The following is a 57,671-nucleotide window of genomic DNA, read 5'->3' on the forward strand; positions in this document are numbered from 1 at the left end:
ATTTGTCGGGTCAATTTAAGCAAGTGGCTCAGCATTTACAGATGGACCCAAATATGCTGAATTTAATATTTAAGGTGTTTTTAGAAGCTAACTTTGTTACAATAGAAAATGGTTTCTTAAATCCAGTTGCAGATCCAGAAACGGTTAATCTCACGGAAACTGAAACTTTTAAGGCGTTTATGAGACGCCGTGAACTTGAAAAGCAATTGATTTATAGTTCTACTTCAGAATTAGAGCAATTGCTTTCTGATTTGAGCAAGCAGGAGAATTAAAGTAAATGCTAGATTTACATGATTATATTGAATCAATCCCCGACTTTCCGGAGCAAGGGATCGTTTTTCGCGACATTACACCGTTATTAGCCGATGGGGATGCCTATCGTGAGGCAACACGCCAAATTGTTGCCTATGCTAAGGAACGCCAAGTAAATGTTATTGTTGGTCCTGAATCACGTGGCTTTTTGGTGGGTGCACCAGTTGCGAATGAATTAGGACTTGGCTTGATTCCTGCGCGTAAGCCAGGTAAGTTACCGCGTGAAGTTGTTTCTGAAAGCTATGCCTTGGAATATGGGACAGCTAGTTTGGAAATGCACGTTGATGCGATTAAGCCTGGAGATAAAGTTTTAATCACTGATGATTTGTTGGCTACGGGTGGTACGATTGAAGCAACCATCAAGTTAGTTGAAGCATTGGGTGGTGAAGTGGTTGGTTTGGCATTTTTGATTGAATTATCAGAATTGCACGGACGTGACCGTTTAGCCGGTTATGATATTTTGACATTATTAGAGTATTAATCAAAAAAGCCTGCTGGTTTTCTAAAACCAATAGGCTTTTTGTGTTATAAAACAGTCGGGCGATATAAGCTCACGATTTTCCCTAAAATGTCGACGGAATCAAGGATGATAGGGTTGAGGTGTTGATTTTCAGGTACTAGTTTAATGTGGTCATTAACGTCAAAGAATCGATAAACTTGCTTACTCTGATCAGGTAGGGTAACTAGAATGATGTCACCACTGTTCGCTGTTGTTTGATGATTTACGATAAGTACGTCGCCCGGTAAAATGCCGATATCAATCATATTTTCATTCTCTTGATGAATCATAAATAGATGACTATCTTGGGTAATTAATTGTTCCGGGACTGAACGATAGCTTACCGCATCTGGCGTATCACTGTCGTTTGATGGGTCAAATAAGGGAATTGAACTGGTTGTTTCCTGCTCATTAAGTAGATTATGTCCAGCTGTCGTGACGGCTAATGCCCGCGACTTCGTTTGTTTACGTGTTAAATAGCCTTTTTTAATTAACCGATTAAGATGACCGTGAACAGTTGCGGTAGATGAAACGCCAATATGGTCGGCAATTTCACGTACAGTGGGGGCATACCCCTGCTTGTCTTGTTGATTTTGAATGAATTTCAAAATCGTAAATTGATTTGATTCGGGCATAAGGAGACTCGTTTCGCTTTTTTTTCATAATAAGCCAAAAAATGCTTAAATAACAGGTCTGAGTGAATAATTCGTGTTAAAATATTAAAAAATAGATTAAAGGAGATGCAGTTATGCGTGAAGATGAAAAAATTGAACCCGTTAGCTCTGAAGATTTAAACCATAGTGCTGATGAAGCACAGAACGGTCAAGCGCCAGCAGATGATCATATGGTTGCTGTGCGTGAGCGTATTAATGAGTTGGCTGCTAAAGCTAAGACTGATGCTGGATTGACTGAAGCAGAAACAAAAGAGCGTGCTGAATTACGTGAAGAATTTTTAGCAAATTTCCGTAAGTCATTCCGTTCACAAGTAGAAATGTTGCAAGTTTATGATGATGATGGCAATGAAGTGACGCCTGAAAAGGTACGCCAAATTCAGCGTGATAAAGGCCTTCGTGACGATTAAACTAGTCAAAGAGCCTAAATTTTGATAGCATTGAAATAGAATATAAATATTGGAGTGTAAGATGAGTACAGGGATTTGGATTTTAATTGTAATTATTGCAGCGATTCTTGGTGCAGTTGGTGGTTTCTTTATGGCACGTCGTACGATGGAGAGTTATTTGAAGAAAAACCCACCTATTAGTGAGGATATGATGCGTTCAATGATGACATCAATGGGACAAAAGCCTTCACAAAAGAAGTTGAACCAAATGATGGCACAAATGAAAGCACAATCTAATAATAAGTAATAAAAAAACCGGCATGCGCTTAAAGCATGTCGGTTTTTATTTAGTCGTTTTTCTTAGCACTTGGATCGGTGTAGACGAAATTTGGATCAATTTCATTATCTAAATCAGCAAATGCTTGTGTTAATTGTTCATCAATTAATGCGGTGTTTTCATCACTTAGTTTCATTTTACGATCGATACTAATGGGCTTACCCACGGCAACCGAAATGCGATGACGTTTAAAGGGGTTAAATAACTCGCCAAGACTAAGTGGTCCTTGATACACAACAGGGACCAATGGGGTTCCGGACATCTTTGCAATGACCACTGAACCACCTTTCATTTTTTGTGAGTGACGTGTTCCAGACGGGAACATGATTAGACTTAAATCGCTTTTCTTTAGAATGTTGACAGGCGTTTTAATGGCTGAAGGGCCGGGATGTTCACGATCAACAGAAAAGGCATTGGCATGAACCAGAATCCAGCGTAAAATGGGATTCTTGAAGAGTTCTTTTTTGGCCATAAAAGCAAATTTCTTAGGCCAAGCCATCATCGCAAAATAAAGCATGTCCCATAGTGCACGGTGTGGGCCAACGATGATATAATTTCCTTCGGCCGGTAAGTTTTCTTTACCTTTAACGGTGTAGCTACCATTGAAGAGCCATAAAATTGACGCGACAACGGCTCTTCCAAATGTGTAAAACATAATATACCTCCTGAATATAACAGTATATTATCCCACAAAGCGCTATTCAATAGCAATACATAGTAAACGGAGACCAAACATGGACGTACAATTAAAGCCTGGTGAACGCATTGATATGCTTTACAGTGATCAGGTGCATATTATTCAAAGTAAAGATGTTTTTTCATTTTCATTGGATGCGGTTTTATTAGCTAATTTTGCCAATCCGCGTAAAAGTGGACGTGGTTTGACGGTTGACTTAGGGACTGGGAATGGTGCCATTCCATTATTCATGGCCCATAAAGTTCAAGGGAAACTACTTGGTGTTGAAATTCAGCCACAATTAGCTGAAATGGCACAACGTTCAGTGGAGATGAATGAGCTGACTGATAAAATTGAAATTTTAAACGCAGACATGCGTGATATCTTTGAAACTGTACGTCCGGGAAGTGCGGATACAGTTGTTTCTAATCCACCGTACTTCTCGGTTGATTCCGAAAAAACAGTCATGAAGGAAGATGAACATTATGCGATTGCGCGTCATGAAATTAAGGCTGACTTGGCTTTGGTAACAAAAACGGCGAATAAATTGCTAAAAAATAAAGCGCATTTCTTTATGGTGCATCGCCCTGATCGTTTATTCGAAATTATTGATGCTTTAAGAGCGGCCCATTTGTCACCTAAAAAACTACAATTTGTTTATCCTAAACCTGGATCTGAAGCAAACATTGTCCTGATTGATGCGATTAAAGATGGGGATGGGACCGGAGCGCGGATTTTACCGCCAATTATTACGCATAATCCAGATGGTTCTTATCGTCAAGAAATTTTAGATATTTATGAAGGTAATCAACAGCATGACTAAACCTTACTATATGTATGTTTTGTTAACAGCAGATGGTTATTTTTATGGCGGTTTTACTGATGATGTTGGCAAACGACTGGCGACACATAATGCTGGAAAGGGCGCTAAATTTACACGGCCTAAAAGTCGACGACCGATGCGTGTTTTGTATGCCGAGGCGTTCGAGACAAAAAGTGAAGCGCTAAAGGCAGAAGCGGCCTTTAAAAAGCTGACGAGAATTCAGAAAGAACGCTTTTTACATACGGCAGGTGTTGATGATTTTTAAGCTTGCATTTGCATCTGTCTTCCTGTAAAATGTCTTATTGTTCGTTTAGAACAAAAAATACGCACTGATTTCAATAGTTTGGCAGGTGCCCCAAACGGGTCGTCGAATTACAGGCGAAATCAGGTGGAAAAACATTTGGAGGAAGATACTCATGGCAGTTATCTCAATGAAGCAATTGCTTGAAGCTGGTGTACATTTTGGACACCAAACTCGTCGCTGGAACCCTAAGATGAAGGAATATATCTTTACAGAACGTAACGGTATTTACATCATCGATTTGCAAAAGACTGTTAAGTTGGTTGATAAGGCATATAACTTTATGCGTGATCAAGCTGCTGACGGCGCAACAGTATTGTTCGTTGGAACTAAGAAGCAAGCGCAAGATGCAATTGCTGAAGAAGCTACACGTGCAAACCAATACTTTGTTAACCACCGTTGGTTGGGTGGAACTTTGACAAACTGGGAGACAATCCAAAAGCGTGTTTCACGTTTGAAGGAATTGCGTGCAATGTCAGAAGATGGTACTTTCGACGTATTGCCAAAGAAGGAAGTTTCATTGTTGATCAAGCAACGTGAAAAGTTGGAGAAGTTCTTGGGTGGTATCGCTGATATGCCTAAGGTTCCAGACGTAATGTACATTGTTGATCCACATAAGGAACAATTGGCAGTTGAAGAAGCACACAAGTTGAACATTCCTATCGTGGCTATGGTCGACACAAATGCTGACCCTGACCAAATTGATGTTATCATTCCATCAAACGATGACGCTATTCGTGCCGTTCGCTTGATTACTGCAAAGATGGCAGATGCTGTTATCGAAGGTAACCAAGGTGAAGACTCAGTTGAAGAAGAATTGACTGCAGTTAGTGCTGAAGAAGAAGGTCGCGTTGACACAATTGAAGATTTGACTGAAATTGTTGAAGGTAACAAGGAAGTTTAATCTAAAAAAACTACAAGTTTTAAGCTTGTAGTTTTTTTGTACACTAAATTGTTTTAAATAATATGAATATATCCGGATAATAACTAGAAATTTAACGTAATTTCAGTTATACTGAATTAGAAAAAATTATGCATTAAACAAGGAGATTAGACAATGGCAATTAAAGCTGCTCAAGTTAAAGAATTACGTGAAATGACTGGTGTTGGAATGATGGACGCCAAGAAAGCTTTGGTAGAAACTGACGGAGACATGGACAAGGCTGTTGATGTTTTGCGTGAAAAGGGAATGGCTAAGGCTGCTAAGAAGGCTGACGCCGTTGCTGCTGAAGGTATGACATATGTTGCTGAAGCTGGTAACAAAGCTGCCATTATCGAATTGAACTCACAAACAGACTTCGTGGCTGGAAACAAGGAATTTAATGACTTGCTACACACTGTTGCACAATTGATTGTGGACAATGAACCAGCTGACGTTGAAGCTGCTTTGGCATTGGACGTTGAAGGTCAATCTTTGAATGAATTGATCATCCACACAACACAAGTTACTGGTGAAAAGATTACATTGCGTCGTTTCCAAATTGTTGAAAAGCAAGATGGTCAAACATTGGCTGCGTACTCACACATGGGTGGACGTATTTCTTCAATCGTTTTGCTTGACGGTGCTGATGAAGCAACTGCTAAGGATATTGCAATGCACGTTGCAGCAATCAACCCTAAGTACCTATCAAGCCAAAACGTACCTGCTGATGAATTGGCCCACGAAAAGGACGTGTTGATGCACGCTGAAGACCTTGAAGGTAAGCCAGAAAACATCAAGGAAAAGATGGTTGAAGGACGTTTGCACAAGTACCTTGCTGAAATTTCATTGAACGACCAACCATTCGTTAAGGGTGACGGTAAGGAAACTGTTAGTGCCTTTGTTGAAGCAAAGGGTGGTAAGGTAGTTGACTTCGTACGTTACGAAGTTGGTGAAGGAATGGAAAAGGCTGAAAACGACTTCGCTGCCGAAGTTGCTGCACAAATGGGTTAATCCGAACTAGTAGAGGATAGATAAATTATGGCAAATGTTAAATATAAGCGTATTTTATTAAAGTTGTCTGGGGAAGCGCTAGCTGGTGAACGTGGATTTGGAATTGATCCACAAACAGTTACAGATGTAGCTGCTGACATTAAAGACGTCTATGAGCTTGGAATTGAAATTGCCATTGTTGTTGGTGGTGGAAACTTGTGGCGTGGTGAAGCTGGAGCACAAATGGGTATGGAACGTGCCCAAGCTGACTATGTCGGCATGTTAGGAACAACAATGAATGCTTTAGCATTGCAAGATGCTTTAGAATCTGCCGGAGTTCCAACACGTGTGCAAACTGCGATTGAAATGCGTCAAGTTGCTGAACCTTATGTCCGTCGTAAAGCTGTGCGTCACCTTGAAAAGGGACGTGTTGTGATTTTTGGTGCTGGAACTGGTTCACCATACTTCTCAACTGACACAACTGCTGCCCTTCGTGCTGCTGAAATTGATGCTGAAGCAATTTTGATGGCTAAGAACGGTGTAGATGGTGTGTATTCAGCAGATCCTCGTACGAACCCAGATGCAACAATGTTTGAATCGTTGACTCATGCTGATATCCTAGAAAAGGATTTGAAGGTGATGGATTCAACGGCTTCAACATTGGCACGTGATAATGATATTAACTTAGTTATCTTTAACATGAACACGCAAGGTAACATTAAGCGTGTGGTTGAAGGTGAAAATGTTGGAACAACTGTGGAGGCTAATCACTAATGGCGAATACAATCGTTGATCAAGCCCAAGAAATGATGACAAAGGCAGCTGACTCTTTGCAACGTGAATTGAGTCAAATCCGTGCGGGTGTTGCTAATCCATCAATTCTTCGTGGTGTAAATGTTGAATATTATGGTGCCGAAACACCATTGAATCAAATTGCTTCAATTACGGTGCCAGAAGCACGTGTGCTTTTGATTACACCTTTTGATAAGTCAGCCCTAAAAGATATTGAACAAGCTCTTTTTGCAGCTGATTTAGGTTTAACGCCAGCAAATGATGGTTCAGTGATTCGTCTAGTTATCCCAGCCTTGACTGAAGAAAGCCGTAAAGATTTGGCTAAAGAAGTTAAGGGTGTTGCTGAAAAGTCAAAAGTGGCTGTGCGTTCAGCCCGTCGTGATGCAATGGATGCTAGCAAGAAAGCTTTAAAAGATGGAGATTTGTCTGAAGATGAAGCCCATCAATTAGAAGATGATATTCAAAAGGCAACTGATGCTGCTGTAAAGCAAGTTGATGAAATTGCTGCTGAAAAAGAAAAAGAATTGCTTACAATTTAGTTTAGTAATTTACCGTAAAAAGCACACTCAAGCTTTGAGTGTGCTTTTTATTTTAAGTTTTGTTATAAAAAATGTGGTAAAATTAAGTAACTAATATACGATTCTCGTGAGTGTCGTATAAAGAATTAAGTGAGGACTTACGAATGTCTAAAGAATATAAATCTCGTTCCGAGCGTAGAAATGCGGAAAATACAGGAGATGCTACACATAACGATGCATTAGCAGCTGCTAATGCATCAAATGCTAAGCCGAAACGAAAGCGTAAGGTTTGGCATTGGGTGCTCATTGTAATCGCAATCCTAGCCTTGATTGTTGCAGGAATAGGTAGCGTATTATATGCGAAGTCTAAAAATGCTGCCGACAGTTCATATAAAGCATCTGATATGAAAAAAGCGCGTGATGTCGATCAAGTATTGAAGGATGGAAAGCCATTCTCGATTCTTTTGATGGGAACGGATACTGGTGAGTTGGGACGTGACTATAAAGGTCGTACGGACTCAATGATGGTCGTGACAATTAATCCGAAAGATCGTAAAACAACGATTATGTCAATTCCGCGTGATACGTTAGTGTCAATTCCCGGTTACGAGAACCAATTCCCGCAAAAAATTAATGCGGCATATGAATTAGGTTCTTCAGCAACGTCAATTCAGACCGTTCAGGACTGGTTGAATGTACCAATTGATTACTATGCCTTAGTTAACATGGGTGGATTGGAAAAAGTGGTTAACCAATTAGATGGAATTACGGTTAAGTCCCCCTTAACATTTGAATTTAATCCTGATACTGCACATGCTGATCCAGGTAATTTGTATTCATTTAAGGAAGGTTCATCTACATTTACCCATACTGGCGAAGATGGCAAGACTGAAACCTTTGATAAAATGGACGGTAAGGCAGCCTTAGCCTTTTCAAGAATGCGTTATGCTGATCCAAAGGGTGACTATGGTCGTCAAGAACGTCAGCGTATGGTAATGGAAGGAATTCTTGATAAAATTAAGAAGGATCCGACACGTGTACTTTCAAGTGGATTTATCGAAGAAGTTGGCAAGTCAACGCAAACTGATTTAACATTTGGCAACGTTATGACCATTGGTCGTAAGTATCTACCAGCTGCAAGTGAGATTAAATCAGATCATATTCAGGGTGATGGCTATATGCTTGATTCTGGATCAACAGAAGTGGTCTATCGTGATGAACAGCAACGTGCGACAGATGTGTTGCGTAAGTCATTGGGATTAGATGCGAAGACGGCCGGTAACTTATACGGTGGTGAAGTTTCTGATGATGTTTTGGCCGCTAATGGTGTGCCAAATTTGGCAGAATCGTCTGAAAAACAAACAAGCAGTGATATGATAGAACAAAGTGATCAAGGCGATGAACAAGAAACTACTGATGACCTTTATGGTGGTGAATAAATAGATAAAGAGAGACGACTTTGCGTTGTCTCTTTTTTATATAATGATATATACCAATTTGAAATTCATGTCCAATGAAAGGGCTTTTTTCAAAAATAAACGCCAATTCATAGGCAGTTCTTCATGAACACTTGACTATACCATTTAACTAGTTGTACAATAAGTAAGGTTAATATAAAAAATTAAAAGCATAAATTTAAAAGGAGTGTAACTCATGTATTGTGGAATTGTTGGATATACTGGATTGAACTATCAATCAGCACCTATTTTATTAAAGGGTCTACAAAAGTTGGAGTACCGTGGCTACGATTCAGCTGGAATTTTCGTACCAGATGTTGCCGATGGTGAGGACCAATTAGTTAAGGAAAAGGGCCGTGTGGCTGACTTAGCTGATTTAGTTGATCGTTCAGATGTTTCAGGAACAGCTGGAATCGCACATACACGTTGGGCAACTCACGGTGTACCTTCAGTTGAAAATGCGCATCCACATCAAAGTGCTGATGGCCGTTTCTATCTTGTACACAATGGTGTGATTGAAAACTATCTTGAATTAAAGCATAAGTATTTGACGGATGTACAATTTGTTTCAGATACTGACACTGAAGTTGCAGTTCAATTAGTTGCAAAGTTTGTTCAAGACGGTCTATCAACTTTTGATGCGCTTCAAAAAATGACAAGCCTATTAGCTGATAACTCAGCTTATGGTTTCTTGTTAATGGATGACCAAGAACCAGACACAATGTATGTGGCTAAGCGTAAGTCACCATTGCTAATTGGAACAGGTTCTGACTTTAATGTCGTTACATCTGATGCCATTGCAATGCTTGATGAAACAAAAGATTTCATTGAATTGAATGATGATGAAATTGGAATTGTTAAGCCAGAGTCTGTTCGTTTGTTCAATAAAGATGGTGAAGAAATTACACGTGAACCATTCCATCTTGATATTGATGCTTCTGAAACAGATAAGGGAACTTACGAGTACTACATGCTTAAAGAAATCGATGAACAACCAATTGTGATTCGTCGATTGCTAGACAAGTACTTCGGTGAAAATGGTGAAATCTTAATTGGTGACCAAATTGTTTCAGATATTCAAAAAGCCGACCGTATTTATATTGTGGCTGCCGGAACTTCATACCACGCTGGTTTGATCGGGGCACGTATGTTTGAAAAGTGGGCCGGCATTCCAACTGAAGTTCATGTTTCTTCAGAATTTGCTTACGAGCAACCTTTGCTTTCTGAGAACCCATTCTTCATTTTCTTGTCACAATCTGGTGAAACTGCTGATTCACGTGAAGTTTTGCAAAACGTTAACCGTGCCGGTTTCAAGTCATTAACAATGACTAACGTTGAAAAGTCAACGCTTTGGCGTGAAGCAACTTATGCTTTGCCTTTGGTAGCTGGTCCTGAAATTGCCGTTGCATCAACGAAGGCATATGTTGCGCAAGTAACATTGGAAGCAATCTTGGCCTATGCGATGTCAGAACGCATTGACCTTGATTTGGAACAAGAACTATCAACAATTGCTGTTGATATTCAAGCCATTGTTGATGACAAGGCTGTGTTCCAAGAAGTGGCGAATGAATTGTTAGTGCCTGCTACTAGCACATTCTTCATTGGACGTGGATCTGATTCAGACGTTTCTTTGGAAGCTGCTTTGAAGCTTAAGGAAATTGCCTATGTTCAAGCTGAAGGTTTTGCTGCTGGTGAATTGAAGCACGGAACATTAGCTTTGATTGAAGATGGAACACCAGTAATTGCCTTGTTGACGCAACCAAAGACTGCTGGTCTTGTACGTGGTAATATCGCTGAAACACAAGCACGTGGTGCGAACGTTTATCGTATTACAACAAGCGTATTAGCTGAAGAAGGTGAAAAGGGTTACGTCCTTCCAGACGTTGATCCATTGCTTGCACCATTATTGGCAGTTGTTCCAACACAAATGTTGGCATACTATACATCATTGGGCCGTAACTTGGATGTTGATCACCCACGTAATTTGGCTAAGTCAGTGACTGTTCAATAATAATCATTTAAACATCAGAGGCATGAGTGAATTACTTGTGTTTCTGATGTTTTTTGTTAGATTTTTTTCTGGGTTAGAATCCCTTTTCTCAAAAAATATTTGCTATACTTAAGAGGCACATACAAGGGGGGATTTCAAATGAAAATAGCAACATTACCAGAGGAATTTCAAGCAGCGTTACCGATTTTAGAAACCATTGAAGCAGCCGGGTATGAGGCTTATTTTGTGGGCGGATCAGTACGTGATACCCTTTTAAACAAACCAATTCATGATGTTGATATTGCAACATCGGCTTTTCCAGCAGAAGTGAAAGCTTTATTTGAAAAAACAGTGGATACAGGTATCGAACACGGAACTGTCATGATTTTAGATCACGGACAAGGATATGAGACGACGACTTTTAGAACAGAATCGGATTATACGGATTTTCGTCGTCCGGACGAAGTGACCTTTGTTCGATCATTGAAAGAAGATTTAAAGCGGCGTGATTTTACGGTAAATGCATTGGCGTTAAAGCGTACAGGTGAAGTTATCGACTTATTTGATGGAATTTCAGATTTGGAAAACCATGTTTTACGTGCAGTTGGAAAAGCAGAAGAACGTTTTCATGAAGACGCTTTGCGAATGATGCGAGCTGTGCGTTTTGCGGCGCAATTAGATTTTAAAATTGAGGATAATACGCAACAATCAATTCAAGACAATGCTGCTTTGTTAGCAAATATTTCGATCGAACGTACGAATGTTGAATTCACGAAATTGATGCAAGGTCGTGCAGCAACATATGGCATGTTAGAGTTGTTGAAAAATCGTTTGAATCTGTACATGCCAGGGTTAGAAAATGCAGATATAGATTTGATTGGTATGGCTGAATTGTTGAAGGTGGCCCAACCAACAGATGACACGCAGGCATGGGGCCTTTTGGTGTTTGAACTAGGTTTAACCCCTGAAGATGCAGGTAGCTTTTTACGGAAATGGAAACATAGTAATGAGCTCATTAAGACCATTCAAACAAGTATTGCTTTATTAAATGTGTTGCGCTTAGGTGAAGCATCTGATTGGGAGTTATATATGACAGGGTCAGCGCTACCAACGGCAATCGTAGTAGCCAATCTATCTGAATTACAGTTAGATACTGATGAAATTGCTGCCCGTTATGATCAATTATCAATCCATGCACGGCATGAATTAGCGGTAACCGGAAGCGATTTGATGACTAATTTGGATGTGAAACCTGGTCCTATTCTTGGTAAAATATTAAATCAATTGGAGCATGAAGTTGTTGAAAATAAAGTAGCAAATTTGAAACCTGCGTTACTTTATCGTGCTGTTGAAATGATGGAAAAAGAGAAAAAATAATTTATGAAACAATTTCGAGCAAATAATTTAACCAGTATATATGGTGAAAAAACGTTACTAGATCATATTTCGTTTTTAATTGAAACAGGTGATCGTGTTGGTGTAATCGGGGTTAATGGTTCAGGAAAAACAACCCTTTTAAATGCAATTTCAGGCTTAACGCCAGCTGATTCTGGTGATTTGGAGATGCCAAATGACTATACAATTGGCTATCTACAACAAGATCCAGACTTGGATGATGATAAAAAAGTTATGGATGCCGTTTTTTCTGGTGCACAACCAGTCTTTCAATTAATTCGTGATTATGAGAGTGCTTTAGATGCCTATGCGGCAAACCCAGAGGATGCAAAAATTGAGCAGCGTTTTACCAAGTTACAGGCCCAAATGGACCAAGATGATGCTTGGTTAGCCGAGTCAGAAGTGAAATCGATCTTGACCCAACTTCATTTGCCGGACCTAGATATGAAGGTTAGCCAACTATCAGGTGGACAGAAAAAGCGTGTTGGGCTCGCGCAAGTCTTGATTCAAGCGCCTGATTTGCTTTTGTTAGATGAACCAACTAACCATTTAGATTTTGATTCAATTGCATGGCTAGAAAAATATTTAAGCGAGTATCGTGGTGCTGTGATGACCGTGACTCATGACCGTTATTTCTTAGACCATGTGACGAATCGTATTTTTGAATTGTCATTTGGACAATTATATGAATATACCGGTAACTATCAAGACTTTGTGCAAGCAAAAGCGGAGCGTGTTGCTGCCAGTAAAGTTGCCGACCATAAAAATGAACAATTATATAAAAAAGAACTTGCTTGGATGAAAACAGGGGCGAAGGCTCGTTCAACGAAGCAAAAAGCACGTGAAAATCGTTTTGCTGAAATCTCTGATCAACGTGGTACTTTACAGCTAGATGATGAAGTTGAAGTGTCATTAGGCCAATCTCGTTTAGGGAAAAAGGTTATTAATGTTGAACAAGCAGATTTAGCGTTTGATGATCGCGTTATTTTAAAAGACTTTAATGAATTGATTCAAGCGAATGAACGCATCGGGATTACAGGACCAAATGGGACTGGAAAATCAACGCTCTTAAATGTGATTGCCGGGCGTCAGCAGCTGGATTCAGGGATTGTTGAAATTGGTGAAACGGTGAAGATGGCCTTTTATACGCAACAGACTGAACCGATTCCAGAGGATAAACGTGTTATTGAATATTTGAGCGATGTAGCGGAAGCAATTGTCGATCAAGCTGGTAATCGTGTTTCTGTTTCTGATTTGTTGGAACAATTCTTGTTCCCAAGTATGATGCATGGCACATTGATTCGTAAATTATCTGGTGGTGAAAAACGACGCCTTTATCTGTTAAAACTTTTGATGCAATCACCAAATGTGTTGCTCTTAGATGAGCCAACCAATGATTTGGATATTGGTACATTAACTGTGTTGGAAGACTATTTGCATCAATTTGTGGGGACTGTGATTACTGTTTCCCATGATCGATACTTCCTTGATAAGGTTGCAGATAAATTGTTGATTTTGCATGGACAAGGCGAAATTACGCGTTATGCGGGACTATTCTCTGACTATTTAGCGCAATATGGCGCACCTACGATTGAGAATGCCCCTAGCAAGCAACATCACGACACTGAAGCAAAACTGGATGCAAGTGCCAGTTCTGTTGAAACACCGATTGTTGAAAAACCTAAAAAGAAAAAGCTCACTTGGTCTGAGAAACAAGAGTGGGAAACGATTGAAGATGATATTGCTAAGTTAGAAGCACAAGTGGAAAAAATTGAAGCAGATATGATCGAGAATGGTGCTGATTTTAGTCAGTTAAGTATTTTACAGCATGATTTAGAAGAAACAAATCAAGCTTTAGAAGATAAAATGAATCGTTGGGAAGAATTATCAGAACGTGTGGAGGATTAACATGACAACTATTTCTTTAGTTTGGGCACAAACCAATGATGGGACAATTGCCGTAAATAACCAAATTCCATGGCATCAAAAAGATGATATGCTGTTGTTTAAGCAAGCAACTTTGAATAAGGTGATTGTGATGGGGCGCCATACCATGGAAAGCTTTAATGGACGTCCCTTACCTAAACGTCTTAACCTGGTTCTAACGCATGATGAATCATTGGCAGTGCCTGAAGGTTTCCAGAAGGTTCATTCTGTTGAGGAGGCTATCGATGTTGCCAAGGCTGCCAACTTAGACTTAGCAGTTATTGGTGGAAAGCCCATTTATGAATCATTCATGCCGGTTGCCGACAAATTAGTTGTCACGTATCTTGATACAGACTTAACTGGGGATGTCAAAATGCCCAAAGTCGATAAGACAGTCTGGAAAGGGACCCCAATTGCTCAAGGAACGCATAATGAAGCAAATGATTATGATTATGAAGCCCTTGAATATGAACTTCGTGATTAATATTTTGCCATAAGCATGACAATTAAAGTTTAGAAGCGTAAAATGTAGTTAATCAACAATAGGTGGTGAGAAAATCATGAAGTATATTACCTTGTTTTTCTGGACATTTATTTTGGGTGAAGTCTTAGGTTATATTGCAAGTGCCCTTGCAGCTGTATCATATGATGCAACAGCAGTATCACTATTTTCAGCTGTTATTGCATCAATCGCAGCCATTGGTGAATTTGCAATTTCTAAATCAGCAACACCAAATGCCCACTAATCGGATATGTGTAAGAAAAAAGCCAATCTTTCATAGATTGGCTTTTTCGCGCTCATCAAAAAAATGATATGATAAAGATACTGAAAACGCTGAAAGGGGATTGCGGATGGTACCTTTAAAAATACGGACAGCCTTTACCTTATTGAAAAGTCCCACATTACCAGCAACGTTAGTGGCAGATGCTAAGCAAAAGGGCTATCAAGCTCTGGCATTAACTGACGACAATACCTTATACGGCATGGATAATTTTTATCAAGCCGCCAAAAAAAATGATGTAAAACCCATTTTAGGTTTAACCGCTAATTTAATGGGTACTGACATTGCACAAATTTTTCCATTGGTTTTATTAGTTGAAAATCAACAAGGCTATCAAAATTTGTTAGCGATTAGCAGTCGTTTAATGACTGAGGAACAAGCACCGCGTTTAGCTGACATAGCAGATTTACTTACGGGATTATATGTTATTTTTCCAACCGTAAGTGAATTGTCTGTTTTATTGAGTTCAAGCAAATCATCAGCAGAAGCGCTATTGCAAAAAGTACGCGCAATCGTTGCTGAAGATCATTTGTTTTTGGGTGTGACGCCAATCATGGCGAGTGAGCGCATTGCGGAGCTAAAAACACTGGCAGAGCGCTTTATGGCACCCTTAATTGCACTAGGTGAAGTTGACTATTGTCAACCGCAAGATGGTTTTGCCATGCAAGTGATTGAAAAAATTGGCTTGGGTGAAACAATTCAAAATATTGGACAAGCCCATACACATACGGCTGAAAATTATTTACCTAAACCTGACGATTGGACATTAGCTTTTGAACAAGCTGGTTTAGGGGATGCGGTTGCAATGACAGATTGGTTGGCTGATCATAGTCAATTCGAAATGGCGCCACAAGAAAACAATTTGCCGAAAATTAATTTACCTGCTGATACGTCCGCCAAGGATTACTTGAAAGCATTAGCTCAACAGGGACTAACTGAACGTCTCTCAGATGTTGATAGTCGCTATCAAACTCGCTTGGACTATGAATTAGGTGTTATTGATGAATTAGGTTTTGATAATTATTTCTTAATTGTATGGGATGTCATGAATTATATGCATCAAGAGCATATTCGAACAGGGCCTGGGCGTGGTTCAGCAGCAGGTTCTTTAGTGGCATATGCGTTACATATTACGGATGTTGATCCAATTGCATACGATTTATTGTTTGAACGTTTTTTAAATCCACAACGCGCGCAAATGCCGGATATTGATATTGATATTCCTGATAATCGACGTGAACAAGTCTTAGATTATTTGCATCAAAAATATGGTCATACACAAGTTGCACAAATTATTACTTTTTCAACGATGAGTGCCAAAGCAGTTATTCGTGACGTTGCACGTGTTTTTGGCTTAACGCCAACACAGATTGATCAATTATCTAAGACAATCCCACGTCAATTAAATTTGACTTTACAGACGGCATATGATGAATCGCAAAGTTTTCGCAATGCTTTATTTGATTTGCCGGTTGATGGTGAGTTACTGTTTGAAACGGCCAAGCGTTTGGAAGGCCTACCAAGAAATGCTTCTTTGCATGCAGCTGGAGTCGTGTTATCAGCAACACCTATTCAAGAAACGATGCCGGTCCAATTAGGTGAAGATGGTCGCTTAGTGACACAATTACCCAAGGGGCCGGTTGAAGCACTGGGACTGTTAAAAATGGACTTTTTAGCTTTGTCTAATTTGAATATTTTAGATACCGCTTTACGTGAGGTAGCCAAGCAGGATCCTGATTTTCATATCGAAACGATTGATTTAAATGACGTGCAAATGTTGACGGCATTTCAAAAAGGTGCCACGAATGGTGTGTTCCAATTTGAATCTGCGGGTATGAAAAACATGTTAAGGCAAATGCACCCGGATAGTTTCGAGGATATTGTAGCCGCCAACGCACTCTTTAGACCTGGTCCAAGCCAAAACATTGGTCATTTTATTGCCCGTAAACATGGTCAAGAACAGCCAACCGTATTGGATGAGAGTATTGCGGATATTTTAGCGCCAACCTATGGCATTATTGTTTATCAAGAACAAGTTATGCGTGTGGCTGAACGTTTTGCCGGATTTACTTTGGGCGAAGCCGATTTATTAAGACGCGCAATGTCGAAAAAAGATGCAGGTAAATTGGCTAACATCAAGACTGATTTTATTGCCGGAGCAGTAGCAAATGGCCATACAGAAGCGCTAGCACAAGAAGTATATGGCTATATTGAGACTTTTGCGCAGTATGGGTTTAATCGTTCGCATGCGGTGGCGTATTCAAAATTAGCCGTCCAATTGGCCTATGTTAAAGTCCACTATCCATTGGCCTTTTATAAAGCGGTCTTAAACGATGCAATTGCCGATAAAGCTAAAGTGAGTGCCTATATTTCTGAGGCCCGCGCGGCTGGTGTGCAGGTGTTGGGACCAAGTATTAATCAAAGTTGGCAAGGTTACAGTGTTAATAAACAGGGGCAATTGCAAATGGGATTAGCCTCAATTCTTGGTTTGCGACGTGATTTCCGGACGGAAGTGCTTGAAAACAGAAAGAATAACGGTCGCTTTAAAGATTTGACGCAATTTATTGGTAGTTTATCAAATAAATATCGTAAGATTGAACAATTAGAGCCCCTTGTGTATGTGGGCGCCTTCGATGAATTTAATGATAATCGCCGCGCGTTAGTCGAGTCGCTGCAGAGTTATTTAGATGCAGTTGGCCTGGCGGGTGAGTCCATGTCCATGTTTGATACGCTTGAACCAAAAATTCGTGAAGTCAGCGATTATTCGACTGATGAACGTTTGAATTATGAGCATGATTATTTGGGTGTCTATTTAAGTGGGCATCCCATTGAAGCTTATCTTGGTCAAGAACATACTGATATTGCCAATTTGGCATCCGGTATGAATAATGTCGTTTTGATTGGTTATATTCAAAATGTTAAAGTCATTCGAACCAAAAAGGGTGATCAAATGGCTTTCGTTGATGTGATGGATTTAACTGGTGATATCTCATTAACTGTTTTCCCGAGACTCTATCAACAAGTCCAAACTGATTTAGAAAAAGGAAACACGTTACGAATTCGCGGAAATGTTGAAGGACAGCGTGGCCGTGATGGCATTCAAGTGCTTGCTGAACAAATTCAAAAAGCACCGATGGCTCAATCCGTTGCTAAATCAGATAAACAAGCAGTTCCCAAAGGACGCTGGTTTCTACGAATTCCGGCTGAATTGGATACTGCTGAGATGATGCGTCGTTTACAGCCGGTATTACAAACACATCACGGGGTGAATCCAGTGCTGGTGATTGAAGCGGCATCAAATAAGAAAATTGCATTAGCCGAACAACAATATTTATCGTATGATTTGGAAACAACTCAGGCTTTGACAGAAATATTGGGACAAAATAATGTCGTTTTTCAAACGAACTAATTAAAAAACAGTCATTTTCATAACATTTATATGAAAATGGCTGTTTTTTTGACGGAAGTGATGCTTTTTACATGTCTATTTTTTTACAATTTTAATAGGACGCTATGTCAAAATATAAACATGCGTTACAATGATAAATAAGTATAGTGATGGTTGCATAATCATCGCAGCAGTTATTCACGAAATGAACTGGGGAAAAGTATGGTAGAAGCAAAAGTAGTTACAGCTGAGGATGTGCACAACACAGTTGCATCCTATATGAATCCAGAGCACGTTGCCAAGGTTGACCGTGCGTATCAATTTGCAGCCGATTTGCATGTTGATCAAGTCCGTCAATCTGGGGAACCTTATATTGCGCACCCAATTCAAGTTGCTGGTATTTTAGCAGATTTAAAAATGGACCCAGATACGGTTGTTTCTGGTTATTTGCATGATGTGATTGAAGATACGGATGCAACTTTGGATGAATTACGTGAACAATTTGGAGACGACGTTGCCAACATTGTTGACGGTGTGTCAAAAATTTCAAAAATTAAATATAAATCATCACGAGAACAATTGGCCGAGAATCATCGTAAACTGTTATTGGCGATGTCCAATGATATTCGTGTCATTATTGTTAAATTGGCGGATCGTTTGCATAATATGCGCACATTAGATGCATTACGACCTGAAAAGCAAAAGCGTATTGCTTCAGAAACATTGGAAATCTATGCGCCTTTGGCGGATCGTTTAGGAATTATGACGATTAAATGGGAATTAGAGGACTTGTCATTACGTTATCTAGACCCAGAAGGCTATCATGAAATTGCGAGTTCGATGAAGTTACGTCGTCGTGAACGTTTGCAAATTGTGGAAGAAGCAGTCTCAGAAATTGAACAAACAATTGAAGAATTAGATTTAAAGAATGTCGATGTGTATGGACGCCCTAAACACATTTATTCAATCTATCGTAAGATGGTGGATAAAAAGAAGGATTTCCAAGATATTTTTGATTTATCAGCGATTCGGGTAATTGTTGATTCAATCCCAGATTGTTATGCCGTTTTAGGCGCGATTCATGCGCGCTGGACGCCGATGCCAGGTCGTTTTAAGGATTACATTGCTTTGCCAAAAGCGAACGGTTATCAATCATTGCATACTACTGTGATTGGGCCAAGCGGACGGCCTTTAGAAGTTCAAATTCGAACGCATGCCATGCACGAAGTCGCAGAATACGGTGTGGCTGCTCATTGGGCTTATAAAGAAGGTAATGTTGATGGCGCTGATGTTGAAAATAACGATGAGCAAAAGTTGAATGTGATTCAAGGTATCTTGGATTTGCAAGATGATGCGAGTGATGCGGATGACTTTATGGAATCCGTTAAGGGTGATTTGTTCTCTGATCGCGTCTATGCTTTTACACCAGAAGGGGATGTCATTGAATTGGCCAAAGGCGCCGGTCCCTTAGATATGGCTTACAGTATTCATACGAATATTGGAAATCATACAACGGGTGCACGCGTGAATGACCATATCGTACCGTTAGATTATCAATTGAAAACCGGTGATATTGTTGAAATTATTACAGCACCAACGGCTAAGCCTAATCGTGATTGGCTAAATATGGTAAAAACACGTCGTGCCCGCAATAAGATTCGTCAGTACTTCCGTAAGCAGGATCGTGATGAAAATATTGATGCTGGTAAGGCAATGTTGGCGCAATGGCTGAAAGAAAATGACTTTGACCCAGCTGAAATTATGACCGATGCCAATGAACAATTTGCAACGCAAAAGACGCATTTTAATAGTGCGGATGACATGTATGCAAGTATTGGTTTTGGCGACACAAAACCACAAGGTGTGGCTAATAAATTTACCGAAGAAAAACGCGAACAGTTAGAAGCTGAGCGTCAAGCTGCGGAACAAAAAGCCATTTTAGAAGAACATGAAACGCTTGAAAAAGAGGGTAAGTCTGAAAAGGAACATAAGAAGCGTAAAGATCGCATTGTGATTGATGGCGTTGATAATATGTTGATTCGTTTTGGACATTGTTGTACGCCGGTACCAGGTGACGAGATTAAAGGGTATGTCACACGTGGACGTGGTGTATCAGTGCATCGTGTCGCATGTCCTAACTTACAAGCGGTCATGAAGCAAGGTCAGGGCTTGATTGATGTTGCATGGGAGAATCAAGACGGCTTTAATAATGAAGAATTCGAAGCTGATTTGAGTGTGCGTGGGATGAATCGTGATAAATTGTTGAGTGATGTGATGCGAACAGTAACCAACAATACAAAAACATTATCATCGATTAATGGACGTATTGAAAATAAGACAGATGCAAATGTGTCATTAACTGTGGGCGTTCAAAATTTGACACAACTAGAACTCATCATGGATACGGTCCGTAGTATTCCTGATATTTATGAAGTTAAGCGAGTGTTTAAATAAAAATGAAAGTTGTTGTACAACGCGTATCATCTGCTAAGGTTAGTGTTGAATCAGAAATTTTAGGTCAGATTGAACAAGGTTTTATGTTGTTAGTAGGCATTCAAGATACGGATACTGAAGTTGAAATTGATTATTTGGTCAGAAAAATTACAAATTTAAGGGTTTTTGAAGATTCAAATCTAAAAATGAACCTAAATATACGAGACATTGATGGTGCGATTCTATCAATATCACAATTTACTTTGTATGCTGATACACGCAAGGGCAATCGACCAAGTTTTACAAAAGCGGGTGCGCCTGATTATGCTGCGCAAATGTATGATTTATTTAATACAAAATTACGTGAGCAAGGTTTGACCGTCGGGACTGGAAAATTTGGGGCTGATATGCAAGTTGAATTAACCAACGATGGGCCAGTGACGATTCTATTTGATACAGATAGAAAGTGACGAATAGGCTGATAGATGGCTATACATGTGAATTAGTAAAACATGTTTTTGTAATATTGTTGAAAAGCACCGGACGTAAATGTTTGGTATAATTTAAAAGTAATAAAAATAAAGTAAGGGGAGAATGCTATGTCTGAAAAATTGATTCAACTTCGTGTCGAAGATAGTGTTAAAGATAAGGCAGATGAAATCTTCAAGGCTCAAGGTTTAACAACTCAAACAGCCATCAAGATTTTTTTGACGCAAGTTGCTAATACAAGTCAATCACCATTTGATAACTTGTTTTCAGGAAAATAGAATAGTTTGATTTAATTCGGTTGGGCGAAACGCTTCAAGATTGACTGTTTGGGGGAACAGTTATCTTGGAGCGTTTTGTCTTATAAGGTAAAGGAGTGGGAGCTCATGGAATTTGTATACTTCGTTATTTTGATTGTTTCTGCATTACTAGGTGGTCAGGTTGCAACCAAATTAGGGTTATCCAATGTGGTTGGTCAATTGATCGCAGGAATTTTGGTTGGACCAGCGTTACTAAATTTTGTTCCGAGTTTACACAGTATTCATGTTGTCGGTGAATGGGGAGTTTTGCTATTAATGCTTAATGCAGGACTTGAAACTGACGTCGCTGAATTAAAGCATAATATGAAGGCAGCTTCGTATGCTGCGGTCTTAGGGGTTGTTTTTCCGTTAATTGCGTTCCCCGTGATGGCTCTCTTGTTTGGGGTTAAATGGGACACCGCTATTTTCTGGGGAATTGTTTTTGCGGCAACATCTGTTTCAATTACATTAGCTGTGTTGAATGAACAAGGTAAGCTAACGAGTACAGCTGGATCAGTTATTTTGGGTGCGGCCGTCTTAGATGATATTATCGCCTTGTTGCTAGTGGCTGCATATTCAGTGTTCTTAGGTGGTTCTGGATTGGGAATTAGCTCAATTATGCCGTTAGTTGCCTTTGGGCTAGGGCTCCTTATGCGCCGTTGGTCGAAGTCAGACGAATTCCTCGATTGGAGCAATAAGATTGGGACCTGGACCTTATTCCCAATTTTCTTTGGTTCAATTGGATTGATGATTAGTTTTGATAATTTTATGAAAGAAGCAATTTTCCTAGTTATCTTAACTATTTTAGCCGTTGGAACAAAGTATTATGGAGCTGGATTAGGCGCTCGTATGGCAGGTATCAATGCGGTTGATAGTCGTGCCGTGGGTGCTGGAATGGTCTCACGTGGTGAAATGGCCTTAGTGATTGTACAAATTGGTTTGTCGGCCGAGATTATTTCACATCAAGAGTTTTCAAGCTTCGTGATTGTGGTTATTCTATCAACGATTATTGCCCCAATCATGCTCCGTCCATTGTTGGATAAAGTTACTGATTAATCGAATAAGTATGAATGTTTGTTAAAAAGGAATAATAACGTATGAACCAGTTGGTTATTAATGATGCTTTGATACAAGCATTAAAAAGCGCTGATTTAGATACTAATTCAGAAAGCTTTCGTAGTCTTTTACTTGATGCAACTTTGTTAGTTCGTGGTCAAGAAATTGATGATCGTTTTGAATTTACACTAATTAAAAATGATGCCGATATGTACGTTTTAGATACGTATACGAGTTGGTCGCAACTTGCTGGGGATGAAACAGTGTTCTCAATTCATTTTCAAGAATTAGTGAATGCAATGCGTGAGTTAGATGATATTGACGGGTTAATGTTAAATAATAACATTGTGCTATCGAAAGAATCATTTTTTCATAGCAATAAATTGTTTTTAGCCGCATTGACAGCTGATGATACAGAACTAGAGGAACACCTCATTCCCTTGTTGGCAAAAGATATTAATCGTGCTTATGTTGGCAAAATGATTCAAGGTGAGCATGTACAGCTACAATTAGTAGTTGCGCCATGGACTGAAGGTCTTCAGCAAGAAATTGAAACTGAATGGCATGCATATATAGAAATGCATGCTGGTATGCCAGACATCAAAGTTGTGTCAGAAGAAAGTGATGAAGGTCAGTTTATGATGGCTCATTTTAGTCCGGTCTTCTCAAAGTAAACACCGGGTCATACGGTTAAAAAACTACTTAGTGGGTGTGTGATATCTATCAGAGTGGATTGAAAAAGTCTGTCAGAAATGACAGACTTTTTCTTTTGGATAAATTTTTATTAGCAGTAGTTATAATACTTGTTGGTCATAATTTAAGCTTTATTTAAGTTGAACAAATTTATAATTAACTTGTTTATTATTTCACGAATACATATTCAAAGGATATGCATATTAAAGGAACGAGTAGGTATTACTTATTTGAAACAAAGAACAGCAAATGCATCGATGGTAGCTAATTATAGGAATTCAACAACCAAAAATAAAGCTACATGATTATAGGATTGTCAAAATTACGCTTTAAATCTGGAGATAAATGTCAACATAAGGAGCTTTTTAATGAAATATACGATATCTGCAAATACTGTTTTTCCACTAGTTGAAATCGAACTGAACAAGAATGAGCGTGTACAAATCGAAAATGGTGCTATGGTGTACCATAATGGTGAAATTAATCTTGAGGGTTCAATGAATAGCAATGGGAGAACTGGAATCAGTGGTGCTGTACATGCTTTTGGACGTTCAATATCAAGTGGCGAAAACTTTTTCATCACCACGGCGACTGGAAAAACTGATCAGGCTATGGTTGCTATTGCACCGTCGACACCTGGTGCAATTAAAGAACTACAAGTTGGCAGTGAGCATTGGCGATTGAATACAGGTGTTTTTTTAGCATGTGACCCAAATGTTACCTATAATATGAAACGTCAAAAAATTGGTCGTGCTATATTTGGTGGAACTGGTGGATTATTTATTATGGAAACTGCTGGTGAAGGATCACTGCTAGTTAATAGTTATGGCGATATCGTTGAAATTGAACTTGATGGTACGAAGCCGTTTGTTGTTGATAATCAACATGTTGTCGCGTGGTCATCAGGATTAGATTATGGTATTGAAATTGGCTCAGGGACGTTTGGATTTAAGACCGGTGAAGGTTTGGTAAATGAATTTCATGGTACAGGTACTGTCCTCATTCAAACACGTAATGCGGAAGCGTTAGCTAATTACATTAGTCCATATTTAATCTCAACGGACTAATTGCAAGAAGTAAAAAATAAAACATCATTCAATTTTTCGGAGTAATTAAGAAAAATTGAATGATGTTTTTTTAGATTATTGGACAATTAACTGTGTGAATAACAGCACCAGATGTCCTTTGCTTAGCTGTTTCGCGTAAATTAAGGACCGTAGTCATAACAAATTCTCCTTTTTATCTATTCAAAGTAGCAAAATATATGAGTATATTGATTGCAATTCGATTTGAATAAAATGTTAAAGTTGTAATGTGATTTTTCTGGAAAGGTTTGAATTGGATGAATAATTAATGTTTTTATGTGTTTAATGTGATTAATTTTTATCATTTAATATTTTTAATATGTTATTATAATGACATTAAGAATATTTATGTTAAAATATAATGAGAAACAAACTTGTATTACTTAATAATCCTAAACGTTGTAATTGTTTTCTAATTAAATGCTTAAATCTTAGAGATGATCGTTTAATTTACTATGATTTATTAAAGCGATTATCAAAGGATTTGGTAGTTGTGCCTGTAAAAACAGTCCTTTTTATGCGGGCATCTCCGGCATGAAATATGTATTGGTTAAGTTATATAAATATTTTCAAGATAAAGGATGGCTAAAGGAACTGTTTAAGAAAATGGATGGTTCATTTAGAAATGGAGAAAAGGAGTTCGTTTAGCTATTGCTAGTCTAGAAAATGCACTAAAGGAGCGAGTATGATCAATTATGTAAAACGACATTTATTTCAGAATAGTGTATTAATATGTTTAGTGGTTATTTGTGCATTTTTACAGATAATGAATTCATCTATGTTATCTTTTGCAACAAATGCCATTACTGACAAAGAATATAAATTATTTATGATGTGGATGGCTTTAGATTTGAGTGGGTGGACAGCCCTTTATGTCTTGAGTTTCATTTCAGATGTTTATCAAGAAAAATTAATACAAGATATGAATATAGATATGCGTATTGATTTGATTAACAAGGGCACAAAGTCAGTTAACGCATTTCATAAAAATAAGAAATCATACTATGAATCGGGAATGATGAATGATATAAATTTGATAAATAGTAAAATTTTCCAGAATTTTTATCTTATGATTCAAATGTTAGCAATTTTAGTATTTTCAACAGGAATGATAATTTTCTTTCAATGGAAATTATTTATTCTAACATTTGTGCTAGGAATTATATCAATTTATTTCCCAAGGTATTTAAATAAAAAGGCTCAAAAAGCATCAAAAAACATGAGTGCAATAAATGAAAAATCTTTGACAGGATATAATGAAACTATAGATGGCGTAGATACGTTTAGCGGTTTGGGCCTAAGAGAAAAACTTGTAGAAAGAATATATAATGTCTCAAGAGAATTAAAGGTGAAGAGTGTCGAATATGCCCGAGTGAATGGTGAAATTGAGTCCGTTGCAGCATTTGTTAGCAGTGCGAGTCAAGTTGCTCTATTAACTTATACAGGTATATTAATTATGCAAGGTGCAACAGAAATAGGAACATTACTATCAATTGCTTCTTTGGCGGGATTGTTTTTTACCTCAACCAAAGGGGTTAGTAATGGCATTAGTAAGATTAGTGGGAATAAAAATTTATTTGATAAATTTATTGTTGGTAGCACAGAAGAAAATGATGGACATCGAAGTGAAAACGGTAAAAATGTAGATAAGGATATCGCCGTCATTTTTGATAATGTATCCTATAAGTACGATGATAGTGACTACTTATTTAAAAATATTTCATTCAACATAGAACAAAAAAGGAAATATTTTTTAGTTGGACCATCGGGTAGTGGTAAATCAACAATTTTTTCACTAATTACTAAAAGCGTTTATCCTGATGCAGGAGAAATTACAGATTCACCAACTATTTCGAGTTGGTTATATGTTCCACAAGAACCTGTTATTTTTTCTGAAAGTATACTTTATAACTTAACCTTGGGTGAAGAATATCCAGAAGAGGATATTGTCAAGGTTCTTAAAGAGACTAATTTATATGAAGAATTACTTTCTTTGTCAAATGGGTTAAATACAATATTAGTGGACAATGGAAGCAATATTTCTGGAGGACAAAGACAGAGAATTTCATTAGCACGTGTTTTGCTAAGAAAGCCAACAGCATTATTGTTGGATGAAGCGACATCGGCGGTTGATTCAATAAATGAATATAGTATATTGAGTAAACTATATGCTCTGCCCAATACAACAATTATTTCTATTATTCACACAGCAAACGAAAGAACTTTAGCTTTGGCAGATAGTATAATTGATATGGAACGTTTAAAAAAAGATAAGTTGAACTGAACCCTTATTATTGGAGATTAGTTTTCGAATAATTTTAATTCAAGAATATCGTCTATCCGAGCAATCGGTTAGGCGATTTTTTGCGTATAAGCCACTTGAAGTGAACCCCCTAAGTTGGATGATAATGTTTAACCTAGGGGGGTTACTTTTTGACAAAATATGCAAATTAATTTAAAGCATTAGTAGTCAGAGAATATCTCGAGAATAATAAATCGCTATCTCAAATCGCACGAGATTTTAATAGCACATCGCCAAAAATATTGCGGACGTGGACTAATCGATGCGAAAGCTTTTTCACTTAACTAAATATATGCCAGTTATAATAAATTTAAAAAGCAATTTGAATCGTTCATTCAGTATTACAATAATGATCGTATAAAAGAAAAACTCGGTGGCCTAACTCCTATTGAATATAGAAGAAGGGCCACCGAGAAAATGAGTGGATTTTTTGTCCAACCTAATGGATTCACTTTAAAAGATGCTGAGCTTTTTAATTGTTTAATGTGAGCGGTGCTTATGCTGAATCTTATCCATAATGCCACTGGCATAGGCTGCGATAGTGGATCCAATTACATCTAAAATTTCAAACATGGCAAATGCTCCTTGTGTGTCATTTAGACGGTTAAATTTAATTATTTAGGTTCAACTTCATAACGGGCAGTGCGCAATTCTTTACGTTGTGCCTTCGTTGGACGATATAGGAAGTCAAAGTAAGCTGAACGCCAGTCATCAAATGAAGCCGCCATATTTGCAATGTCATCAGGAATGTCTTCGCGAGGAATGCGATCCAAATCAGGATGTTTAGCAATATAGTCAGCCATCCAAGCTTGAATTTTTTCATGGCCAGCATTTTCAGCGTCAACGTTAAACCAGTTGGTTGCTTCATAGTGAATGTTTTCGTCAGGAACTTCGAAAAGTTCCATTGTTCCGTGGACTTTAAATGGACGAATCAACTTAACATCAGGGTTAAATTTCCAAATAAAGTCACCATCTTCGGTTGCTTCAACATCTTCTAATTGCACGACCGCACCGGCCATGTTAGAAGGAAGACCAGCTTCTTTCAATGCGTATGAGGTAACAACTAGGTCACCACGATGATCAGTATTAAAATTATAAATAACGCCAGTTTTTGCGCCAACGAGAATGTCGATAAGGACTTGTGGTTCCATTCCAACTGCTTGCATGATGGATAATACCTGCTTTCAAATTATATTTCATTCCATTCTAGCAAATACGGACTGATAATGCATTTTATTTTTATAGAAATGCGAGATTGGTCGTTGATATGGGCGAAATTATCGCCCAATTCTGTTAAACTAAAGTATTAGATAACTGACAAGATTACACACAAGCAACGAAGTGGAGAGATACAATGGCACATACAGTGGGCGAAATTGTGCAAGCGACGGTGACAGATGAAAATCAATCACATTATTTTGCACAAATTGATGGCACAACTTATGAAGTAAATAAACAAGAATTAGATGACACCCTAGCTTTTGGGGATACAGTAACTGGTTTTGCATATGAAAACAATCAACATGATTTAGCGATTACAACGAAGCTTCCTGAAGTACGTTTAGGACGTTTTGCTTTTGCGACGGTGACCGATATCAGACGTGATTTGGGTGTCTTTGTCGACATCGGATTGCCAGATAAGGATGTCGTTGTTTCATTGGATGAATTACCTACAATCAAGGAATTATGGCCACAACGTGGAGATCGTCTATTAATTACTTTGCGCGTTGATAAGAAAGAGCGTTTGTGGGGTGAATTAGCACCGGCAGAAGTTTATCAAGCATTACGTGTCCCAGCTAAGAAGACGATGCAAAACAAAAACGTGAAGGCAACGGTTTATCGTCTAAAGATGGTGGGAACGTATGCCTTAACGGATGACTATCATTTCGGTTTTATTCATCCCGATGAGCGTTATCGTGAGCCACGTTTAGGTGAAAAGTTAGATGCACGTGTGATTGGTGTACGTGAAGATGGTTCATTGAACCTATCATTGCGTCCACGTGCCTACGAATCAATTGGGGATGATGCGCAAATGATTTTGACATTGTTGCAATCTTCAAATAATCACATGTTACCTTATAACGATAAGTCTGATCCAAAGAAGATTAAGCAATACTTCAATATGTCAAAGGGACAATTTAAGCGTGCCTTGGGAAATCTTTATAAGCAACGTTTGATTACGCAAGATGAGCAAGGTGTTTATTTGGTGGAACAAGAGGAAAAATAGCTTATGGCTGAAACTTCAGTAGGTCCATATTCTGACCAACTGGCTGATTATTTGCATTACGTTACGGTTGAACGTGGTTTATCAGCAAATACACGGGCATCTTATCGTCAAGATTTGGTTCAATTTTTTAATTATTTAATTAAAGAAAAAGATAGTTGTCCTTTAAAAGATGTAGATCGTTTTACGATTTTAGATTTTTTAAAAGTATTAGAAGGACAGGGGAAATCACGAAATACAGTGATTCATATGGTGTCATCCCTGCGGAAATTCTTTCAGTATGCATTTAATAATCAATTACTCGATAAGAATCCGATGGATCAAGTTGATCCGCCCAAAAAGGCGCAATCCTTACCAGCGGTCTTAACGGTTTCAGAAGTAGATGCACTATTGGCTGTGCCTGATACAAATACCCCCTTGGGTTTACGAAATCGTACCATGCTGGAAGTGATGTATGCGACTGGATTACGTGTTACTGAATTGGTAAATCTTAAGTTAGATGATTTACATCTTGAAATTGGCTTAATTCAAACGCTTGGAAAAGGGGATAAAGAGCGGATTATTCCGATTGGCGATGTCGCAGTAAAATGGTTAAAGCGATATTTACAAGAAAGTCGTCCTTTCTTGGGCAAGCAGCAACAAGCAGATGTTATCTTTTTAAATGATCATGGTCGCAAATTGACGCGCCAAGGGGTTTGGAAGTTGATAAAACAAATGGTACAACGGGCCGGAATTACAAAAGATGTATCGCCACATACATTACGCCATTCATTTGCGACGCACATTCTAGAAAATGGGGCTGATTTGCGAATCGTACAAGAGCTATTAGGTCATTCTGATATCTCAACAACCCAGATTTATACTCATATCTCAGATAAGCGTTTGACTGAAGTTTATGAAAAGACGCATCCACGAGCGTAAACAAAATCATCATTGAGGAGGATACCCATGTTAATTACAGTACGTGATGATAAGCGGAAAATAGCAATGGGATTGCTATCATATTTGCCAGAATATAAAGATATTAGTGTGACACAACGTGAAATGGATTGGTATTTAGCCGCACCTAATCGTCAACTCTACCTATGGCAAGATGATAAAAGTCATCATTTTATGGGATTAGTTGGAACTGAAGCTGTATTCGATTCACTTGTCGTGCATCATTTGATTTTTAGTGTTGAAGTTGCCTCCAATGATCGATTTGCTTTACGTAAGGCGATGTTGGATGCTTTACAGAGACAAAATCAAACAAAAGTAATTATGGGAAATGTCCGTAATCAGCGTTTGATTAACGAATGGCGGGAGCAACAAACCCATGAATGATGCGTTAACCTATCATTTAGAAGATTTTGATGGTCCGCTGGATTTGTTGTTACATTTGATTCGGGTTAACGAAATGGATATTTTTGATATTCAAATTACAAAAATTACGCAACAATATCTTGATTTTATCCATCAAGCGGAGGAGCGAAATTTAGATATTGCCGGGGATTTTTTGGTAATGGCAGCTAATTTGATGGCAATCAAATCAAATGATTTGCTACCAGCTGTTGATTCAAATGTTGATGCAGAATTAGCCGAATATGTTGATGAAGTTGATCCGAAAGTTGCACTTATGCAACAGTTGTTGGATTATCAGCAATATCAAGAAGCCGCAACACAACTACGTGAAATGGAAGAAGATCGGCAACTGCAATTTTCAAGATCACCTGAGACGCATGATCCAATGGCGGATGTTCAAGTACTACCGACAGCTGATGACATTGAAGTGAATGAATTACAACAAGCATTTAATAAATTATTAGAACGTCGACAAATTCAGATTGGTCGAAAGAAAATTAGATCATTAGCACCAGCACGACCATCAATTGAACAAAAAATGATTGAAATTAAAGCGAGTTTTGCTGATGGTGCGACGCGGAATTTTGAGCATTTGTTTGCACCAGACGCACCCAAAACTGAGATTATTGTGACTTTTCTAGGAGTTCTAGAATTAGTACGACATCAACAACTATCAGTTATCCAAACTGATAATTTTGACAATATTATTTTGAAAAGGCATGCAGAGATTAATGACGAAATTAACAAATGATGCACAAGTGGAAGCTTTGTTATTTGTATCAGGGGATGAAGGGGTAAAACTATCTGAATTGACGGCGGCGATAGAATGCACGGAGTCAACTATTTTAGACAGTATTGCCCGCTTACAAGCTAAATATATTGAAGATGAAGCAAGTGCATTGATGCTAGTGAAACATGGACAGCAATATCAATTGGTGACTAAAAGCGAATTAGCACCGACGGTCCATCAATATTTCACAGCGCCGATTACATCAAACTTGTCACAATCAGCATTGGAAGTTTTGGCGATTGTGGCGTATCAACAGCCGATTACTAGAATTTCGATTGATGAATTACGCGGCATAAAATCCAATGCCATGTTGCAAAAGTTGGTGATGCGAAATCTAATTAGTGTCCAAGGCCGTGCGGAAGAAATTGGACGTCCTAATTTATATGGAACAACCGATTATTTCTTGGATTATTTTGGCTTAGATACTTTAGATGAATTACCTGAACTTGGAACTGCTGCTGCATTGGAACACTTGCAAATGAGTGATGATCGCGAAGATGAAGTTCCATTATTTGAAGAAACACAATCAGCATTTAAGACTGATTTACTAGATGAAAGTGAGAAACAATAATATGGCAGAACGTTTGCAAAAGGTTATGGCACAAGCTGGCGTGGCCTCACGTCGAGCTTCAGAAAAATTGATTACTGATGGACGTGTTACTGTGAATGGTAAGACCATCACAGAATTAGGGACGAAGGTTGAACCACACGATAAGATTGAAGTGAATGGTGAACCTGTTGAAGGAAATGAAAAGAAGGTTTATTTCTTGCTTAATAAGCCTCGTGAAGTTGTGACAACGGCTTCTGATGATAAAGATCGTGCAACAGTGCTAGACATTTTGAAAGATGTGCCGCAACGTGTGTATCCTGTTGGCCGTCTAGATTATGATACAACTGGTGTGCTCTTGTTAACCAATGATGGTGATTTAGCTAATCAATTGATGCATCCAAAGTATAATATTGATAAAGTCTATGTTGCTAAGGTTAAAGGGATTCCAAGTAACGATGATTTGAAGGCCCTCCGTTTGGGTGTGACTGTGCATACAGTTGAGAAGAACCGTCACAAGACTTATCATGCTGCACCTGCTAAAGCTGAAATTGTGGCCGTAGATCGTGCGAAAAACACGGCGATTGTTCGTTTAACGATTCATGAAGGGCGTTACCATCAAGTAAAGGAAATGATGAAAGCAGTGAATCATCCTGTGTTGAAGTTGACGCGTGAACGTTATGGTTTGCTTGATGTCACAGACTTGGCACCAGGTGAATATCGTGAATTGACGTATGATGAAGTTCAAGCCCTTAAGCAAGGGAAACAGTATCGTCGTTCATCAGGACGCTTATAATAAAAAAAGATTGAATTTGTCAAATTTTGACGTTCAATCTTTTTTTTTGTGATAGAATCGATTACAATTATAGGTAAATTTAATTTGGAGAGGGAGATAAATGACATTTTATACGATTGAATTCTTAAAGAATCAAAATGACTCAATGGGTGTAATTTACTGGAGTATGTTTTTGATTCTATTGGTTACGTTCGCTGGGTTGGAGCTAATGTATGTGAAAAATAGACAACGCGGGCGCTATCGTGATTTTGCGATTCTAGTCTTATTGGTTGCATTTTTTGTGATTGGGTTACGAATTGAAGCTTTGGATGGTTTGAAGCAGGTTACGAATAACAAGTCACAATTAGTAACGGTTTTGGAGCAAGTAGCAGATAGTGAGGGCGTTTCAAAGGACAAAGTGGCGATTGATAATCAAACGGTTTCATCTAATATGATTGTTAAAGTAGATAAAGAATACTTTGAATTGAAATTTAATAATGATATGAATAGTTACACACTTTCACCAGCAACAGTGACAGTGCCAGATAAGCAGATAGAAGTAAAAACGGGGGATAAGTAATGGGTGATTACGCAAATATTATCATTAAATTAGCCGTTGGAATTGTCGCCCTAATTGTTCAAATCAACATCTTGGGTAAAGGTAATTTAGCACCGATTTCGGCGATGGATCAAGTTCAAAACTATGTTTTAGGTGGAATTATTGGAGGTGTTATCTACAATAAGGACATCACCACTTTACAATTCGTGATGGTTTTGATGATTTGGACATTTTTGGTATTGGCTTTGAAGATGGCCAAAGAGTATAGCTATACCATCCGAAGCATTATTGACGGACGTCCAGTTGTTGTTATCAGACGTGGCCAAATTGAAATGGATGCCATTTTACGGCTAGGTTTATCAGCGAATGAATTAATGTTCAAATTACGCGCCAGTGGTTTTGATGAAATCCAACAAGTTAAATTAGCAACTTTGGAACAAAATGGGCAATTGACAGTTGATAAATATGGGGAAGAAGATACCAAATATCCGATTATTCAAGATGGTCAAGTAAATATGGGCCTATTGGAAGTTATTGAAAAGGATCAGAGTTGGGTCGAAAAACAAGTGAAAGCGCAGTATCCAGATAAGCAAGTAACTGATGTTTATTTGGGTGAATTTATTCATGGGAAAGTGACATTGTACATGTTCCCTGAAGCCAAAAAATTTAAAAAGCGTTAATTTTAAACAAATAAAAAGCAATCAACATAAGCGTTGATTGCTTTTTTATTTTACAAGAAAATGTAAATTGAGATAACTAAGAGGACAATGTAAATGACGGCAGGAATGGCAGTCTTACGTAGTACTTGGCCTTCTTGACCTGAGAAACCAACAACACCGTTAACTGAAACGATATTATGGATACAAATCATATTACCAATAGCCCCACCAATAACTTGGGCAGCTAAGACCATCGCTTTATCTAAACCAGCATCTGTCGCGACGTTAGCCTGGATTGATGAGAAAGTAAGCGTAGAAACAGTTGCACTACCAGTAACGAATGAACCGACAGCACCGAGGACAGGCGCAATCATGAGCCAAACATTGTTTAGATGCGTTGCCATGAATGAAGCGAGGTAATTCGGCATGCTGACAAGATTAGCCGTATTGAAATTTGTGTTCGTAAAGACTTGCACCATAATCAATGTCACAACTAATGCGCTTAAGGTTGACTTCATTGAGATGGCGATATCTTTAACTTCGCTTTGGAAGGCGATTGGTGACTTCTTATGCATGAGTAGTGTCACAATTGAAACTAGTAGCAGCACAGTACCTGGAGAAGCCAAAATGAGCCAATCAGAGCTAATACCTTTAAATCCAAGAATATTATTTACAGACAGATCGATTGCTGAATTTAATAGCGTATTGATTGGTGCAAATAGCTTTGGAAGGACCAAAAGTGAAACAACGAGAACATATGGAAGCCATGCCATGAATAATGACATATCTGACTTGAGTTCAGCTTCTTCAGTAGAACGTGGATATTGAATCCATGGATTTTGCTTAGTATTTTTAGGTAATAAGATATTAAACTTGATGGTTGCCATTGCAAAGACTAGCACGACAATCGGTGTTACGACTGACGTTAGTTCGTAACCAATAAATGTTTGTGTGAAGAAGGCTGTTACAGAATAAACTAAACCAATCATCAAGGTCCAAGGTGCAACTTCAAGGGCTGACTTCATCTTATTGCTTGTGTATTGGCTAGGCAAAAAGACAACCAAAAGCATCATTAACAACATCGGAACAAAAGTTCCACTAATCAGCTCTAAAGTCACAACTTGATGACTAACGGCATTTAATTCAGCTGCATTGGCGGTCGCATTACTTAGTCCAACAGTAATTGGTGTTCCAACAGCACCAAATGAAACGGCTGTTGAATCAGATACTAGAGCCAAAACAACGGCAGATAGGGGTTTAAAACCAAGTGTAATTAACAAAGGTGCGGTAACCATGGCGGGTGTTCCAAATCCGGAAACCCCTTCAATTAATGAACCAAACAAGAACGCAACCAAAATTGCTTGTAGTCGCATATCTTGGGTGAGATTTGTGAACCCAATGTTAATTCGTTCAATGGAACCTGTATACTCCAAAGCACGAAGTAACATCAGGGCGCCAAATAGAATCCACGCGATTGGCAAAGTCTTGTGAATTCCTTGAAGCATTGAGGCACCAATTGCATCAGCGGGGACACTCCAAACGAATATGCTTGAAATAATAATTAGGATAGCCGAAATGCTCATTCCTTTTACTGCGGACATGTTGAAAACCCCGAGTAGAATAACCGGAACAAGAATTGGTATCATCGAAACTAATAGCTGCATAATCCTAAAACTCCTTTTTGTTTATAAGTAAATTATAACAAGATGACAGCGCTTACATAACCCTAAAAAGTAAATTTGCTTGTGAAATTTTAGTGATAGGGTTAACTTTTTTTTACTTCAAGCAAATAAGTTGATGTTATATGGGTAATTTTTATTTTCAGTCGTTTGTGACAAGAAAATAAAAAAAGGTTCAGTCAGATTGACAGAGCCCTTACGCATATTATTGACGATTTTTTGGAACATACCAAGTTAAACAATGGACAGAACCACCCATTGTAGAAATTTCAGAAACGGGTACAGGAATGACTTTTTTATCTGTGTAGGATTCAACTAGTTTCAAGACTTTCTTATCAGCAGATAATTTATACTGTGGCACAAATATTTGATCTTCAGTTGCTAACATATTGGTATACAAACCTTTAGCTGATGGAATCGTATCATCATATTGGCCTTTTTCAGTATAAGCTGAGGGAAGATCAACGAGTTTTAGATCCGGTTGTGCTTGTTTGATTTGCTTTTTTACTTTATCAACGCCTTCAAAGTTTCCAATAAATAGGACGTCAGGCTGAATAAAGAATAGCATACCATCTGCATGACCCATTACATCACCAGGTTCCTCATTGATTAAAATAATATTTTTAATTTTTAGTTGTTTCTTGAGTAACGAAATTAATTCTTGCTCAGAATATTCAGGATTATCTTCTAAAACACGTTTTGTTAAAATCGCGGTATCTTTGTCGTTGTAAACAAAATTACCACCATCTAGTCGAATGTCAGAATAGGTTAAACCAAACGATTGTTGGTCAAGCCAGTTGTCAAAACGGGCATTGGTATCAGCAACAAAGTCTGAATCTAGGTAGTTTGGCTCATATTTAAATTTGACCATCGCATCATTGGTAATAACGGGAGCAATGTCACGGAGCCAAACATCACCATATTGGAGTTGTTCATTGGCGTTGTCTGTCATTAAATTGCTAAATTTTTTAAGATTAGCTTGTTGATCAGCGTAATAATCGTCGTCAGAATCAGGCAATCCAGTGTAAAGAGTTCCGGGTGTTGTAAACTTTTCGTCAGCCATGGGGCTTGACCCAAAATATGCAAAAAGTAGGGTACAAGTAGCTAAGGCAAGTAGTGTTTTTATCATGTTATTTCCTCCGTACACATACATTACCATGAGCTTTTTTATATAATTATTGTAAAAAATATAAAGCCGGTGTAAAGCCTTTTTTTGAGGGTTGACAAGGTTGATTTATATATTAATAAAAATAAATATATAGGAGTTGCTAGCCATTTAAAAATTAGAAGTGTGATAGGATAGAAGAGAGTTAGCAGCGAAGACACGGCATTTGAAAGGAACTGCAATGGGACAATTTAATTGGATGTTGACAGTTGTATTTATGATTGTAGGTGTAACTTTTTTATTGGCGGGCTGGCGTAAACAAGGTAATCAGAAAGAGCGGAATGCCTTACTCGCTTCGGGTGCCCTGATGTTTATGGTGGGTATATTATTAACGGTGATGTATCTATTATGAAGATCAATGAGTGTTTAAGGATAGAAATGGGGATTTAAAAGATGACAGCAATTTATGATAATGAAAAATTTTTTGAGGAATATAGCCACATGTTACGGAGCCAAGAAGGCTTAAAAGGGGCTGGTGAATGGGAAACATTTAAGGCATTGATGCCTGAAGTGGCAAATAAATCGATTTTAGATATTGGTTGTGGTTATGGTTGGCATTGCCAATATGTTGCTGAGCATGGTGCGACTGAAGTTGTGGGAATTGATAATTCGGATAAAATGTTAGCTGTGGCACGTGAGAAAAATGAATTTACACAGGTAACTTATGAAAATATGCCAGTTGAAGCGATGGATTTCGAAGCGAACCAATTTGATTTGGTTCTTAGCTCACTAGTCTTTCACTATATTGCCGATTTTGATGCACTGATTAAATCAATCAAGCATGTTTTAAAAGCGCAAGGGCAACTAATCTTTACTGTGGAACATCCTGTGTTTACGGCTGAGGGATCAGAGCAATGGGTTCAAAATGACGAAGGCGAAAATCAATTCTTCCCTGTTGATAATTATTTTTACGAAGGTGCCCGTGACACTGATTTTCTAAATACGAGTATTAAGAAATATCACCGAACATTGACGACTTACATTGAAACATTAATTCAAAATGGCTTTAAAATTAATCATGTCGTGGAACCAATGCCAAGCGAGGATATGAGAGATCTTGACGGAATGGCTGATGAAATGCGACGCCCAATGATGCTCATTATTTCAGTAGAACTTGAAAAGTAATAAAGAAACACTTCACATTTAGGTGAAGTGTTTTTTTACGCGCATGGGAGTGGTTAAGGCTAGATGATTTAGTGGTTAATTTATGAAAATAATACTAGATGATTTAGTGGTTAATTTATGAAAATAATAATGGTGTATAATGCAACTTTAAAGATGTACCGTATATTTGGACAGTTAGGGGAATCACATCCATGTTAAAAAGGATAAAGTTATACGGAATAGATGCGCCACTCATGATTTTTAGTTATTTAATAATAGGGCTTGGAGCATTAATGTTTGCCATATTTTCTGAGGATTATTCCGGGAAAGTTTGGACCGTCGGATGGGGGGCTTTATTGCTGTTTGGCGGAATCGTGGCACTACATACCTCATTATTTGGTAAATCCAAAATTTGGGAGAAAATCCTTGCAACGCACGTAATCAATTCGGATGCCACCGTATTAGATATGGGGACAGGACACGGCTTGGTTTTGATAAAAATAGCTAGGATCTTGGGTCAAGATGGTCACATAAAAGGGATTGATTTATGGAAAAAACAAGATCAATTCGATAATAGTGCTAAGCAACTTGAACAGAATATTCAGGATGCACAAATCGTATGCGAGGTCAGTATCGATACAGGTGATATTCGAGCGCTTCCGTACGCGGATCAACAATTTGATTTGATAACGTGTAGTTTTGTTATGCACAATATTAAAGGGTCAGACGAACGTACCAAAGCTTTTGTTGAAGCCAATCGTGTTTTAAAAAAAGATGGCACATTGATTTTGGTAGATACGGAGCATAAAAGTCGTGAATATCAGCATACGTTAGAAAGTTTAGACTTTGAAGTTACAACTAAATCTGAGGGCATTAATGGCTGGTGGACTGGTCCGTGGATGGGTTCTTATTCAATGATTGCCAAAAAGGATAAATAATAGTTGAAGCAAAGGCTTATCATGCGATGTAATCATATATAACATAGAGTTTCTTGGCTCTTTATGTATAAAATGATATATTTAATATAAATATTGTGTAGCTGAAATTTTTGATTAGGACAAACGCTTAAGGAGTAACAAATGGCTGGTGTATGGCAAGGTGTAATTAGTGGTGTTGCAGTGTTAACTGGAATAGGTGGCCTTGGCTTTGTGGGATATGAAGCAAAGCATCAAACCGAGGCGTTATACCAACGTAAAGTTGATGCACAAGCGCAAGCAGTTGCAAAAAGTGAAAGTGCAGAGGCAAGTTCAAAGAAAAAGGATGCTAGTTTGAAAAAAACAGCTTCGACGAAGCGCGCATCTGAAAAAAAGGCATCTGAACGAGATGCATCAAAACAATTAGAAGCAGATCAGGCTGCAGCGGCAGCAAATGATGTACCAGAGCCTACTGAAAACGTGAGTGCTGCTGAACAACAGACAGAGACCAATACCGGGAACCAATCCGTAGCTCAGTCAACTGAAACGAAAGCGCCGACTAAAACCGAGAACACAGATAAGGCACCTGCTGATAAGGTTGACAATCAACCAAGAAATCAATCAAGAGATCCCGTAACTGATGCTTACGTTGAAGCAGGCGTTATGAATCCGCAAGGCGGAATGACGTATAGTCCAGAGATTGAATCTAAAGCACAATCTATTCTGGAACGAGATAAGTGATGCTAATTCTGAGTAAATCACGTTGGGGAATATGTATGAATGAATATTTGATATTAGGATTTATATTTTTGATAATAAGTGGGTCAATGCATACCATTTCAAGGTCACAAAGTGATGAAGCTAAAAAGAGGCTAACGTTTGCTAGTGTTGGTTTTTTAATTGGTGGATTAATAATCGTGGTTTCTCAATTACTTTAGGATGATTGTGGTGCGTTAGCTTTAAAAAAGGCCTGACATCAAGGCACTAAAAGTAATTCTATTGACAAATGATAAGTTAAAACTTATGCTTAAGACAGTTAAATAAATTCTTCAGGGCAGGGTGAAATTCCCGACCGGTGGTGAGCACGCTTGCGTGTAAGTCCGCGACTCGAATATTTCGGTATTCGATTGATATGGTGTGATTCCATAACCGACAGTACAGTCTGGTATATAGAAGATTAAGTATAAGACAAGTGAAGTCTTCTTTAGGTTGCCCTGAAACCTAGAGAAGACTTTTTTTGCCTTACGAGGAGAAGTAACATGCGTCAAACGCAACGATTAAGTGTCATTGCTTTACTAGCAGCTGTATCATTTATTTTAATGTTGATTGGGCAAATTCCGTTAATTCCAGGAGCAACCTTTCTGAAGATGGATTTTTCTTTTATTCCGATTTTCCTAGGTGCCATTATTCTGGACTTGCGAGCCGGATATGGGGTGCTTTTGTTGCGCTCTTTATTGAAAATTTTATTAGATGGATCTGGCGTGAATGATTATATCGGATTACCAATGAATATTATTGGCCTTGCTATTTTGCTACTTGGGTTATACTGGGGGATGCAAGGCGGAAAAAATTGGCAATGGCGTAACATTTTAATTGGTGGTGCTGTCGGAACCGTTGGTTTAACAGTTAGTATGATGGTGATGAATGTTATCTACGCAATGCCATTGTATGCACGTTTTGCTAATTTTGATATTGCAAAAACGATTGGAACCAAGGTATACCTAACCTATATGGTTTTGCCATTTAATTTGATTGAAGGTGTTTTATTAACTTTGTTGAGTGGCTTTATTTTAATAACATTTAAAAATATTTTTATTCGCTTGATGCGTCAACTATAAGAAAACATAAGGAGGTTCGTTTTGAAGGCAGAATTTTTATTAACTTTATTTTCAAAGCAGCAACCTCGGCGTAGTCATGTGATTTATGCTTTGTTGAAACAACAAACAACGGGATCCACTGAATATTGGGGGCTTAGGTACCACTTATTAGATTGGATTGGGTTACTGCCACAACTATATAAGCAAGATTATGAAAATATGTTGCAGGACCTACTGTCGGAACGTTGTTTACGGCAAAGTGAAAAAGGGCTCTATATCTTAACTGATAAGGGTGAGCTGATGGCTAAACGTTATGCAGAGGAACATTATCTTTTACAGTTGCCTTTGGAACGTTATACCTACCAAACAGCTTCTTTTATGCAATTATTCTTGTTGGCAAATCAAGTTGTGTCAGAATGGTCACATCAGAATCGACATTACTATCCAATGCAAATTGGCCTGAGACAACAACAATTAATTAAACAATGGTTTAAGCGTCAGGATCGAGCCAACTTGCTAGATGCTTGGAAATCAGATTTAACAGGTTTTTTAGCATCCCTTTCAGAAAAACAAGCAGATCGATTAGCGGCTTCGTTTGTGGGGCATACGCATGCGGGCTTAAATTTTGACCAATTGAATTTTCCTAAAACATGGGATGATTTTGACTTTTATTTGTGGCAATTGGACCGGTATACTGAACTTATTCAGTATATGGAAACGCATTTTTCAAATGACAATCCCATGGTACAACTGTATGCATTTGTTGGTAAAAAGCCACGCCTATCTGATAGTGTGCAGGCCAGCTTTATGGCTGCTAAACAGGGTGCGAGTTTTCAAGACATTGCGCAACAAAGACATTTAAAATTGGGAACGGTTCAAGAACATTTGTTGACTGCTGCAATTTGGCTCCCTGTGTCAGATTTTCCATATGAAAGATATCTAACGGACGATGTAAAAAAACATCTATCTGAACGTTTACCGGACCAGGATATTGATAATTGGCGTTTTCAAATGGTGCGAGAGTCTTCTGATATTCAAGAGTTTTTTAATTTTAGACTGTACCAAATTTGGTTAACAAAGCAGGAGACGAGTGATGAGTGAAGGTGATTTGATTCAGCAAACGCTACAAAAGCATTTTGGCTTTGAAAGTTTCAGACCCGGACAACGAGAAATTATTGAAGCATTACTAGCAGGAAAAAATGCTTTGGGGATGTTGCCAACCGGTGGTGGTAAAAGTTTGATTTATCAAATGATGGGGTATTTACGATCTGGAACGGTCGTCATCGTGACGCCATTACTTTCTTTAATGCAAGATCAAGTCGCGCGTTTTAATTATTTAGGCGAAAAAGATGTGGTTGCGCTGAATTCATTGTTAGATAAACAAGAAAAATTTTCGGTATTACAACGATTACAGAATTACCGTTTTGTATTAATTTCCCCTGAAATGTTTAATCAGGCTGAGGTTATAAAAGCATTTGAACAAATTCAATTGAATACTTTAGTGATTGACGAAGCCCATACGATTTTAAATTGGGGGCCTGATTTTCGACCAGATTATTTAGAATTTCCTTTAATTCATCAGAAATTAGGACAACCGTCATTACTATTGCTGACCGCGACTGCAACAACAGATATGAAAACAGAATTACAGGCACAATTTAATTTGCCAAAGCAGGCCTGGTTTACCTATACGGAATCAGTTAATCGTCCAAATATTTTTTTGCATACAGAACAAGTGCAAGAGCAAGATGATAAACGCGAACGATTAAAAAGTTTACTGATGCAACTACCTGGGTCGGGAATTGTTTATGTGTCTAGTCGAAAATTAGCGAATAGTTTAGCGGAATGGCTACGCCAAACAACAGGTAAACGTGTGGCGGCTTATCATGGCGGATTAGATAATGTTGCTCGGTATCGTTTGCAGCAACAGTTTATGGAGAATCAATTAGACGTCATAGTGGCAACATCTGCTTTTGGAATGGGGATTGATAAGGACGATATTCGATTTATTATTCATTTTCATTTGAGCCAAGATTTAGCAAGTTATATGCAAGAAATTGGACGTGCTGGGCGTGATGGTAAGCATGCGGTTGCGATTATGCTCTATCGTCGTGGAGACGAGCGTTTGCAACACAATTTGATTGATGCTTCAATTCCGACTGATGCGATGATTGCGGGTTATCTGAGTGGTGAACTCAAGAGCACGGACATTGGGCATGAACGGGCGCGTTTACTAGACTATTATCAGCAACAAGGCTTGTCGGTAGTGGATATGCAAAGTTTGTTCAAAGACCGCCGGAAGACACGAGAGCATGATTTGAATGAAATGGTCAAATATGCACGTTGTGAGCACGGATTACGTGATTTTATCTTAAATTACTTCGATGAATCAGCATTAGAATCAGACTTTGAATCGATTGGACAGGCAAATTGGTCGTTAGAAAAAGTTACATTTCCTACTATAAAAGAACATAATCCAGTGATTGAAAATGAATCATGGGCACAAATTTTAAGGAAACTATTTAAATAATCTTAAGAATGTTCAATGATAATAGCGTAAAGGACTTTTTTAGTGTAAGCTTGTGCTTAGTAAATTCGAGATTAGGAGGCCTGACATGACCGATCAAGATAAGAAACTGGAGCCATGGGGGGAAAGTTTTAAAGACGACCAACCTGACCAGTATTCTAGAACGGAACACCGTAAGAAGACACAACGTGTAAGCTGGACAATTGGCGTACTTGTACTTGTTGTCGTTGCGTTATCGTTTGTGCCAGTTTATGGGTACCTACAAACTTTAAATAAACCAAATACAAGTGAGCAGAAATGGTCATCATCGTCGTCAAATAAAACAAAAGTAACTGATTCAGCCAAATCTGAATCAGAAGCAAAAAAGCGTTCTTCTGAAAGCAAAGCTAAATCAGAAGCTAGTGCAAAAGAGAAATCAGAAAAAGCCGCTAGCGAGAAAGCTGCTAGCGAAAAAGCAGCCTCTAACCAAAAGGCACAAGAGGACGCTGACAAAAAAGCACAAGAAGAAGCTGCTAAAAAAGAGCAGGATGCTGCAGCTAAGCGTGAATCAGAGGCGCAAGCAGCATCAGAAAGTCAAGCTAATGAAAAGCAATATGCGACTGTTGCTCAAGGGCAAGGGGCATATCGTGTCGCAGCCAATGCTGGTATTTCACAAGCCAAACTACAAGAATTAAACCCAGGTGTTGATTTAGGCTCAGTTAGTGCCGGTCAACGACTTCGTGTTCAATAATTTATTTTAAAAAGTCATTAGTTTAATGGCTTTTTTTTGTGGAATTTCATTCACTTTGAAGCGCGAATAGCGTAAAATAAATGACGTTAAATAAATTTTTAAGGAATACAGTGATGAAATCTATGCAAATTGCAATTGATGGACCGGCTTCTGCAGGTAAGTCAACTATTGCTAAAATTTTAGCGAATGATTTGGATTATGTTTATGTTGATACAGGGGCTATGTATCGTGCGGTGACTTTGGCTGCGTTAAAAGCTGAAATTGATCCAAATGATGAACAAGCAGTCGATGACTTATTGCCACAGGTCGAAATTGACTTTAAGCCGGGAACTCCGGCTCAACTTGTCTTTTTAAATGGACAAGAAGTGACAGAAGCTATTCGATCAGACGAAGTCGCACGTAATGTTTCAGCAGTTGCCTCATACGCAGCTGTGCGAACAGCGATGACTGATTTACAACGTAAAATTGCAGACAATAATGGGGTTGTAATGGATGGTCGTGACATTGGAACGACTGTTTTGCCACAGGCTGAAGTCAAAATTTTCTTAATTGCTTCTGTAAAAGAACGTGCAGAACGCCGTTATAAAGAAAATCAAGCTAAGGGCATTGACACAACAACAACGCTAGCGGAGCTAACTGAAGCAATTGAACATCGTGATTATCTAGATTCACATCGTGAAATTTCGCCACTAAAAAAGGCTGATGATGCTGTGGAATTAGATACGACAGGATTATCAATTGATGAGGTTGTGGAACGCGCTAAATCAATTATTGCTGAGCGGGCATAATTTATTTGAATTTTAAAAAATAACACGATAATTACTAGTATTAGCAGGTTAAATATTGTATAATATTGGTTAGAGTCGTGTGACCAGGAGGATATATTGTAATGAACGAAGAGAACAACGAGCTATTGGCAGCTCTTGATAGCGTAGCCGAAGTTAAAGTTGGCGATGTAGTCAAGGGTGAAGTCTTAGCAATTGATGACAACCGTCAAGTGATTGTAGGTATTGAAGGTGCCGGTGTTGAGGGTGTTATCCCAATGCGCGAATTGTCTTCAGACCGTGATGCTGACGTGAACGATCTTGTTAAGGTTGGAGACGTTTTGGATTTGGTAGTTGTATCAACTATCGGTTCTGACAAAGAAGGTGGATCATACCTATTGTCAAAGCGTCGCCTTGAAGCTCGTCGTGCTTGGGAGGAAGTCGCAAGCAAGTATAACGAAGGTGATATTGTAGAAGCACCTGTAACACAAGTTGTTAAGGGTGGATTGGTTGTCGATGTTGATGGTGTACGTGGATTCGTACCTGCATCAATGATCGAAAACCGTTTTGTGCAAGATTTGAACCAATATAAGGGTCAAACTATTCGTGCAAAGATTATCGAAATCGATCCAGCAGAAAGCCGCTTGATCTTGTCACGTCGTGACGTTTTGAACGCCGAACGTGAAGAAGCTTTGAAGCATGTCTTTGAAGAACTATCAGTTGGTGATGTTGTTGAAGGTAAGGTTGCTCGTATGACTAACTTTGGTGCCTTCATCGACCTTGGTGGTGTAGATGGATTGGTTCACGTATCTGAAATCTCACACGATCGCGTTTCACAACCTTCAGATGTATTGTCTGTTGGAGAACCTGTTAAGGTTAAGGTTTTGGGATTGGACCCAGAACGTGAGCGTATTTCATTGTCAATCAAGGCCACAGAAGCTGGTCCTTGGGATAACATTGAAGAAAAGGCTCCAGTTGATTCAAAGCTTGAAGGAACTGTTAAGCGTGTCGTAGACTTCGGTGCATTCGTGGAAGTATTCCCTGGTGTTGAAGGATTGGTTCACGTTTCACAAATCTCACACAAGCACGTTAACAACCCTGCTGATGTTTTGAAGGCTGGAGACAAGGTTGACGTTAAGGTTTTGGATGTAAATCCTGAAAAGCAACGTTTGTCATTGTCAATCAAGGCTTTGGAAGAAGCACCTGAAGGCGAAGAAGAGACAAAGAGTGCACCATCAAACAACAATGGTGGTGACCGTCCTCGTCGTCAATCACGTCGTCCACGCCAAGATCGTGACCGTGCACCAAAGAATTACTCAACTTCAGAAGAAGAAGGTAATGCAACTTTGGGTGATGCATTCGGTGATATTTTCAAGGATTTTAACTAATTTTTGTTAATTAAATAAATTTAAGCGTGTGTTGGGTTTATTCCTGATGCACGCTTAATTTTATTTAGCGACAAAAATGGCAAAATATAGTAATATTGCTAGTAATAGAAGAAGTTCCAAGGAGGTAGTGAAAATGGCATTACCAGTAGTAGCGATTGTTGGTCGTCCGAATGTTGGAAAATCAACAATCTTTAACGAAATGGCTGGCGATCGTATTTCAATTGTTGAAGATACGCCAGGTGTTACGCGTGATCGTATTTATACGCGTGCAGAATGGTTGACCCATGAGTTCCGCTTAATTGATACAGGTGGAATTGATATGGGTGATGAGCCCTTTATGAATCAAATCGTACAACAGGCTGAAATCGCAATCGATGAAGCCGACGTGATTGTTTTCATGGTTTCAGCTAAAGAAGGCCTAACTGAGTCGGATGAACGTGTTGCAAAAATTTTGTACCGCACTGATAAGCCGGTTATTTTAGCTGTAAATAAGGTTGATAATCCCGAAAAACGTGCCGAAATTTATGATTTCTATGCATTAGGTTTCGGTGATCCATATCCAATTTCTGGAACCCACCGTACAGGAGTTGGTGATTTATTGGACAGGATTGTTGCTGAATTCCCAGATGTTCAAACAGAAGAGGAAGATGATGCAATTCGTTTCTCACTAATTGGTCGTCCAAATGTTGGAAAGTCTTCAATTGTGAATGCATTGCTTGGTGAAGAACGCGTGATTGTGTCTGATATTGCTGGAACAACGCGTGATGCAATTGACACAAAGTTTACAACACCAGATGGTGATGAGTTTGTGATGGTCGATACGGCCGGAATTCGTAAACGTGGTAAGGTTTATGAAAATACTGAAAAGTATTCAGTCATGCGTGCCATGCGTGCGATTGACGATTCTAACGTTGTTTTGATGGTGTTGAATGCAGAAGAAGGTATTCGTGATCAAGATAAGCACGTTGCAGGATACGCGCATGAGGCCGGTCGTGCGATTGTCATTGTTGTGAACAAGTGGGATACATTGGAAAAAGATACGTATACGATGAATGAATTCGAACAACACATTCGAAATGAGTTCCAGTATCTTTCATATGCACCTATCATCTTTGTATCTGCTAAAACAAAGCAACGTTTGAATAAGTTACCTGAGTTGATTAAGCAGGTTGATGAGAACCATAAGCGTCGTATTCAATCAGCAACATTAAACGAAGTGATTATGGATGCATTGGCAACGAACCCAACACCAACTGTCAATGGGAAGCGTTTGCGTGTTTATTATGCAACGCAAGTGGCTATTCAACCGCCAACTTTTGTGGTCTTTGTGAATGACCCAGAATTGATGCATTTCTCATATGAGCGTTTCTTAGAAAACCAAATTCGAAAGGCGTTTGACTTTACAGGAACACCAGTCCATTTGATCAAGCGTGCTCGTAAGTAAGTTTTTATTGTATGTTTTTAAACAAGATGGTCGATTATCCAGTGATTTTTATATGAAAACGTTAAAAACATTGGTATATCAACGTTTTTAGTTTAAAAATTGTTGTTAAAATGTCGCAGTTATGATATTCTAAATATCGAAATAGAGATGTGATAACATCTTTTATTTTAAATAAATATGTAGAGCAATTACGCAGGAGGATATTTCCCATGGCTAACAAGCAAGAATTGGTAAACGACGTTGCTACAGCAACTGGTTTGACTAAGAAGGACGCAACTGCAGCAGTTGACGCCGTATTCTCATCAATCCAAGACACTTTGGCAAAGGGTGACAAGGTTCAATTGATTGGATTTGGTAACTTCGAAGTGCGTTCACGTGCAGCTCGTAAGGGTCGCAACCCACAAACTAAGGAAGAAATCGAAATTCCAGCATCAAAGATTCCAGCATTCAAGCCTGGTAAGGCATTGAAGGACGCTGTGAAATAAGTACCATTGATTTGGGACTAAAATTTAGAGTTAACTCATTTAGAGTTAGCTCTTTTTTTATAGAATTGAAAAAAGTAGTATGTAATTATGACTTAGGATGTCACTTGGTAAGTGAGCTACGTGCTAGATTTTTTAAGTCGTGCAGTTAAAAGCTTACCAGGCAACGAATAGATGTGATATGATAGGCAAACGTTAATTATAGAAGAAAGGTGTGTTTGGGGGCGTAAACTCAAACCTATAAAGCGCATGAATTCAAAGAAAAAAGAACTTGTTAAATTAGCTATCACGATTAGCTTATTGGTTTTGATTATTGTGGCAGTGACGGTTAAAAATGATCAACTTCGTATGCTTGGAACAGTCGGAATTATTGCATATCTTATCTGGAGTGGTTTTGATCGACGGAAATAACTAACCGGTGAACAGTTTTTGTTTGTCTAGATGTATTAAAAAAATGGATGGTTGGCCAAAGAAAACAAGCATGTATTTTCAGAAAAGCTAACAACAATCATTGATTTCTAAAATCTTCAGGCCAAATGATTAGACATATATCTTTTTTATTGAAAAAAATCTCATCAAAGATATTGTACAGCGTAATAATTGTTACTCAGGATAATTGTCTATACCGCTTTTAAATTGACTGTTACAGCTGTATATAGCAGTTTTTCGTAATATTTGTCATGAAATGTTATCTTTTTGAAATCTACTCATGCGGGTTTAGTTGTATATTAATTCTTGTCGACAAAACGATAGAGTGAAAGCGACATGTATTTATATATATAATTTTGAACATAAACCATTAACAACAAAGGGGATACATCACAATGAAGATTAAACAAGCTGTTGTCGTTACAACAACATCTGCCGCAGGTATTTTGGGAGCAACTGGTGTTGCTTCTGCTGATCAAGTAACTGTTAAGGCTGGAGATACTTTAGCATCAATTGCCCAAGAAACAGGTTCAAGTATTGATGTTTTGGCCTCAATTAACAACATCCAAGATCAAAATATGATTTTCGTTGGTGAAGTACTACAAACAACTGGTAATGCATCTGCTAACCAAGCACCTGCGGCACAAGCGTCTGTTGAACAAGCAGCAACAACTGTTTCACCTGTAAGTGTTGATGATATTTCATCTCAAGTTGCAGCAGCACCTACACAAGCACCTGCTAGTTCAGGTTCAACATATGACCAATTTATTGCAAATGGTGGGACTGCAGCAATGTGGAACACAATCGTAATGCCTGAATCAGAAGGAAATCCAAATGCGGTATCACCAAACGGTTACCGTGGTTTGGGTCAAACCAAGGAAGGTTGGGGAACTGGATCAGTTGCTGAACAAACACAAGGCATGATTAACTACGCAAATTCTCGATACGGATCAATTGATGGTGCATTAGCATTCCGTGACGCAAATGGTTGGTGGTAATCACTAAATAGCTAACTATATAGGACCCCCATTAATGGGGGTCCTTTTTTTATATATATTTGTTAAAAAAACATGAAATTTAGGACGTGTAACAGGTAAAATGCTTGAAAAATCAAGGTTTTAAGACTTATTTGAAAAAAGTGTAAACCTTTTTGTTACAAATGTTACAATTGAGAGAAGCTTATATATCAGCACTTGTGGATATAATCACAAGAATAAGGCCTGTTTTATTTCAAAAAGTGTAATAAAACGTTAAATAGTTGATACATACAAATCTGATAAATGCGCTATAGTAATAAATGTCGAATACAGACAAACCAAAATTAAAATTAAAAAATTAAAGAGTAGAATTTTAGGAGAGTGGATTATGGATATTAAAAAAGCTGTTGCTGTTTCAGGTGCTACTGCTGCTGGTTTAGTTGCCACTGCAGGTGTTGCCTCAGCTGACCAAATTACAATCAAAGAAGGGGATACCCTTTCACACCTTGCCCAAGAGCACGGTACAACTACCGACAATCTTGCTGCAATCAATAACATCACTGACCAAAACTTGATTTTTGCTGGTGAAACTCTTGAAACTGAAGGAACAGCACAAGTTGCTGCACCAGTGCAAGAAGCCGCTCCAGTACAAGAAGCTGCTCCTGTTGTTGAACAACAAGCTGCCCCAGTACAACAAGAAGCAGCACCTGTACAACAACAAGCTGCTCCAGCACAACAATCAGCACCTGCTGCTAAGCCAGCTGCTGCTGCACCTGCTGGTTCAGGATCAACTTATGACCAATTCATTGCTAACGGTGGAACTGCTGCAATGTGGCAAACTATTGTTATGCCTGAATCAGGTGGAGATCCAGCTGCTTACAACCAAGCAGGTGGTTACCGTGGACTTGGTCAAACAAAGGAACACTGGGGAACTGGTTCAGTCGCTACTCAAACTAAGGGTATGATGAACTACGCTACTTCACGTTATGGTTCAGCTGAAAAGGCTGTTGCCTTCCGTCAAGCTAACGGTTGGTGGTAAAATAGATTTTTATAAGCAAACTAGTCTGACTAGCTTGCTTTTTTCTTTGTTTAAAAACAGATAAAAAGAGCAACCACTAGTGGTTGCTCTTTTAATTTTTAATGTCAGACCAATTTACATCATGACGTTCAGGCATAACAGGCGTCGTACGCCAGGAGAAAAAGCAGATTGAGATGAATATAAATAAGGTCGTCAGAGTGATGAAGACAAAACTCTCACCATTATTTTTAGTTTTAAAACTCATAATGACTCTAGGGATACAAATGCAAACTAAACAGATGATATTAATAATAATAATCAAGTCTAAAACTTCAGTTGTTGTTATCATCAGTGTTGCCCTTCTTTATTTACTAACCTTAATTTTAACGAGAGTATAGAAAATGTCAATAATTTATCTAAATAATGTATTATTTTTGACTGATGAAAATTATCTTGTATCAAAGTTGTGAATTAAGCTTGTGGCGCTCCCTTGGTTTAAGGTAATATAGATGTAAATCTGTTCACAAGGGGAGTAAGCATGAATGTAAAAAAAATTGTGACGATTGCTGGATCTGACAGCTTGGCTGGTGGGGGCATCCAAGCCGATTTAGCAACATTTTCGGAGTATCAGTTTCAAGGACTGAGTGCTATTACGAGTATCGTGACAGTTATAGACGATGATTTTCAGATTAATGTGATTGATTCAAACATATTAAGTGATCAATTAGATTCGATTTTTGCCTTAGATAATATTGCAGCTATTAAAGTTGGTCTTTTGTCTACCAAAAATCAGGTTACAGTGGTCGCTAATTTTTTGGAACAATTTAAGAATATTGTACCAATAGTCATTGACCCCGTTATGGTTTTTAAAGAAACAAATAATGTCGATACGAAAGAATTATTGGCAGCGATACAGACAAAATTATTGCCGATGGCCACGATTGTTACGCCTAATTTAGAGGAAGCCAGTTTATTATCTGGTATGGAAATTCATAATCAAGATGATTTGACCGTTGCTGCCAAAAAAATTAAGCAATTTGGTGCTAAAGCAGTACTTGCGAAGGGGGGAGCTCGTCTAAGTGGAGCCACCACTTTTGATGTGCTTATTGATGAAAATGCACAAGGACACGCGTTAGAGCATGAACGTCTGGCCACGAATACAAATAATGGTGCGGGATGTACGTTATCATCAGCAATTGCGTGTGAATTGGGACGACAAGTATCAATGCGTGATGCAGTAGAAAGCGCTCAGATGTTCGTACTTGCAGCAATTAAAGATGGTGTTCAATTGAATCAAAAATTTAAAGTAGGTAATGTATGGCAGGGTGCACAGCGCGCTGTATATGGGGAGAAATGTAATGAAAAATAAAGAAATGACGATTTTGGGTGTCGTTATTGCGATTAACTTAGTATTAAGTAATATTGTTCGATTACCAACGCCAACTGGCTTTGTTTCGCTGGTGGAAGTTGGTATTTTTATTGCGGCATGGCAGTTTGGGCCTAGAGGCGGCGCCATTGTAGGTGGCATAACTGGTATTTTATTAGATTTATTGGCTGGTTATCCACAATGGATGATTTTATCTTTAATCATTCATGGATCGGAAGGGTATTTGTTAGGATTCTCAAGTGAAACCCTCGCCGGGAAGACAAAATCAATGTTAGCTGGTGGTGCTGTTATGGTAGTTGGGTACTGGCTTGGTGGTGCAGGATTGAATTGGTTGATGGGTGGCATGGAAATGCAAATTAAAGCTGCCTTAGTTGCCAGTGCGGCTGATATGCCAGCTAATGTGTTGCAAGTATTTGTCGGATTCTTATTGGCTTTGTTGATTAATCCAGCAGTATCTAAGATAATTCAACAACAACATTTAGAATCATAAATAGGAGCTTTAACTTGAAAAATAAATATACAACCGGTGTACTGGCATTATTGACCTTAAGCGTCATCCTAATCGGGATGAATATGCGAGCGCCCGTAACAACGGTACCTTTGATGTTAAATGAAATTGCATCTAGTTTGAGTGTTAAACCTGGTCAATTGGGAATCTTAACCACGATTCCTTTAATCATGTTTGTTTTAATTTCCAACTTTGCATCGAAAACGATGGCAATCTTTGGGTTAAAGCGAGCGATTACATTTGCAGTGGCATTAATTTTGTTGGGGTCTCTCTTACGTTTAGGCGTAAATATGCCAATGGTCTTAATCGGCACAGCTCTTATTGGAATTGGTGTTGCCCACTTAAATGTATTTATGCCATCATTTGTAACCGCATTTTTTCCAAATAAAATTGGTTTATATACGTCACTGTATACGATGTCAACAATGCTTGGGACTGCTATTTTCAATTTGTTAACAGCACCAATTATGATTGCTTTTGGTTGGCATGCGGTCATGTGGGTTCTCGTCCTATTACCAGCGTTGGCATTGATAGTTTGGATGATTGCAGCACGTTTTGCACAGCCAGTTGTTGCGGATAAACCGCAAAAAACGAAAGTGGCGCATGAAGCATTGCATGTTTGGAATAACAAAAAGGCTTGGTTATTCCTTGGAGTCTTTGGATTACAAGCAACGGTTAATTATACATTTGTTGCTTGGATGCCGAGTTTGATGGCCTTTCACAAGATTAGTGCGGGAAATATTGGTATTGCAATGGCATTATATTCGCTTTTGGGAATGATTGTTTCTTTGATGGTGCCGAATTTAATCGTGCGTTTGAGTAAACATGGTTTATCAATTGCTGTCTTGATTGTTGGCGCAATGGGACTAGTCTCTGCTTTGATGCTGTTTAATCAAAATACAGGTTCTGTGCTGTTTTGGTTAATTGTGGCTTCAATTATTGGCATTATGACATCATTCTTCTTCTTAATCGCGATGACAATGTTCGCATCAAAGACCAAGACGCCTTATCAAACCGCAACGGTTTCAGGAATGGCACAATCAGGTGGATATTTGATTTCTGCAATCGGGCCAATGATTTATGGAAATGCTTTCCAACAAAATCCAATTGGTTTGGGTCAAAACATTGCGTATACAATCTTAATTATTCTATTAGTGTTGGTTGCCTTAGGGGCAGTACAAACTGATTACATTTTTGATGAAGCAGCATAAATGTTATATTATCCGTCTCTTTTTGGATGACGGATTTTTTTATTTAACGATTGGTTATAATTATCAAAATTCCGGTAATTATCCACATTAAATATGTTAAATTGAACGTAATCAATCGCGTCTAGTGTGAGTTGGCAATGTGGGGTTGTCGGTTTGCCTAGGCTAAGTGATAAATGAATTTAAAAACAGATGGAGAAAATAGTAATGAGTATTTTTACGATTGTGTTGGCTGTTTTAGTTGCAATCGAATGTGTGTATATTATGTATTTAGAGACGATAAATCCGGTCTCTGAAAAGACTGCTAAAACGTTTGGCATTGATATGCAAGTGTTAAAAGATGCGAATATTCAAAGCTTGTTAAAAAATCAAGGCGTCTACAATGGTTTATTGGCACTTGGAATTTTATATAGTCTCGTTGTTTCTAATACCAGTCTGCTTGGAGCAATTTTGATCTATATCATTGCAGTTGCAATCTATGGTGGTATTACGGTGGATAAATCAATCATTCTGAAACAAGGCGGTGTGGCAATTTTAGCGCTAGGGTCATTATTGCTATTTTAGATAGGTCAAGGGGATGCACATTGACATTAATGAGCTAACATTGAGTGGCTGCCAAAGAGCCAGTTGATATGAACGTGAGACGGTGAATGTTTGTACGGATTTGAAAAAATATTATCTAAAGCATATCAAAGCGGCAGGCTAGTTACCTGTACGTTAGGGGGAAATATGAATACGAATGATGAATTAAAAGCATCAATGCAAAAATTTGTGGAGTCAACGAATGATTTTATACAATTAACATCAAAATTGGCTGAAACGAACCAGACGTTAGAAAGTAAGTTGGATGAAATAACTGCTAATACTGCTAGCGATGATGTGGATGTTATTGCGACACTAAATGCAAAAATTGATGACTTAGAACATGAAATTGTACATTTAAAGACAACGAATGATGCATTGGAAAGCGATTATCAAGCTGTTGAAACAACAAATGCCGCGCTTAAGGATGAACAAAAGCATTATAAAATGCTCTTGGATCGGTCGACTAAGACGTTGGATACAGTAAAGCAAGAAGCTACTGGCCTCCGAAAACAAAACGCAGAGTATACAGAAATGATTAATGTTTTAAGAAAGAAGCTTGAAGGATAGCGTTTGCAATAAAATTTTTTAAGCGTTTAATTTCTATGTATGGTTTTCTAATTTTGGGTGGATTTATTGACTTAATAATTAATGCCAATTGGGATTGGATTCGTTATCTATTTAAGATAGCGATTTTTTTATGTAAGCTGATATTTTGGTGAATGTAAAGTAATTGTTAAAATAAAATATTATATCTACTTGTTTAATTATATTCTTATAGAATAAAAGAAAATGGAATATAGTTTCTTTTAAAATGACATGTGATTGTGCTAAAAGTAGCAACAAATAATTTTTAATTTATTTGCGATGAGAAATGGAAAGGAGTCCGTTATCAAATTATTTAAACGAAATGATAGTGAAATGTCTGAGGCTCATGAACTAGAAGCACTTAAAAAGACATTGCAAGACAAACAACAAGCATTAAATGAAAAACAACGTGCTATAGCCGAAATGGAAAATAAGATTAAGCATAAAAATGAATCTAATCAGAAAGTCTCTAAAAAGTTAGATCAGAAATATATGCTTTTGGATGAATGGGAACGGGAGTTACTGGAAAAGAGCAGAGAACTCGATAAAAATGCCATCGATCAGTCGGTGAGTGATACGGACTATATAGGCACGCTTATTGAAAAGTATTGTTCTCCTGACTTTTCAGCGCTTTCTGAAGAATCAAAAGATGAAGTTATATCTAGTGCAAGGTACTTTATTAGTAACTTACTAACGGAATATTCTGAAAAATAAGTTTTCTCAACTTTGTCCTATTTTAACTTATCAAATTTAGTGGCGTAGATATTAAGCGAAAAAATATGGCAATAGAAAAGATTTTTTTTTAAATTGCGAATTGATATTGGATGACATGATTCGTATTAAGTATGAGGTTATAGGAGATAAGGCAGATGCATGATGGAATAGTTGCAGCAATAATTGATCGGCCAGCGATTTTAGCTCTTGTGGGAGCTATAGCTGGTTCATTGATAACTGCCGTATTTACCGCCAGATGGGATAAGAAAAAAATAAATGAAGAGAGGAAAAAAGCCTTTCAAATCAATGAAGGCCCATGGCGGAAAGATTTATTTGAAGTTTTAAAGAATGATAAATGGGACATGTCTGATGTTCAATTAATTAAGGCGCGAATGTCATTATTTGTTTCAATCGATAAGCCAGGAAATGAAATTGTTAAGATCATAGAAGAACAGGGTGACTCAAATAATGATCAATTCATGAATGTAATTATGGCTGATCAATTAAAGCGATTAGAAGATGAACTTCAAACATGCGAGATTTTGCCGTTAAAGTCTACGGAAAATGTAAGACAATTGCTTAGGATACAGTTAAAGAAAAATTTTGATCATAATAATGGTGCTGCAGGGCAAGAAGGACGGTTGCGATATAGTGATTTGAATTCAATTATGGCAGTTTTGAAGCTTAGCCAGACAGACGAAGACAACTATCGTGAATGGCTGAATGTTGAAAAATAAGAAGAACCCTGTGAACTTGATAGATAAGGATTTTCTATTTAGTCCAACCGTGATGACGTTAAAAGCTACTAAATAATTTTCAGGGGTTTTTTATTATGATGGAAGCATATTCTGCCTATTGGCATAACTTGTTCAACTTTTCTGGCACAGCAAGTCGTAAGTACTACTGGTGGCCAATGATTATTAATTACATTCTAGGTATTGTATTAGTTACACTTATTCAATCAATCGCTGGTCAACCAATCCAGGACATTCATAGTTTTTCATTTAATACGTTGAGTAATATTGTATTGTTTTTGGTTTGGTTAGCAACTTTGTCTGTTAAATTCCGTCGTTTACATGATAGTAATCATTCGGGATTATGGATTTTGATGGAGTTTGTACCATTGATTGGTACGATTTGGTTCTTTATTTTGATGGTATTGCCAAGTAAGGCTAATCGTTGGAGCTAAATTAATAAAGCTAGCATACAAACATTTTGAAGTAACTGTTAATCATGAAACTGACGATGGATATAGTGAAAATTCACAAAGATTACGTGGGTTATTGAAACAGGTCAAAACTAGTTTTAGACTAGATGATTAGATAAAAAAGAAAAGAGCTATCCCAATGGGTAGCTCTTTTTCTATTAAATGAAAAACTTAAGTTGAAAATTTAGCCTACTAAGCTTATACGCTGTCTTTTATTTAGACGGCGTTTTTTCTATAATAAATAGAAACTAATTAATTAGAAAGGTAGTATTGTCAATTGTCCTATATATCAATTATTTTAATGTTAGCATTAAGCATGTACGTTCTCTTCAGGGTATATCTAGCTTTTAAATTTCATAATGTTCACAAGCAATATTTTTCTAAATTAGAAATAGTGAGAAAAGAACTAAAAGAAAGGGAACGTGAACAGCGTAGAAAGGAAAATCAGATTATTATTCCTGCAGAGTCCAATATTAATTTTAACGTTTTACCAAGTGATGATGAAATTAATAAAAAATGGGCAAAACTTTATGAATGGGATAATCGATGTAAAGTGATTGGTGCGAATTTTTTATCAATTTTTGCAATACTAGTAGTTATTATTAATTTTGGGGACTCATTCAAACTTGATGTTCACGAAACGGGACTAGCAGCAATACTTCCGTCAGTAGTCTCTCTTTTTAATAATAGCTTTACTAGTTTTGAAGTAAAGGACATTCCCGAAATTTATAAACAAATAGTACCTTAGTGAAATGATATATTACTGTTTCAATTTTGAACAAGAGTTAAAAGAATAGCTTTATGCTATCTTTTTAACTCTTGTTCTCGATTGTCTATTAGAACACGCAACTCATCTAAATCATCCAGTGTGGCTTGATTACGAATGAACGGCCGTGACAGTGACCGATTGCTTAGGTATTTAGGATGTTCTTTGTTCTGTTTTTACCAACGTTTGTTAGCTTCGGTCTGCTTATTTGTTTCTGCCATGGGTTAGCTTTTCCTAAATGAATAATACAGTTCCAAGCTTTTTACGATCACATTTAAAGCTTTGTTGAGTAGTTGCTGATTTCTACGCACTGTTAAGTTGTTCATTTCGACTATATCACGCCATTCCATGTTAAAGATAAATTGGCAAATGAATATATTAGATTTTTTAGTAGGCATGGTGCTAATGATATTTAAAACGGTCATAATGATGTTATGTGCACATGCACTATTTTTGCCAGCGGAACCAGGTAAATACATATAGTCACGGTTATAATGAGCCATAGACAAAAGGGGTGGCCATTCTGTTGTCAGCCATGTTCTAATCGCATCAACGTTCACGTTTTTCCTTCATTTTTTATATAATCACTAATTGGCCTTAATAATTGCTTTTCAGTGTGATCAGTGCCGCCATGTTTAGCATAGAAGTCTTTGAACTGTGTCGTGAGTTTGCGAATATCTTTAACGGTCATACTATACTTATATGCTAACGTTTCTGCAGTCTGGCCATCGTTCTTATCAGAATTAGATATAAGGTTTTAGACAGACTCATGTCAGTTTATTGCTATCCAATGAGGACGATATAAAGAAGTAGTTGAACGATTAATTTATAAAGATATAACAATTACAGCCAACAT

At 38.1% G+C, this 57,671-nt stretch carries 63 protein-coding genes and 1 riboswitch (1 of these 64 cut by a window edge); of the genes, 57 read left to right on the forward strand and 6 right to left on the reverse strand.

Translation table 11 applies throughout. From position 1 onward, the window contains the following. Together recJ and IV67_RS04020 are read left to right on the forward strand one after the other, a co-directional pair. Nucleotides 1-272, forward strand: partial view of a single-stranded-DNA-specific exonuclease RecJ gene (gene recJ / locus IV67_RS04015; protein WP_057787365.1) — the 3' portion only. 2,041 nt of this gene lie to the left of the window's left edge; only the last 272 of its 2,313 coding nucleotides appear in the window; the start codon falls outside the window, past its left edge; its stop codon occupies nt 270-272. A 5-nt stretch (nt 273-277) separates the two neighbouring features. Beyond that, on the forward strand, nt 278-793 hold the full coding sequence (locus tag IV67_RS04020; protein ID WP_057787367.1) for an adenine phosphoribosyltransferase: 516 nt from the start codon (nt 278-280) through the stop codon (nt 791-793). A gap of 44 nt (nt 794-837) precedes the next feature. On the opposite strand, the gene lexA is transcribed toward IV67_RS04020, so the two are convergent. Next, on the reverse strand, nt 838-1,446 hold the full coding sequence (lexA, locus tag IV67_RS04025) for a transcriptional repressor LexA (protein WP_057787369.1): 609 nt from the start codon (nt 1,444-1,446) through the stop codon (nt 838-840). A 209-nt stretch (nt 1,447-1,655) separates the two neighbouring features. On the opposite strand from lexA, the gene IV67_RS04030 reads away from it, so the two are divergent. Beyond that, the gene (locus IV67_RS04030) at nt 1,656-1,892 is read left to right on the forward strand and encodes a DUF896 domain-containing protein (RefSeq protein WP_057788244.1); all 237 of its coding nucleotides are present in this window, start codon (nt 1,656-1,658) and stop codon (nt 1,890-1,892) included. Between the two features lie 61 nt (nt 1,893-1,953). Beyond that, entirely contained in the window at nt 1,954-2,178 is a 225-nt protein-coding gene (locus IV67_RS04035; protein WP_057787371.1) for a YneF family protein, read from the forward strand. A 40-nt stretch (nt 2,179-2,218) separates the two neighbouring features. On the opposite strand, the gene IV67_RS04040 is transcribed toward IV67_RS04035, so the two are convergent. Continuing rightward, nucleotides 2,219-2,863: a lysophospholipid acyltransferase family protein gene (locus IV67_RS04040; protein WP_057787373.1), complete on the reverse strand. Its 645-nt coding sequence runs from the start codon at nt 2,861-2,863 to the stop codon at nt 2,219-2,221. 79 nt (nt 2,864-2,942) lie between these two features. Between IV67_RS04040 and IV67_RS04045 the strand changes: the two genes are divergently transcribed. The 21 genes from IV67_RS04045 to IV67_RS09615 all read left to right on the forward strand — a co-directional run bounded on the left by IV67_RS04045 (nt 2,943) and on the right by IV67_RS09615 (nt 27,011). Further along, the gene (locus IV67_RS04045) at nt 2,943-3,707 is read left to right on the forward strand and encodes a tRNA1(Val) (adenine(37)-N6)-methyltransferase (protein WP_057787375.1); all 765 of its coding nucleotides are present in this window, start codon (nt 2,943-2,945) and stop codon (nt 3,705-3,707) included. Continuing rightward, the gene (locus IV67_RS04050) at nt 3,700-3,972 is read left to right on the forward strand and encodes a GIY-YIG nuclease family protein (protein WP_057787377.1); all 273 of its coding nucleotides are present in this window, start codon (nt 3,700-3,702) and stop codon (nt 3,970-3,972) included. The genes IV67_RS04045 and IV67_RS04050 overlap by 8 nt, the downstream gene beginning before the upstream one ends. Nucleotides 3,973-4,123: 151 nt before the next feature. Beyond that, the gene (gene rpsB, locus IV67_RS04055) at nt 4,124-4,912 is read left to right on the forward strand and encodes a 30S ribosomal protein S2 (protein WP_057787379.1); all 789 of its coding nucleotides are present in this window, start codon (nt 4,124-4,126) and stop codon (nt 4,910-4,912) included. 153 nt (nt 4,913-5,065) lie between these two features. After that, a complete protein-coding gene (tsf, locus tag IV67_RS04060) occupies nt 5,066-5,941 on the forward strand; it encodes a translation elongation factor Ts (protein WP_057787382.1) in 876 nt (291 codons plus the stop codon). Nucleotides 5,942-5,968: 27 nt separating this feature from the next. Then, nucleotides 5,969-6,694, forward strand: coding sequence for a UMP kinase (gene pyrH / locus IV67_RS04065; RefSeq protein ID WP_057787384.1), 726 nt, complete (start codon nt 5,969-5,971; stop codon nt 6,692-6,694). After that, on the forward strand, nt 6,694-7,251 hold the full coding sequence (gene frr, locus IV67_RS04070; RefSeq protein ID WP_057787386.1) for a ribosome recycling factor: 558 nt from the start codon (nt 6,694-6,696) through the stop codon (nt 7,249-7,251). Before pyrH ends, frr begins: the two co-directional genes overlap by 1 nt. Nucleotides 7,252-7,394: 143 nt before the next feature. Further along, nucleotides 7,395-8,669 carry an LCP family protein gene (locus IV67_RS04075; RefSeq protein ID WP_083486666.1) on the forward strand — a complete coding sequence of 425 codons (1,275 nt, stop codon included), beginning with the start codon at nt 7,395-7,397 and terminating at the stop codon, nt 8,667-8,669. Between the two features lie 214 nt (nt 8,670-8,883). Continuing rightward, complete coding sequence (gene glmS, locus IV67_RS04080) at nt 8,884-10,698, forward strand: glutamine--fructose-6-phosphate transaminase (isomerizing) (RefSeq protein WP_057787388.1); 1,815 nt, start codon at nt 8,884-8,886, stop codon at nt 10,696-10,698. Nucleotides 10,699-10,836: 138 nt separating this feature from the next. Next, nucleotides 10,837-12,054, forward strand: coding sequence for a CCA tRNA nucleotidyltransferase (locus IV67_RS04085; protein WP_057787390.1), 1,218 nt, complete (start codon nt 10,837-10,839; stop codon nt 12,052-12,054). A 3-nt stretch (nt 12,055-12,057) separates the two neighbouring features. Continuing rightward, on the forward strand, nt 12,058-13,980 hold the full coding sequence (locus tag IV67_RS04090) for an ABC-F family ATP-binding cassette domain-containing protein (protein WP_057787392.1): 1,923 nt from the start codon (nt 12,058-12,060) through the stop codon (nt 13,978-13,980). A gap of 1 nt (nt 13,981) precedes the next feature. Then, the gene (locus tag IV67_RS04095; RefSeq protein ID WP_057787394.1) at nt 13,982-14,482 is read left to right on the forward strand and encodes a dihydrofolate reductase; all 501 of its coding nucleotides are present in this window, start codon (nt 13,982-13,984) and stop codon (nt 14,480-14,482) included. A gap of 76 nt (nt 14,483-14,558) precedes the next feature. Further along, the gene (locus tag IV67_RS04100) at nt 14,559-14,744 is read left to right on the forward strand and encodes a YjzD family protein (RefSeq protein ID WP_057787395.1); all 186 of its coding nucleotides are present in this window, start codon (nt 14,559-14,561) and stop codon (nt 14,742-14,744) included. Between the two features lie 106 nt (nt 14,745-14,850). Next, complete coding sequence (locus tag IV67_RS04105; RefSeq protein ID WP_057787396.1) at nt 14,851-18,189, forward strand: DNA polymerase III subunit alpha; 3,339 nt, start codon at nt 14,851-14,853, stop codon at nt 18,187-18,189. Between the two features lie 201 nt (nt 18,190-18,390). Beyond that, on the forward strand, nt 18,391-20,622 hold the full coding sequence (locus IV67_RS04110) for a RelA/SpoT family protein (protein WP_057787398.1): 2,232 nt from the start codon (nt 18,391-18,393) through the stop codon (nt 20,620-20,622). A gap of 2 nt (nt 20,623-20,624) precedes the next feature. Next, nucleotides 20,625-21,071, forward strand: a complete 447-nt coding sequence (dtd, locus tag IV67_RS04115; protein ID WP_057787400.1) for a D-aminoacyl-tRNA deacylase — start codon at nt 20,625-20,627, stop codon at nt 21,069-21,071. A gap of 129 nt (nt 21,072-21,200) precedes the next feature. Beyond that, the gene (locus tag IV67_RS04120) at nt 21,201-21,368 is read left to right on the forward strand and encodes a type II toxin-antitoxin system RelB/DinJ family antitoxin (protein WP_057787402.1); all 168 of its coding nucleotides are present in this window, start codon (nt 21,201-21,203) and stop codon (nt 21,366-21,368) included. Nucleotides 21,369-21,473: 105 nt separating this feature from the next. Continuing rightward, nucleotides 21,474-22,442 carry a cation:proton antiporter gene (locus IV67_RS04125; protein WP_057787404.1) on the forward strand — a complete coding sequence of 323 codons (969 nt, stop codon included), beginning with the start codon at nt 21,474-21,476 and terminating at the stop codon, nt 22,440-22,442. 41 nt (nt 22,443-22,483) lie between these two features. Beyond that, nucleotides 22,484-23,116, forward strand: coding sequence for a hypothetical protein (locus IV67_RS04130; protein ID WP_057787406.1), 633 nt, complete (start codon nt 22,484-22,486; stop codon nt 23,114-23,116). Between the two features lie 387 nt (nt 23,117-23,503). Further along, nucleotides 23,504-24,202 carry a TIGR00266 family protein gene (locus IV67_RS04135; protein ID WP_057787408.1) on the forward strand — a complete coding sequence of 233 codons (699 nt, stop codon included), beginning with the start codon at nt 23,504-23,506 and terminating at the stop codon, nt 24,200-24,202. A 703-nt stretch (nt 24,203-24,905) separates the two neighbouring features. After that, nucleotides 24,906-26,504, forward strand: a complete 1,599-nt coding sequence (locus IV67_RS04140; protein WP_057787410.1) for an ABC transporter ATP-binding protein — start codon at nt 24,906-24,908, stop codon at nt 26,502-26,504. 306 nt (nt 26,505-26,810) lie between these two features. Continuing rightward, a complete protein-coding gene (locus IV67_RS09615) occupies nt 26,811-27,011 on the forward strand; it encodes an IS3 family transposase (protein WP_083486692.1) in 201 nt (66 codons plus the stop codon). Nucleotides 27,012-27,136: 125 nt separating this feature from the next. Here the strand turns inward: IV67_RS09615 and IV67_RS04145 are convergent, their stop codons facing one another. Beyond that, nucleotides 27,137-27,688, reverse strand: coding sequence for a hypothetical protein (locus tag IV67_RS04145; protein ID WP_057787412.1), 552 nt, complete (start codon nt 27,686-27,688; stop codon nt 27,137-27,139). Nucleotides 27,689-27,876: 188 nt separating this feature from the next. Here IV67_RS04145 and IV67_RS04150 point away from each other — a divergent pair, with 188 nt between their 5' ends. The 8 genes from IV67_RS04150 (at nt 27,877) to IV67_RS04185 (ending at nt 33,438) form a co-directional block, all read left to right on the forward strand. Continuing rightward, entirely contained in the window at nt 27,877-28,749 is an 873-nt protein-coding gene (locus IV67_RS04150; RefSeq protein WP_057787413.1) for a CvfB family protein, read from the forward strand. A 3-nt stretch (nt 28,750-28,752) separates the two neighbouring features. Next, on the forward strand, nt 28,753-29,667 hold the full coding sequence (gene xerD / locus IV67_RS04155) for a site-specific tyrosine recombinase XerD (RefSeq protein WP_057787415.1): 915 nt from the start codon (nt 28,753-28,755) through the stop codon (nt 29,665-29,667). A gap of 27 nt (nt 29,668-29,694) precedes the next feature. Continuing rightward, a complete protein-coding gene (locus tag IV67_RS04160) occupies nt 29,695-30,069 on the forward strand; it encodes a hypothetical protein (RefSeq protein ID WP_057787417.1) in 375 nt (124 codons plus the stop codon). Further along, nucleotides 30,062-30,838 carry a segregation and condensation protein A gene (locus IV67_RS04165; protein WP_057787419.1) on the forward strand — a complete coding sequence of 259 codons (777 nt, stop codon included), beginning with the start codon at nt 30,062-30,064 and terminating at the stop codon, nt 30,836-30,838. The genes IV67_RS04160 and IV67_RS04165 overlap by 8 nt, the downstream gene beginning before the upstream one ends. Continuing rightward, nucleotides 30,819-31,448, forward strand: a complete 630-nt coding sequence (gene scpB / locus IV67_RS04170) for an SMC-Scp complex subunit ScpB (protein ID WP_057787421.1) — start codon at nt 30,819-30,821, stop codon at nt 31,446-31,448. The genes IV67_RS04165 and scpB overlap by 20 nt, the downstream gene beginning before the upstream one ends. 1 nt (nt 31,449) lies before the next feature. Further along, nucleotides 31,450-32,220 carry a pseudouridine synthase gene (locus IV67_RS04175; protein ID WP_057787423.1) on the forward strand — a complete coding sequence of 257 codons (771 nt, stop codon included), beginning with the start codon at nt 31,450-31,452 and terminating at the stop codon, nt 32,218-32,220. A 100-nt stretch (nt 32,221-32,320) separates the two neighbouring features. Beyond that, nucleotides 32,321-32,779 (forward strand): DUF3290 family protein, encoded by a 459-nt coding sequence (locus tag IV67_RS04180; protein WP_057787425.1) that lies wholly within the window; start codon nt 32,321-32,323, stop codon nt 32,777-32,779. Beyond that, a complete protein-coding gene (locus IV67_RS04185) occupies nt 32,779-33,438 on the forward strand; it encodes a DUF421 domain-containing protein (protein ID WP_057787427.1) in 660 nt (219 codons plus the stop codon). Before IV67_RS04180 ends, IV67_RS04185 begins: the two co-directional genes overlap by 1 nt. A 50-nt stretch (nt 33,439-33,488) precedes the next feature. On the opposite strand, the gene IV67_RS04190 is transcribed toward IV67_RS04185, so the two are convergent. Next, nucleotides 33,489-35,081, reverse strand: coding sequence for an L-lactate permease (locus IV67_RS04190; RefSeq protein WP_057787429.1), 1,593 nt, complete (start codon nt 35,079-35,081; stop codon nt 33,489-33,491). A 220-nt stretch (nt 35,082-35,301) separates the two neighbouring features. Beyond that, nucleotides 35,302-36,225: an agmatine deiminase family protein gene (locus IV67_RS04195; RefSeq protein ID WP_057787431.1), complete on the reverse strand. Its 924-nt coding sequence runs from the start codon at nt 36,223-36,225 to the stop codon at nt 35,302-35,304. Between the two features lie 202 nt (nt 36,226-36,427). On the opposite strand from IV67_RS04195, the gene IV67_RS09265 reads away from it, so the two are divergent. From IV67_RS09265 to IV67_RS04315, 24 genes are all read left to right on the forward strand, one after another. After that, entirely contained in the window at nt 36,428-36,613 is a 186-nt protein-coding gene (locus tag IV67_RS09265; RefSeq protein WP_157050289.1) for a hypothetical protein, read from the forward strand. A gap of 41 nt (nt 36,614-36,654) precedes the next feature. After that, the gene (locus tag IV67_RS04200) at nt 36,655-37,386 is read left to right on the forward strand and encodes a class I SAM-dependent methyltransferase (RefSeq protein ID WP_057787433.1); all 732 of its coding nucleotides are present in this window, start codon (nt 36,655-36,657) and stop codon (nt 37,384-37,386) included. Between the two features lie 191 nt (nt 37,387-37,577). Further along, nucleotides 37,578-38,303, forward strand: coding sequence for a class I SAM-dependent methyltransferase (locus IV67_RS04205; RefSeq protein ID WP_057787435.1), 726 nt, complete (start codon nt 37,578-37,580; stop codon nt 38,301-38,303). A 141-nt stretch (nt 38,304-38,444) separates the two neighbouring features. Next, nucleotides 38,445-39,020, forward strand: a complete 576-nt coding sequence (locus tag IV67_RS04210; protein ID WP_057787437.1) for a hypothetical protein — start codon at nt 38,445-38,447, stop codon at nt 39,018-39,020. Nucleotides 39,021-39,320: 300 nt separating this feature from the next. Then, nucleotides 39,321-39,461, forward strand: a riboswitch (FMN riboswitch). 77 nt (nt 39,462-39,538) lie between these two features. Continuing rightward, nucleotides 39,539-40,117: an ECF transporter S component gene (locus tag IV67_RS04220; RefSeq protein WP_057787441.1), complete on the forward strand. Its 579-nt coding sequence runs from the start codon at nt 39,539-39,541 to the stop codon at nt 40,115-40,117. A 21-nt stretch (nt 40,118-40,138) separates the two neighbouring features. Beyond that, entirely contained in the window at nt 40,139-41,197 is a 1,059-nt protein-coding gene (locus IV67_RS04225; protein ID WP_057787443.1) for a helix-turn-helix domain-containing protein, read from the forward strand. Continuing rightward, the gene (locus IV67_RS04230; protein WP_057787445.1) at nt 41,190-42,626 is read left to right on the forward strand and encodes a RecQ family ATP-dependent DNA helicase; all 1,437 of its coding nucleotides are present in this window, start codon (nt 41,190-41,192) and stop codon (nt 42,624-42,626) included. Before IV67_RS04225 ends, IV67_RS04230 begins: the two co-directional genes overlap by 8 nt. An 85-nt stretch (nt 42,627-42,711) precedes the next feature. After that, nucleotides 42,712-43,353, forward strand: coding sequence for a LysM peptidoglycan-binding domain-containing protein (locus IV67_RS04235; protein ID WP_057787447.1), 642 nt, complete (start codon nt 42,712-42,714; stop codon nt 43,351-43,353). A 113-nt stretch (nt 43,354-43,466) separates the two neighbouring features. Then, nucleotides 43,467-44,141 (forward strand): (d)CMP kinase, encoded by a 675-nt coding sequence (gene cmk / locus IV67_RS04240; protein ID WP_057787449.1) that lies wholly within the window; start codon nt 43,467-43,469, stop codon nt 44,139-44,141. A 101-nt stretch (nt 44,142-44,242) separates the two neighbouring features. Next, the gene (gene rpsA / locus IV67_RS04245) at nt 44,243-45,505 is read left to right on the forward strand and encodes a 30S ribosomal protein S1 (RefSeq protein ID WP_057787451.1); all 1,263 of its coding nucleotides are present in this window, start codon (nt 44,243-44,245) and stop codon (nt 45,503-45,505) included. Between the two features lie 133 nt (nt 45,506-45,638). Continuing rightward, nucleotides 45,639-46,949, forward strand: coding sequence for a ribosome biogenesis GTPase Der (gene der / locus IV67_RS04250; RefSeq protein ID WP_057787453.1), 1,311 nt, complete (start codon nt 45,639-45,641; stop codon nt 46,947-46,949). A 209-nt stretch (nt 46,950-47,158) separates the two neighbouring features. Further along, complete coding sequence (locus IV67_RS04255; protein WP_057787455.1) at nt 47,159-47,434, forward strand: HU family DNA-binding protein; 276 nt, start codon at nt 47,159-47,161, stop codon at nt 47,432-47,434. Nucleotides 47,435-47,680: 246 nt separating this feature from the next. After that, a complete protein-coding gene (locus IV67_RS09270; protein WP_157050290.1) occupies nt 47,681-47,842 on the forward strand; it encodes a hypothetical protein in 162 nt (53 codons plus the stop codon). A 413-nt stretch (nt 47,843-48,255) separates the two neighbouring features. Next, nucleotides 48,256-48,858 carry a M23 family metallopeptidase gene (locus IV67_RS04260; protein ID WP_057787457.1) on the forward strand — a complete coding sequence of 201 codons (603 nt, stop codon included), beginning with the start codon at nt 48,256-48,258 and terminating at the stop codon, nt 48,856-48,858. Between the two features lie 367 nt (nt 48,859-49,225). Next, nucleotides 49,226-49,876, forward strand: coding sequence for a LysM peptidoglycan-binding domain-containing protein (locus tag IV67_RS04265; protein WP_057787459.1), 651 nt, complete (start codon nt 49,226-49,228; stop codon nt 49,874-49,876). Between the two features lie 517 nt (nt 49,877-50,393). Then, nucleotides 50,394-51,224, forward strand: coding sequence for a bifunctional hydroxymethylpyrimidine kinase/phosphomethylpyrimidine kinase (locus IV67_RS04275; protein WP_057787463.1), 831 nt, complete (start codon nt 50,394-50,396; stop codon nt 51,222-51,224). After that, the gene (locus tag IV67_RS04280; protein ID WP_057787465.1) at nt 51,214-51,732 is read left to right on the forward strand and encodes an ECF transporter S component; all 519 of its coding nucleotides are present in this window, start codon (nt 51,214-51,216) and stop codon (nt 51,730-51,732) included. Before IV67_RS04275 ends, IV67_RS04280 begins: the two co-directional genes overlap by 11 nt. A 14-nt stretch (nt 51,733-51,746) precedes the next feature. Beyond that, on the forward strand, nt 51,747-52,961 hold the full coding sequence (locus IV67_RS04285; protein ID WP_057787467.1) for an MFS transporter: 1,215 nt from the start codon (nt 51,747-51,749) through the stop codon (nt 52,959-52,961). Between the two features lie 204 nt (nt 52,962-53,165). Beyond that, the gene (locus IV67_RS04290) at nt 53,166-53,522 is read left to right on the forward strand and encodes a DUF1304 domain-containing protein (RefSeq protein WP_057787470.1); all 357 of its coding nucleotides are present in this window, start codon (nt 53,166-53,168) and stop codon (nt 53,520-53,522) included. 165 nt (nt 53,523-53,687) lie between these two features. Further along, nucleotides 53,688-54,110 (forward strand): hypothetical protein, encoded by a 423-nt coding sequence (locus tag IV67_RS04295; protein ID WP_057787472.1) that lies wholly within the window; start codon nt 53,688-53,690, stop codon nt 54,108-54,110. 297 nt (nt 54,111-54,407) lie between these two features. Beyond that, on the forward strand, nt 54,408-54,842 hold the full coding sequence (locus IV67_RS04300) for a hypothetical protein (RefSeq protein WP_057787473.1): 435 nt from the start codon (nt 54,408-54,410) through the stop codon (nt 54,840-54,842). A gap of 155 nt (nt 54,843-54,997) precedes the next feature. Then, the gene (locus tag IV67_RS04305; protein WP_057787475.1) at nt 54,998-55,579 is read left to right on the forward strand and encodes a hypothetical protein; all 582 of its coding nucleotides are present in this window, start codon (nt 54,998-55,000) and stop codon (nt 55,577-55,579) included. A gap of 95 nt (nt 55,580-55,674) precedes the next feature. Further along, the gene (locus IV67_RS04310) at nt 55,675-56,031 is read left to right on the forward strand and encodes a DUF805 domain-containing protein (RefSeq protein ID WP_057787477.1); all 357 of its coding nucleotides are present in this window, start codon (nt 55,675-55,677) and stop codon (nt 56,029-56,031) included. 319 nt (nt 56,032-56,350) lie between these two features. Continuing rightward, nucleotides 56,351-56,797: a hypothetical protein gene (locus IV67_RS04315; RefSeq protein WP_057787479.1), complete on the forward strand. Its 447-nt coding sequence runs from the start codon at nt 56,351-56,353 to the stop codon at nt 56,795-56,797. Nucleotides 56,798-57,039: 242 nt separating this feature from the next. Here IV67_RS04315 and IV67_RS04320 read toward each other — a convergent pair whose 3' ends face one another. Continuing rightward, nucleotides 57,040-57,375 (reverse strand): hypothetical protein, encoded by a 336-nt coding sequence (locus IV67_RS04320; protein WP_057787480.1) that lies wholly within the window; start codon nt 57,373-57,375, stop codon nt 57,040-57,042. Between the last annotated feature and the right edge of the window lie 296 nt (nt 57,376-57,671).

The organism is Weissella minor, assembly GCF_001437425.1.
GTDB classification, from domain to species: domain Bacteria; phylum Bacillota; class Bacilli; order Lactobacillales; family Lactobacillaceae; genus Weissella; species Weissella minor.

What these genes read in the sequence shown, in the direction of transcription:
- IV67_RS04095 (WP_057787394.1), top strand. Translation starts at nt 13,982, where the DNA reads ATGACAACTATTTCTTTAGTTTGGGCACAAACCAATGATGGGACAATT.
- dtd (WP_057787400.1), top strand. Translation starts at nt 20,625, where the DNA reads ATGAAAGTTGTTGTACAACGCGTATCATCTGCTAAGGTTAGTGTTGAA.
- IV67_RS04165 (WP_057787419.1), top strand. Translation starts at nt 30,062, where the DNA reads ATGAATGATGCGTTAACCTATCATTTAGAAGATTTTGATGGTCCGCTG.
- frr (WP_057787386.1), top strand. Translation starts at nt 6,694, where the DNA reads ATGGCGAATACAATCGTTGATCAAGCCCAAGAAATGATGACAAAGGCA.
- pyrH (WP_057787384.1), top strand. Translation starts at nt 5,969, where the DNA reads ATGGCAAATGTTAAATATAAGCGTATTTTATTAAAGTTGTCTGGGGAA.
- IV67_RS04045 (WP_057787375.1), top strand. Translation starts at nt 2,943, where the DNA reads ATGGACGTACAATTAAAGCCTGGTGAACGCATTGATATGCTTTACAGT.
- cmk (WP_057787449.1), top strand. Translation starts at nt 43,467, where the DNA reads ATGAAATCTATGCAAATTGCAATTGATGGACCGGCTTCTGCAGGTAAG.
- rpsA (WP_057787451.1), top strand. Translation starts at nt 44,243, where the DNA reads ATGAACGAAGAGAACAACGAGCTATTGGCAGCTCTTGATAGCGTAGCC.
- IV67_RS04295 (WP_057787472.1), top strand. Translation starts at nt 53,688, where the DNA reads ATGAATACGAATGATGAATTAAAAGCATCAATGCAAAAATTTGTGGAG.
- tsf (WP_057787382.1), top strand. Translation starts at nt 5,066, where the DNA reads ATGGCAATTAAAGCTGCTCAAGTTAAAGAATTACGTGAAATGACTGGT.
- IV67_RS04090 (WP_057787392.1), top strand. Translation starts at nt 12,058, where the DNA reads ATGAAACAATTTCGAGCAAATAATTTAACCAGTATATATGGTGAAAAA.
- IV67_RS04195 (WP_057787431.1), bottom strand. Translation starts at nt 36,225, where the DNA reads ATGATAAAAACACTACTTGCCTTAGCTACTTGTACCCTACTTTTTGCA.
- IV67_RS04315 (WP_057787479.1), top strand. Translation starts at nt 56,351, where the DNA reads ATGTTAGCATTAAGCATGTACGTTCTCTTCAGGGTATATCTAGCTTTT.
- der (WP_057787453.1), top strand. Translation starts at nt 45,639, where the DNA reads ATGGCATTACCAGTAGTAGCGATTGTTGGTCGTCCGAATGTTGGAAAA.
- IV67_RS04235 (WP_057787447.1), top strand. Translation starts at nt 42,712, where the DNA reads ATGACCGATCAAGATAAGAAACTGGAGCCATGGGGGGAAAGTTTTAAA.
- IV67_RS04140 (WP_057787410.1), top strand. Translation starts at nt 24,906, where the DNA reads ATGATCAATTATGTAAAACGACATTTATTTCAGAATAGTGTATTAATA.
- IV67_RS04180 (WP_057787425.1), top strand. Translation starts at nt 32,321, where the DNA reads ATGACATTTTATACGATTGAATTCTTAAAGAATCAAAATGACTCAATG.
- IV67_RS04020 (WP_057787367.1), top strand. Translation starts at nt 278, where the DNA reads ATGCTAGATTTACATGATTATATTGAATCAATCCCCGACTTTCCGGAG.
- IV67_RS04135 (WP_057787408.1), top strand. Translation starts at nt 23,504, where the DNA reads ATGAAATATACGATATCTGCAAATACTGTTTTTCCACTAGTTGAAATC.
- IV67_RS04035 (WP_057787371.1), top strand. Translation starts at nt 1,954, where the DNA reads ATGAGTACAGGGATTTGGATTTTAATTGTAATTATTGCAGCGATTCTT.
- IV67_RS04200 (WP_057787433.1), top strand. Translation starts at nt 36,655, where the DNA reads ATGACAGCAATTTATGATAATGAAAAATTTTTTGAGGAATATAGCCAC.
- IV67_RS04040 (WP_057787373.1), bottom strand. Translation starts at nt 2,863, where the DNA reads ATGTTTTACACATTTGGAAGAGCCGTTGTCGCGTCAATTTTATGGCTC.
- IV67_RS04265 (WP_057787459.1), top strand. Translation starts at nt 49,226, where the DNA reads ATGGATATTAAAAAAGCTGTTGCTGTTTCAGGTGCTACTGCTGCTGGT.
- IV67_RS04110 (WP_057787398.1), top strand. Translation starts at nt 18,391, where the DNA reads ATGGTAGAAGCAAAAGTAGTTACAGCTGAGGATGTGCACAACACAGTT.
- IV67_RS04205 (WP_057787435.1), top strand. Translation starts at nt 37,578, where the DNA reads ATGTTAAAAAGGATAAAGTTATACGGAATAGATGCGCCACTCATGATT.
- scpB (WP_057787421.1), top strand. Translation starts at nt 30,819, where the DNA reads ATGACGAAATTAACAAATGATGCACAAGTGGAAGCTTTGTTATTTGTA.
- IV67_RS04260 (WP_057787457.1), top strand. Translation starts at nt 48,256, where the DNA reads ATGAAGATTAAACAAGCTGTTGTCGTTACAACAACATCTGCCGCAGGT.
- IV67_RS04130 (WP_057787406.1), top strand. Translation starts at nt 22,484, where the DNA reads ATGAACCAGTTGGTTATTAATGATGCTTTGATACAAGCATTAAAAAGC.
- IV67_RS09270 (WP_157050290.1), top strand. Translation starts at nt 47,681, where the DNA reads ATGAATTCAAAGAAAAAAGAACTTGTTAAATTAGCTATCACGATTAGC.
- IV67_RS04030 (WP_057788244.1), top strand. Translation starts at nt 1,656, where the DNA reads ATGGTTGCTGTGCGTGAGCGTATTAATGAGTTGGCTGCTAAAGCTAAG.
- IV67_RS04275 (WP_057787463.1), top strand. Translation starts at nt 50,394, where the DNA reads ATGAATGTAAAAAAAATTGTGACGATTGCTGGATCTGACAGCTTGGCT.
- IV67_RS04105 (WP_057787396.1), top strand. Translation starts at nt 14,851, where the DNA reads ATGGTACCTTTAAAAATACGGACAGCCTTTACCTTATTGAAAAGTCCC.
- IV67_RS04145 (WP_057787412.1), bottom strand. Translation starts at nt 27,688, where the DNA reads ATGCAAGCAGTTGGAATGGAACCACAAGTCCTTATCGACATTCTCGTT.
- rpsB (WP_057787379.1), top strand. Translation starts at nt 4,124, where the DNA reads ATGGCAGTTATCTCAATGAAGCAATTGCTTGAAGCTGGTGTACATTTT.
- IV67_RS04150 (WP_057787413.1), top strand. Translation starts at nt 27,877, where the DNA reads ATGGCACATACAGTGGGCGAAATTGTGCAAGCGACGGTGACAGATGAA.
- IV67_RS04190 (WP_057787429.1), bottom strand. Translation starts at nt 35,081, where the DNA reads ATGCAGCTATTAGTTTCGATGATACCAATTCTTGTTCCGGTTATTCTA.
- IV67_RS04255 (WP_057787455.1), top strand. Translation starts at nt 47,159, where the DNA reads ATGGCTAACAAGCAAGAATTGGTAAACGACGTTGCTACAGCAACTGGT.
- IV67_RS04310 (WP_057787477.1), top strand. Translation starts at nt 55,675, where the DNA reads ATGATGGAAGCATATTCTGCCTATTGGCATAACTTGTTCAACTTTTCT.
- IV67_RS04125 (WP_057787404.1), top strand. Translation starts at nt 21,474, where the DNA reads ATGGAATTTGTATACTTCGTTATTTTGATTGTTTCTGCATTACTAGGT.
- IV67_RS04300 (WP_057787473.1), top strand. Translation starts at nt 54,408, where the DNA reads ATGAGAAATGGAAAGGAGTCCGTTATCAAATTATTTAAACGAAATGAT.
- IV67_RS04160 (WP_057787417.1), top strand. Translation starts at nt 29,695, where the DNA reads ATGTTAATTACAGTACGTGATGATAAGCGGAAAATAGCAATGGGATTG.
- IV67_RS04290 (WP_057787470.1), top strand. Translation starts at nt 53,166, where the DNA reads ATGAGTATTTTTACGATTGTGTTGGCTGTTTTAGTTGCAATCGAATGT.
- IV67_RS04120 (WP_057787402.1), top strand. Translation starts at nt 21,201, where the DNA reads ATGTCTGAAAAATTGATTCAACTTCGTGTCGAAGATAGTGTTAAAGAT.
- IV67_RS04185 (WP_057787427.1), top strand. Translation starts at nt 32,779, where the DNA reads ATGGGTGATTACGCAAATATTATCATTAAATTAGCCGTTGGAATTGTC.
- IV67_RS04230 (WP_057787445.1), top strand. Translation starts at nt 41,190, where the DNA reads ATGAGTGAAGGTGATTTGATTCAGCAAACGCTACAAAAGCATTTTGGC.
- IV67_RS04175 (WP_057787423.1), top strand. Translation starts at nt 31,450, where the DNA reads ATGGCAGAACGTTTGCAAAAGGTTATGGCACAAGCTGGCGTGGCCTCA.
- IV67_RS04100 (WP_057787395.1), top strand. Translation starts at nt 14,559, where the DNA reads ATGAAGTATATTACCTTGTTTTTCTGGACATTTATTTTGGGTGAAGTC.
- IV67_RS04280 (WP_057787465.1), top strand. Translation starts at nt 51,214, where the DNA reads ATGAAAAATAAAGAAATGACGATTTTGGGTGTCGTTATTGCGATTAAC.
- IV67_RS04305 (WP_057787475.1), top strand. Translation starts at nt 54,998, where the DNA reads ATGCATGATGGAATAGTTGCAGCAATAATTGATCGGCCAGCGATTTTA.
- IV67_RS04085 (WP_057787390.1), top strand. Translation starts at nt 10,837, where the DNA reads ATGAAAATAGCAACATTACCAGAGGAATTTCAAGCAGCGTTACCGATT.
- IV67_RS04220 (WP_057787441.1), top strand. Translation starts at nt 39,539, where the DNA reads ATGCGTCAAACGCAACGATTAAGTGTCATTGCTTTACTAGCAGCTGTA.
- glmS (WP_057787388.1), top strand. Translation starts at nt 8,884, where the DNA reads ATGTATTGTGGAATTGTTGGATATACTGGATTGAACTATCAATCAGCA.
- IV67_RS04210 (WP_057787437.1), top strand. Translation starts at nt 38,445, where the DNA reads ATGGCTGGTGTATGGCAAGGTGTAATTAGTGGTGTTGCAGTGTTAACT.
- xerD (WP_057787415.1), top strand. Translation starts at nt 28,753, where the DNA reads ATGGCTGAAACTTCAGTAGGTCCATATTCTGACCAACTGGCTGATTAT.
- lexA (WP_057787369.1), bottom strand. Translation starts at nt 1,446, where the DNA reads ATGCCCGAATCAAATCAATTTACGATTTTGAAATTCATTCAAAATCAA.
- IV67_RS04075 (WP_083486666.1), top strand. Translation starts at nt 7,395, where the DNA reads ATGTCTAAAGAATATAAATCTCGTTCCGAGCGTAGAAATGCGGAAAAT.
- IV67_RS04050 (WP_057787377.1), top strand. Translation starts at nt 3,700, where the DNA reads ATGACTAAACCTTACTATATGTATGTTTTGTTAACAGCAGATGGTTAT.